The sequence below is a fragment of the Streptomyces sp. NPDC048171 genome (assembly GCF_043202655.1).
Lineage (GTDB): Bacteria > Actinomycetota > Actinomycetes > Streptomycetales > Streptomycetaceae > Streptomyces.
Genome location: NZ_JBIDAU010000002.1, coordinates 827,778 through 885,107 on the forward strand (window position 1 = coordinate 827,778; position 57,330 = coordinate 885,107).

The following is a 57,330-nucleotide window of genomic DNA, read 5'->3' on the forward strand; positions in this document are numbered from 1 at the left end:
CCGAGTAGTACGTCTTGGTCAGCACCTCGGCGCCCTCGGCGTCGTACGCCCACAGGGTCATGCCGTTGGCGTGGTAGGGGAGGGTCTCGCGGCGGTGCAGGACCATGTCGTCGTCGTAGGCGAAGGCGATCTCGTGCTCGCCGAGCAGGCGGATGCGGCCCGAGGACCTGATCGTCTCGACGCGGTCGTCGGCCGTCTCCACGTCCACCGTGCGCGGCGAGTCGCCCTCCAGGCCGAGCAGCACCGCCTTGGGGGTGCCGTGGCCGTGTCCGGTGGCGCCGAGCGAGCCGTACAGCTCGGCCCGGACGGAGGCGACGGAGTCCAGCAGCTCCTCGTTGCGCAGGCGGCGGGCGAACATGCGGGCCGCGCGCATCGGGCCGACCGTGTGCGAGCTCGACGGGCCGATGCCGATCGAGAACAGGTCGAAGACCGAGATGGCCACGGGGGTCTCCTCAGAACGGGGGTGGTGCAGAGGGTGGTGCTTCAGGGCGGGGCGCCGGGCTCGCTTGTGGCGGGCGCGGCGCCCCGATCACGCGGTGTCTACTTGTTCAGACCCGGGTACAGCGGGTGCTTGTCGGCCAGGGCCTTCACCCGGGCGGTCAGCGCCTCGGCGTCGTAGGACGGCTTCAGCGCCTCGGCGATCACGTCCGCGACCTCGGCGAAGTCCTCGGCCGTGAAGCCGCGGGTCGCCAGGGCCGGCGTACCGATGCGCAGCCCGGAGGTCACCATCGGCGGACGCGGGTCGTTCGGGACGGCGTTGCGGTTGACCGTGATGCCGACCTCGTGGAGGCGGTCCTCGGCCTGCTGGCCGTCCAGCTCGGAGTCGCGCAGGTCGACCAGGACCAGGTGGACGTCCGTGCCGCCGGTCAGGACCGACACGCCCGCCGCCTTCGCGTCGTCCCGCACCAGGCGCTCGGCCAGGATGCGGGCACCGTCCAGCGTACGGGTCTGGCGCTCCTTGAAGTCCTCGCTCGCGGCGACCTTGAAGGCGACGGCCTTGGCGGCGACCACGTGCTCCAGCGGTCCACCCTGCTGACCGGGGAAGACGGCGGAGTTGATCTTCTTGGCCAGGTCGGCAGTGGAGAGGATCACACCGCCGCGCGGGCCGCCCAGCGTCTTGTGGGTCGTGGTGGTGACCACGTGGGCGTGCGGCACCGGGTTCGGGTGCAGGCCCGCCGCGACCAGACCGGCGAAGTGCGCCATGTCGACCATGAGGTACGCGCCGACCTCGTCGGCCACCTTGCGGAAGGCGGCGAAGTCCAGCTGCCGGGGGTAGGCCGACCAGCCGGCGACGATCAGCTTCGGCCGGTGCTCCTTGGCGAGGCGCTCCACCTCGGCCATGTCGACCTGGCCGTCGTCACCGACGTGGTACGGGACGACGTTGTAGAGCTTGCCGGAGAAGTTGATCTTCATGCCGTGGGTCAGGTGCCCGCCGTGGGCGAGGTTCAGACCCATGATCGTGTCACCGGGCTTGAGCAGCGCGTGCATCGCGGCGGCGTTGGCCTGGGCGCCGGAGTGCGGCTGCACGTTGGCGTGCTCGGCGCCGAAGAGCGCCTTGACCCGGTCGATGGCGATCTGCTCGACCACGTCGACGTGCTCGCAGCCGCCGTAGTAGCGGCGGCCGGGGTAGCCCTCGGCGTACTTGTTGGTCAGGACCGAGCCCTGGGCCTCCATGACCGCGACGGGCGCGAAGTTCTCGGAGGCGATCATCTCCAGGGTGGACTGCTGGCGGTCCAGCTCGGCGTCGACGGCGGCGGCGACGTCGGGGTCGAGCTCGTGCAGGGGTGTGTTCAGAAGCGACATACGTCCGTGACTCCTCAGGCGCCCGCGAATGCGGTGTACTCGTCGGCGGAGAGCAGGTCGCCCGGCTCGTCCGTGACCCGGACCTTGAACAGCCAGCCGCCCTCGAAGGGGGCGCTGTTCACCAGCGACGGGTCGTTGACGACGTCCTCGTTGATCTCGGTGACCTCACCGGAGACGGGGGAGTACAGGTCGGAGACGGACTTGGTCGACTCCAGTTCGCCGCAGGTCTCGCCCGCGGACACCGAGTCGCCGACCTCGGGAAGCTGCACGAAGACGACGTCACCGAGCGCGTTGGCCGCGTGCTCCGTGATGCCGACCGTCGAGGCGCCGTCCTCGGCGGCCGACAGCCACTCGTGCTCCTTGCTGTAGCGCAGCTGCTGGGGGTTGCTCATGGCCTGAATTCTCCTGTACGCGGGTGACTGCTGATGAATGGGGGGACTGCTGACACTGCCGTTGAGCAGCAAGGACACGCGCGGGGGGCCGGTGGCCTCCCGCCCTCAGTGTCTACTTCTGGCGCTTGTAGAAGGGCAGTGCCACGACCTCGTACGGCTCGTGGCTGCCCCGGATGTCCACGCCCACACCCTCGGTCCCCGGTGCCGCGTGCGCCGCGTCGACGTACGCCATGGCGATCGGCTTGCCCAGCGTGGGGGAGGGGGCGCCGGAGGTGACCTCGCCGATCACCTCGCCGCCGGCGACGACCTGGTACCCGGCGCGCGGGACCCGGCGGCCCTCGGCGACCAGGCCGACCAGCACGCGGGGCGGGTTCTGCTCGGCCTCGGCGGCGGCCCCGGTCAGCGCGGCGCGCCCGACGAAGTCGCCCTCCTTCTCGAACTTCACCACCCGGCCGAGCCCGGCGTCGAAGGGCGTCAGCGAGGTCGTCAGCTCGTGCCCGTACAGCGGCATGCCCGCCTCCAGGCGGAGCGTGTCCCGGCAGGACAGGCCGCAGGGGACGAGACCGACGCCCTGGCCCGCCTCGGTCAGCGCCTGCCACAGCTCGACGGCGTGCTCCGGCTTCACGAACAGCTCGAAGCCGTCCTCACCGGTGTAGCCGGTGCGTGCGATCAGCGCCGGGACACCGGCCACCGTGCCGGGCAGACCGGCGTAGTACTTCAGGCCGTCCAGGTCGGCGTCGGTGAGGCTCTTGAGGATGCCCGGGGACTCGGGGCCCTGCACGGCGAGCAGCGCGTAGGCGTCGCGGTCGTCGCGCACCTCGGCGTCGAAGCCAGCCGCCCGCTCGGTCAGCGCGTCGAGCACGGTCTGCGCGTTGCCGGCGTTGGCGACGACCATGTACTCGGCGTCTGCCAGCCGGTAGACGATCAGGTCGTCCAGGATGCCGCCGTCCTCGCGGCAGATCATGGTGTAGCGGGCGCGGCCCGGCTTCACGCCGCCGATGTTGCCGACCAGCGCGAAGTCCAGCAGCGCGGCGGCCTGCGGCCCGGTGACGGTGATCTCGCCCATGTGCGAGAGGTCGAAGAGACCGGCCCGGGTGCGCACCGCGACGTGCTCGTCACGCTCGGAGGCGTAGCGCAGGGGCATGTCCCAGCCGGCGAAGTCGGTCATCGTCGCGCCCAGCGCGCGGTGGGTGGCGTCGAGCGCGGTACGGCGGATATTCGAACTGCTCATCGGTCGGTCGTCTCCCAGGACAGGACGGCACGGGCGAGGTCGGTCCTCCCCATCTGTCATCGGAACCTGAGAGGTTCGCCACGACCACCGGAGTACGGCGATCAGGGCTTGCACCTTGGGTGGGGCAGCCGTCGGACGGCGGCCCGCTTTTCAGATGTGCCTCGCCCGCGCGGTAACGGGGGCCTGAGAGATTCAAGGGAGGGACTTGCTCCTTCGGCGCCCCGGCGTGGCCGGGGACTCTCCCGCGCGGATTCAAACGGCCGGTATGCAGTTGGCGCCGCCATCATTGCACGACCGGCCGATTCGTGGCAGACCGTGATCTGTAACCGGCTTGTGGCAGTTGGCGAACGAAATCGCGAGACCCGCGCATTACCTTCTCTTTACACTCGACGGGGATGGGAACTCGTGAACCGCCCCAGGGGAGACGATCACGGTGAACAGGACCACGGCCTACGCCACGACCTCGGGCCTCGCGCTGCCCGAGCAGCCCTCAGCCCCGGCCCCTCAATCGTGTGCCGAACGGCCCGCGCCCGTCGTCCGCGACCTGCGCGAGCGGGACGGGCACGGCCCGCACGCCCTGCTCTTCGGACCCCGGGACCTGGTGGTGATCACCGGCCTGCCCGGCAGCGGCAAGTCCACCCTGATGGCGCGCACCGTGCGCGGCCCGCGCATCGACTCCCAGGACACCCGGGACCGCTGGGAGCGCCGCATGCCGGGCTTCCTGCCGTACGCGCTCTACCGCCCCCTGGTCCGCCTCGCCCACTACGCGGGGCTCCGCAAGGCGCTGCGCTCCGGCGAGGGCGTCGTCGTGCACGACTGCGGCACCCAGTCCTGGGTGCGCGGCTGGCTGGCCCGGGAGGCCCGCCGCCGCGACGGCACCCTGCACCTGCTGCTCCTCGACGTCGGCGTCGACCAGGCCCTGGCCGGGCAGCGCGAGCGCGGCCGCGGCGTCTCCCGGTACGCGTTCCTGCGGCACCGCGCGGCCAACTCCCGCCTGCTGCGCGCCGTGACCGGGGGCGCCCTGCCCGCCGGCTGCACCTCGGCGATCGTCCTGGACCGGGCGGCCGCGGACGCCCTCCGCCGCATCGCCTTCACCGGATGACGGACCGCGGGGAGCCGGGCCGAACGGGTTAGCCTTTCCAGCCAGGACAGCGGTACCAGGCAGGCGGTAGGCAGATGGACTTCCCGGGGTTCCCGGCACAGGCACACCCCCACCCGCACGGCGGTTGGCCCGGCAACGAACTGGAGGAGGTGCTCTCCGCCTCCCTCGGCATACCGGGCGCCGGCGGGCGGATCGTGGAGGTGCTCGGCCGCAGCTTCCTCTGGATCCCCCTGCCGAACGGCGGCGGCCCGCACAGCGGCCCCCTCGACCTGCCCTCCCTGGAGATCGACGGCCAGGCCTACGTGCCGGTGTTCAGCTCCGAGGAGCAGCTCCGCCAGATCGCCGGGGCGCAGATGGCGTACACCGTCGCCCCCGCCGCGGAGTTCGCCCGCGGTCTGCCCCCGCAGGTCGGCATCGCCGTGAACCCGGAGGGCGTGGTCGGCATCCCGCTGCCGCCGCCCGCCGTGGCCGAGCTGTGCCGGGCCGGCCGCACCCCGCTGGACGGGCCCGCGTCCGGCGGCCGGGTGCGCCTCTTCGAACCGGACTGGCAGGACGACCCGGTCGACTTCCTCGCCGCGGCCTCCGCCGAGTTCGCCGCCACCGGCGTGGTGCGCACCGCCCGCCGCTGCCTGGCCGCCGTCGAGACCGCCGACCCCACCCTGTTCGTCGGCGTCGAACTCACCCACTGGGAGGGCGACGCCCGAGCCCTCCCCCTGGAGGCCCTGGGCCGAGCCCTCACCACCGCCCCGCCGAAGTGGCCGGTCAACCTGGTCCTCCTGGAGGCCGCCCAGGACCCGGTCTGCGACTGGATGAGGGACAGGGTCCGCCCCTTCTACGACCGGGACTTGTAAACGTCTACGACCGGGACTTGCGAACGCCGGTCAGGGCAGCGCCACCAAGGGGCGCGGGTCTGTGACGTGTGCGGCTCCGCCGCGTGGCCGCGACAAGCCACGACGCACCCGCACCCGCAGGACGACCGCGCCCCCCGAGCTCATAGGCGCCCCCCACCCCGCGGAGCCGTAAGCTGTTTCCACGACCGGGAACTTCCAGAAAGGGCCACAGACGTGAGCGCCAGCGGCACCACGACCGGGCAGGTCGAGCACATGCTGCGCCAGGTGACGCCCGGGCGCTACGACGCCTACGAGGCCCTGCTGCGCGCGCTCGCCACCCCCACCTCCGGCCAGGTCTGGATGCTGCTGTGGCAGGGCCAGGCCGGCTCCCCGGACGCCCAGTACGGAAACATGGAGGTCGAGGGCTACGGCTACGCGCCGTGCGTCACCTCCGCCCAGGAGCTGTCGGCCAGCGGCTGGAACAGGTCGTACGAGGTGGTCGACGGCCTGGAGGCGGCCCGCGCCCTCTACCCGGACCACTTCGGCCTCTGGCTCAACCCGCACGCTCCCGGCGGCGGCGTCGGCATCCCCTGGCCGGATCTGCGCCGGATCGCCTCCGGCCTGGACCGCCAGCCCGCCGGACCCCTGCGGCTGTCCGAACCGGCCATCGAGATCCCCCAGTTCTACGCCCTGCTCACGCAGAACGCCCACCGCACCCCGGCGGTCCGCGCGCTGCGCCGCGCCTGGGTGCAGCCCGCGCTCGGGGCGCCGTACCTCGCCATCGGTCTCGAGGTCTACGACACCTCCCCGCCGGCCGTCGACGCGGTGCGCGCGATGATGCAGCAGTCCGTCGGCGCGGTACCGGACGGGCTCGCGGTGTCGACGGTGGCGATGACCGACATCCACGACCCGGTCGCCATGTGGCTGCGCGCCCACGCCCGTCCGTTCTACGACCGCGAGGCCCACGGCCCCGCCCCGGCCCAGGCACCGGTGGGCGGGTACGGATACCCTCCGGCCGGGGGCCGGTACTGACGGTCGCGGGCCCGGCCCCGGGGTGACCGGTGGCGATCTTCGCGCGTAGATGAGGGTGCAAAGCACCGCCTTGTCCCCTCTGTCCCAACTCATCCGCGTCCGGCCCCCGTTACCCACTGTCCGGATAACGGAACACCTCGAACAGCATCACGGTTGCGCATCCATTCACCGTCAAGTCTGGCTACAGATCGCCAAAGCGTTGAAGACTCCCGCAACAAGGGGTGGATGCTCGCCCCTTTGTACGACGGACGGATCACGCCGCTACAGCGGCAAGTGCGGGCCGGCTACCGCCGGTTGAGAGGGGTCCCTGCCAGATGACGGCACCATTGCACGAGCCGACCGCGGAAGCGGCCCCGAGTGCGGCCGAGGAAGCGGCGGTTGCCGGCGCCGAAGCCAAGGCGGTACAGGGGCGTTCCCTTGGCCGGATCGCCTGGGAGCGCCTGAAGCGGGACAAGCTCGCCCTGACGGGCGGCGTCGTGGTGCTCCTGCTCGTCGTGGTCGCGATCTTCGCGCCTCTGATCACCAACATCGTCGGGCAGGACCCGGACGTCTACCACGAGGACCTGATCGACCCGCTGTTCGGCACGCCCAGGGGGTCACTCGGCGGCATCAGCGGCGACCACTGGTTCGGTGTCGAGCCGGTCAACGGCCGCGACATCTTCGCCCGCATCGTCCACGGCGCCCGGATCTCGCTGCTCGTCGGCTTCCTGTCCGCGATCGTCGCCGTGGTCATCGGCACCGTCCTGGGTGTGCTCGCCGGCTTCTTCGGCGGCTGGGTCGACGCCCTGATCAGCCGCGTCATGGACGGCCTGCTGGCCTTCCCGCAGCTGCTCTTCATCATCGCGCTGGTCTCGGTGATGCCGAACGAGATGCTGGGACTCAGCGGCACGGGCGTGCGCCTCTTCGTGATGATCCTCGTCATCGGCTTCTTCGGCTGGCCCTACATCGGGCGCGTGGTGCGCGGCCAGACGCTCTCCATGCGTGAACGGGAGTACGTGGAGGCCGCGCGGTCCCTGGGGGCGGGACGCTTCTACATCCTGTTCAAGGAACTGCTGCCCAACCTGGTGGCCCCGATCATCGTGTACACGACGATGATGATCCCCACCAACATCCTCACCGAGGCGGCACTCAGCTTCCTGGGCGTGGGCGTCAAGCCGCCCACGTCGTCCTGGGGGCAGATGCTCTCGAGCGCGATCGACTACTACCAGTCGGATCCCATGTACATGGTGATCCCCGGTTTGGCGATCTTCATCACCGTTCTTGCCTTCAACCTCTTCGGTGACGGCGTACGCGATGCGCTGGACCCGAAGGGCTCCCGCTGACCTGCCGTACCGGCAAGCGACCCGTGGCACCTGCACGGGGTCTCTCATCTAATCCGGAGGATCCGAGATCGTGACTACCCAACGCACCTCAGGGCGGCGCAAGCAGGCCATGGCCGCTGCCGCAGTGGTCGCCGCGCTGCTGACCACGGCGGCGTGCGGCGGCGGCGGTGACAGCGACGGCGAGGGGTCGAAGAACGGCGCGGCCGGCTTCGACGCCGCGAACAACAAGGTCGCCCAGGCCGACCAGGCCAAGAAGGGCGGCGAACTGAAGTTCGCCAGCGTCCAGGACGCCGACTCGTGGGACACCACCCGCGGCTACTACGGCTTCATGTGGAACTTCTCGCGGTACTACTCCCGCCAGCTCGTGACGAACACGCCGGCGCCCGGTGAGGAGGGCGCGGGCGTGACGCCCGACCTCGCCACCGATGTCGCCAAGGTCTCGGACGACGGCAAGACCTACACGTACACCCTGCGTGACGGCGTCACCTGGGAGGACGGCAAGCCGATCACCTCCAAGGACATCAAGTACGGCATCGAGCGCGTGTGGGCGCAGGACGTCCTCTCCGGCGGTCCGACGTACCTCAAGGAGGTGCTCGACCCCGAGGACAAGTACCAGGGCCCCTACAAGGACAAGTCCGCGGACAAGCTGGGTCTGAAGGCGATCGAGACGCCGGACGACAAGACCATCGTCTTCAAGCTGCCGCAGGCCAACTCGGACTTCGAGGAGATGCTCGCGCTGACCTCGGCGTCCCCGGTCCGCCAGGACAAGGACACCAAGTCCAAGTACGGCCTGAAGCCGTTCTCCTCCGGCCCGTACAAGTTCCAGTCCTACAACCCGGGCAAGGACCTCACCCTGGTCCGCAACACCGAGTGGAAGCAGGACTCGGACCCGGTCCGCAAGGCGTACCCGGACAAGGTCACGATCAAGTTCTTCACCAACGCCAACGAGCTTGACCAGCGTCTGATCGCCGGCGACTACGACATCGACCTGGCCCAGACCGGTCTGTCTCCCCAGGGCCGCACCACCGCCCTGAAGCAGCACAAGGGCAACGTCGACAACCCGGTCTCCGGCTACATCCGCTACGCGGTCTTCCCGCAGAGCGTGAAGCCGTTCGACAACATCCACTGCCGCAAGGCCGTGCTCTACGGGGCCGACCACGTCTCGCTCCAGACCGCGCGCGGTGGCCCGCAGGCCGGTGGCGACATCGGCACCAACATGCTGCCGCCGGCGGTGCCGGGCTCCGAGGGCCAGAAGTACGACCCGTACGAGATGGCCGGTGCCAACAAGAAGGGCAACGTCGCCAAGGCCAAGGAAGAGCTGAAGGCCTGCGGCAAGCCCAACGGCTTCAAGACCACCATCGCGGTCCGCAACAACAAGCCGGTCGAGGTGGCCACCGCCGAGTCGCTCCAGGCGTCGCTGAAGAAGATCGGCATCACGGTCGACATCGACCAGTACGACGGTTCGCAGACCGCCGGCATCATCGGCAGCCCGTCGAACGTGATCAAGAAGAACTACGGCATCATCATCATGGGCTGGGGCCCCGACTTCCCGTCGGTCCAGGGCTACGGTCTCCCGCTGTGGAGCAGCGACTACATCCTCGAGAGCGGTAACAACAACTACGCGCTCATCAAGGACAAGGAGATCGACGGCCTGTTCGACAAGTACGTCACCACCCTGGACGACGCCGGCAAGGCGGACATCGCCAAGCAGATCAACCACAAGGTGATGGAGGGCGGCTACTACCTGCCCTTCGTCTTCGAGAAGTTCATCAACTGGCGCTCCAGCCGCGTGGCGAACGTCTACACGACCGACGGCTACAGCGGTATGTACGACTTCGTCAACCTCGGCCTGAAGTCCTCGAAGTAACCGGTACACCCGCCGTACGGCACGAAAGGCAGGTGAAGGCCGGCGCGGCGTGACCGCGGGCCGCCGGAAGACCTCCGGCGGCCCGCGATCCGCGGCGGGCCGTAAGCTGTGCTCGCTTACCTCATCAGGCGGCTGTTCGCCGCCGTAGTGATGCTCGTGGTCATCATCCTGGTGGTCTTCGGCATCTTCTTCCTCGTCCCCAAGTGGGCGGGCGTCGACATCGCCACGAGCTTCGTGGGCAAGCAGGCCGACCCGGCCTCCGTCGAAGCGGTGCGCCAGAAGCTGGGTCTGGGCGACCCGGTCTTCGTCCAGGCATGGGAGTTCTTCAAGGCGATCTTCGCGGGCCGGACCTACTCGGGCGGCGGCGACGTCACCGAGTGCGCGGCCCCCTGCTTCGGCTACTCCTTCCGCAGCGAACAGGCCGTCTGGCCCGTGCTGACCGAGCGTTTCCCGGTGACCCTGGCTCTCGCGCTCGGTGCGGCCGTGCTGTGGCTGATCTTCGGTCTCGCGGCGGGCGTGCTCTCCGCGCTCAAGCGGGGCACCCTGTGGGACCGCGGTGCGATGGTCGTCGCGCTCGCGGGCGTCTCCCTCCCCATCTACTTCACCGGTCTGCTCAGCCTCGCGATCTTCTCCCACAGCCTGGGCTGGATCAACGCGGAGTTCGTCCCGCTGGACGAGAGCTTCTCCGGCTGGTTCGGCGGCATGATCCTGCCCTGGATCACCCTGGCCTTCCTGTACGCCGCGATGTACGCCCGGATCACCCGGGCCACCATGATGGAGATCCTCGGTGAGGACTACATCCGCACGGCGCGGGCCAAGGGCCTCAAGGAGACGGTCGTCATCCGCAAGCACGCGATGCGGTCCACCCTGACCCCGCTGCTGACCATGCTCGGCATGGACCTCGGCGCCCTCATGGGCGGCGCGATCCTCACCGAGACCACGTTCAGCCTCCCCGGCCTCGGCCAGAAGGTGCTGGACGCGATCCAGAACCAGGACCTGCCCTTTATCCTGGGTGTCGTCCTGATCACTTCTCTCGCGGTGCTGATCGCCAACCTCGTGGTGGACGTCCTGTACGCCGTGATCGACCCCCGAGTGAGGCTCGCATGACCGAACTGAGCAAGAGCGGAGCAGCCGTGGGCGAGCCCACCGGCACCTCGCCCGCTCCGAAGGCGTTCCTGGAAGTACGCGACCTGAAGGTGCACTTCCCCACCGACGACGGACTGGTCAAGTCCGTCGACGGGCTCAGCTTCCAGCTGGAGAAGGGCAAGACCCTCGGCATCGTGGGCGAGTCCGGCTCCGGCAAGTCGGTGACCTCGCTCGGCATCATGGGCCTGCACACCGCCGGCCAGTACGGCAAGCGCAAGGCCCAGATATCCGGCGAGATCTGGCTGGACGGCACCGAGCTGCTCTCCGCCGACCCGGACCACGTGCGCAAGCTGCGCGGCCGGAACATGGCGATGATCTTCCAGGACCCGCTGTCCGCGCTGCACCCGTACTACACGATCGGGCAGCAGATCGTGGAGGCGTACCGCATCCACCACGACGTGGACAAGAAGACCGCCAAGCGCCGCGCCGTGGAGATGCTCGACCGCGTCGGCATCCCGCAGCCGGACAAGCGGGTGGACAGCTACCCGCACGAGTTCTCCGGCGGTATGCGCCAGCGCGCGATGATCGCGATGTCGCTGGTCAACAACCCGGAACTGCTCATCGCGGACGAGCCGACCACCGCCCTGGACGTGACCGTCCAGGCGCAGATCCTGGACCTGATCCGGGACCTGCAGAAGGAGTTCGGCTCGGCGGTCATCATCATCACCCACGACCTGGGCGTCGTCGCCGAACTGGCCGACGACCTTCTGGTGATGTACGGCGGCCGGTGCGTCGAGCGGGGTCCGGCGGAGAAGGTGTTCTACGAGCCCCGGCACCCCTACACCTGGGGTCTGCTCGGCTCGATGCCGCGGCTCGACCGCGACCAGCAGGAACGCCTCATCCCGGTCAAGGGCTCCCCGCCCTCCCTCATCAACCTCCCGTCCGGCTGCGCCTTCAACCCGCGCTGCCCGTACGCCGACGTGCCCAAGGACGATCTCACCCGCACGGTCCGCCCGGACCTGACCGAGGTCGGCAGCAAGCACTGGGCCGCCTGCCACATGTCGCAGGAGCAGCGGGAGCGTATCTGGACCGAAGAGATTGCGCCGAAGCTGTGAGTGACAAAGCGAAGGCAGAGGACACAGCGGTGACCATCCCCGCACAGAGCAGCGGCGCCACCCTCACCAAGGACGCCGCCCCCGGCGAGACCCTGCTGAAGGTCACCGGGCTGCAGAAGCACTTCCCGATCAAGAAGGGCCTGCTGCAGCGCCAGGTCGGCGCCGTCCGCGCCGTCGACGGCATCGACTTCGAGGTCCGCTCCGGCGAGACCCTCGGCGTCGTGGGCGAGTCGGGCTGCGGCAAGTCGACCATGGGCCGGCTGATCACCCGGCTGCTCGAACCGACCGCGGGCAAGGTCGAGTTCGAGGGCAAGGACATCACCCACCTCGGGGTCGGCGGGATGCGTCCGCTGCGCCGCGACGTGCAGATGATCTTCCAGGACCCGTACTCCTCGCTGAACCCGCGCCACACCATCGGCACGATCGTCAGCGCCCCCTTCAAGCTCCAGGGCGTCGAGCCCGAGGGCGGGGTCAAGAAGGAGGTCCAGCGGCTGCTGTCGGTGGTCGGTCTCAACCCCGAGCACTACAACCGCTACCCGCACGAGTTCTCCGGCGGCCAGCGCCAGCGCATCGGCATCGCCCGCGCGCTCGCGCTCAACCCGAAGATGGTCGTGGCGGACGAGCCGGTGTCCGCCCTGGACGTGTCGATCCAGGCACAGGTCGTCAACCTGCTCGACGACCTCCAGACCGAGCTGGGTCTGACGTACGTGATCATCGCGCACGACCTGTCCGTCGTCCGGCACGTCTCGGACCGGATCGCGGTGATGTACCTCGGCAAGATCATGGAGCTGGCCGACCGCGACCTGCTCTACAAGTCGCCGATGCACCCGTACACCAAGGCCCTGATGTCGGCGGTGCCGATTCCGGACCCGGCGCGCCGCGGTGCCAAGAGCGAGCGCATCCTGCTCAAGGGCGACGTGCCCTCGCCGATCGCGCCGCCGAGCGGCTGCCGGTTCCACACCCGGTGCTGGAAGGCGACGCAGATCTGCACCACCACCGAGCCGCCGCTCAAGGAGCTGCGCCCCGGCCAGCAGGTGGCGTGCCACCACCCGGAGAACTTCGAGGACCAGGCCCCGCAGGACGTCGTCCTGCTCACGGCCGCCAAGGAGGCGGCGGAGCTGGTGTCGGAGGACGCCCTCGCGGAGTCGGCGGCGACCTCGGCGGCCGTGGCCGCGGAGGTCGAGGCGATCGCCGAGGCCGAAGAGGCGGCCGCCGAAGCCGAAGAGGCGTCCGCCGAGGACGGAGAGGCGTCCGCCGAGGCCACCAGCACCAAGGCCACCGAGGCCACCTCCGAGACCACCGACGAGGAGCCTCCCGCCAAGGAGAAGTGACCCGTCCGCCCACGAGCCCCCGCCCTCATGCGTGAGGCGGGGGCTCGTCGGCGGGTGAGAATGGCCGGGTGTACGAGGAACTCTTCAGCCCCACCGTCCAGCACACACTCGACCTGATCGGCATCTTCGTCTTCGCCATCTCCGGCGCGCTGCTGGCCGTACGCAAGAACTTCGACGTGTTCGGCATCGCCGTCCTCGCCGAGGTCACCGCCCTGGGCGGCGGGCTGTTCCGGGACCTGGTCATCGGGGCGGTGCCGCCCGCCGCGTTCACGGACCTCGGGTACTTCGTCACCCCGCTGCTCGCCACGGTGCTGGTCTTCTTCCTCCACCCCCACGTGGAGCGCCTCCAGACCGGCGTGAACATCTTCGACGCGGCCGGCCTCGGCCTGTTCTGCGTCGCCGGCACCACCAAGGCGTACGACTACGGGCTCGGCCTGACCGCCTCCGCCTGCCTGGGCCTGGCCACCGCGGTCGGCGGCGGCGTCCTGCGCGACGTGCTCGCCAACGAGGTGCCCTCACTCCTGCGCTGGGACCGCGACCTGTACGCCGTCCCGGCGATCGTCGGCTCCGCGATGGTCGCCCTGTGCATCCGCTACGAGGCCCTCACCCCGTTCACCAGCGCACTCGCGGTCGTCACCGCATTCGTCCTGCGGCTGCTCGCGCTGCGCTTCCACTGGCGGGCCCCCCGCGCCTGGAACCGGCGGTCGACGGTGGTGGAGGGTGAGTGACCGTCAGGGCCTGTCCGGCGCGTCCCTGTCCGGCATGTCCTTGATGAAGACGACGCCGTCGATCGTGTCCAGGTGGGCGGGGTCGAGCGGGGCGTAGCCGAACCAGGGGGACACCCGGGGCTCGGGCCGCGGGTCGCCGAGGGCGGAGGCCAGCCGTCCGGCGTCCACGGCGCAGCGGTCCTCCGGCAGCGCGTACAGGTGCCCTTCGAGGGTGCCGGGCGGGGGAGTGTCCACACCCCGGTGGCGGATCGTGCCGAGAGCCGTGGCCACGAAGGCGTACTCCGCGCCGAGTCGGGCGCTCACCAGCGCACCGGCGCTCCACCACGCCACCGGACCCTGCCACATGCGCATCGTGCTCCGCTCGCGCTGGAGGTGGGAGTTGTGGGCGTGGACCAGCACCCGGCCGCGCTCCGCGAGCGCGAGGAGGTTGCCGGCCATCATCCGGTCCCGCACGCCGAGCAGCCGGTTCATCCGGGCCGGGGAGGTGTCGGCCATCCAGCGGTGGTAGTCCAGCAGTCCGGTCGCGGTACGCCCGTACAGCCGCGCCCGGTCCCAGTCGTCCCGCGAGCCCGTCGCGAGCAGGTGCGGCGTCTGCTCGTCGAAGAGTGCCACCAGGTCGTGGGCGAGGGCCCGCAACTCCCCGGCCCCGGCCGACCGCCCGACCGACCGCGCCGGGTCCGTCATCGCCGCGGGCTCGGTCCACATCTCGTCGGCGCCGAGCAGGCGGTCGAGGGTCCCGGCGGTGCAGGGGAGCAGGCCGGGGTCGACGCGTGCCGACAGGTGGTCGTGGAGCGCGGTGACGGCCCGCCGGGGGCTCGCGGCGCCGGTGATCTCCAGCGGGCCGTCGAGTCCGGCGAAGCGCACCCGCTCGGCCGGGGGCCGGCCGTCGTTGTACGCGCGCATCCAGCGCACGAGGTCACGGTTGGCGTCAAAGGAGCCGAGGCCGTGGCTGAAGCCGTGCTCCATCGCGTCGTCGAGCGTGCCGGTGCCCGAGGTGACGTAGTCGTCCACGACCAGTCCGGCCAGGCAGTCGCTCTCGATCGCGAGGGTCCGGTAGCCCTCTTCCTCGACGAGCTGCCGGAAGAGATCGTTGCGCACGTCGAGGAGGGTGTCCTCGCCGTGGGTGGGCTCGCCCAGGGCGAGCACGCCGGGCCGGGCCGGGAGCATGCCCAGGACGGCGGCGGCGTCCACGGGGAGCGTGATGTCCTTGATGCCAGTAGCCATGTATTGAACCGTATCGTTGAACTTTCGGTTGAGACTTGGCCGCGATATCGTCCGGTGTGTGGCGCACGACCTTCAAAGCAGGGGAAAGCTCAGGCCCGTCGATCTGGCCCGCGGGCACGGTCTGTCCACGCAGGCGGTCAGGAACTACGAGGAGGCCGGCATCCTTCCGGCGGCCGACCGCACGGCCCACGGCTACCGCACCTACACGCCGCTGCACGCGCGGGCGCTGGACGCCTTCCTCGCCCTGCTGCCCGGCCACGGCCACCGGACGGCGACCTCGGTGATGCGGGCGGTGAACGAGGGCGCGACGGGCGAGGCGTTCCGGCTGATCGACGAGAGCCACGCGCAGTTGCTCGACGACCGGCGGACCCTGGAGGCCGTCGAGGGCGCGCTGCGGGAGCTCGGGCGGCCGGGGGCCGGTGTCGCCGCCGCCCCCGCCGTGACGTCCGCGTCCGCCGGCAGGTTCGTCGGGCCGCTCGCCCGGGAGCTGGGCATCCGCCCCGCGACCCTGCGCAAGTGGGAGCGTGCCGGGCTGGTGCGTCCGAGCCGCGACCCGCTGACCGGCTACCGGGTCTACGGCGAGGCCGACGTGCGGGACGCCAAGCTGGCCCACCAGCTCAGGCGGGGCGGCTACCCGCTGGCCCGGATCGCGCCGGTGATCGAGCAGGTGCGGTCGGCCGGCGGACTGGAGCCCCTGGAGTCCACCCTGCGCGACTGGCACGACCGCCTCTCCGCCCGCGGCCGTGCGCTGCTGGCCGGGGCCGCGGAACTGGAGGCGTACCTGCGGGCGCGGGAGGAGCAGGCGTGAAGCCGCAGGCACGGAGCCGCAGGCCGGTCGTCGCAGGCACGGAGCCGCAGGCATGAAGCAGAGAAAAGCTACCGCTTAGTAGTTTCCTGATGTACCGTGCAGCCATGCCAGAAGCAGCCTCCGCCCCGGCCGTACCGGCCACCGTCGGCGACAGCGAGTTCGACCGGGACACGCACGTCACGCGGCGCGCCCCCGGTGTCTACGACATCGACCTCTCCGCCGGCTGGACGATCATCAACGCCGTCAACGGCGGCTACCTGCTGGCCGTCCTGGGCCGCGCCCTGGGCGACGCCCTCCCGCACCCGGACCCCTTCACGGTCTCGGCGCACTACCTGACCGCCTCCCACCCGGGCCCCGCGGTCGTGCGCACCGAGACCGTCCGCGCGGGACGCGGTCTCTCCACCGGGCAGGCATCCCTCTTCCAGTGCGACGACGAGGGCAACGAGGTCGAGCGCATCCGCGTCCTCGCCTCCTACGGCGACCTCGACGCGCTGCCCGACGACGTCCGCACCTCCGCGAAGCCGCCCGCGATCCCGCCGGCCGAGCACTGCTTCGGCCCGGAGGACGGCCCCGCCCCCGTCGACGGCAGCTCCGCCATCGCCGACCGGCTGAAGCTGAAGCTCGACCCCGCCACGCTGGGCTGGGCGCTCGGGCAGCCCAGCGGCCGGGGTGAGATGCGCGCCTGGTTCGGGCTGGCCGACGGCCGCGACGCCGACCCGCTCTCGCTGCTCCTCGCGGTGGACGCGCTGCCCCCGACCGCCTTCGAGATGGGGCTGAAGGGCTGGGTGCCCACGGTCGAGCTGACCGTGCACGTGCGGTGCCGTCCGGCGCCGGGCCCGCTGCGGGTCTCCATCACCACCCGCAACCTCGCCGGCGGCTTCCTGGAGGAGGACGGCGAGGTCTGGGACAGCGCCGACCGTCTCGTCGCCCAGTCCCGGCAGCTGGCCCGGGTCCGGCTCGCCTGACCGGCGCCGCGCCGGCCGCCCGGTGCTCGGCCGCCGGAGGTCCGGTCAGTCCAGCCAGTGCCGGCGGCCGACGCTGATCAGCCGCAGTTGGCGCGTCGCCGTCTCCCCGGCGCGCCTGCGCTCCTCCTCGGGGGCGTCCAGGGCCTCCAGGAACAGCGAGGCCGTGATCAGCATCTGGTCGACGTAGAGGCCCGCCAGCATCCGCAGGTCCGCGTCGCTCCAGCCCGCCGACTCCGCGTCCTTGGCCAGCTCGGCCTGCACCTCCTCGGCGAACCGGGCCAGTTGCTCCCGTATGGCCTCGCGCACCGGCTGCACGCCGCCGTGCCGTTCACGGGCGATGAACCGGACGTGCGCCGGATGCGCGGCCACGTGTCCGGCGATCAACTCGACCGCGCGGGCGATGCGTTCGTCGCTGCCCTCGGCCGGAGACACCGTCGTCCGGATCATCGGATGCAGACTGCCCAGCGCCTCCTCGACCAGTGCCACCCCCAGGTCCGCCGTGGAGCGGAAGTGCCGGTAGAAGGCGGTCGGGGCGACCCCCACGGCGCGGGTGACCTCGCGCAGACCCAGGCTGCTCAGGCTCTGCTCCTCCAGCAGCCCGAGCGCCGCGTCCAGGAGCGCCTGCCGGGTCTTGCGCTTCTGGGCCTGCCGAACGCCGGGAGTGTGACTCATACCATGCAGTTAACAACTGTTCTCTGGAATTGGAAAGCGGCGTCCCGCGCTAGACTGGGTAGTCAGTGAACAACTGTAACCAGAGATTGCCAGAGATTGGGGGGATCCGCGCACCATGATCTTTCTCGTTGTCGCACTGCTGCTCCTCGGTGTGGTGCTGGGCACCGTCGCCCACGCGCCGCTCACCTTCTCCGTCGCCGTCGGCCTGGTCATCGCCGTCTGGCTCGGCGTCTTCGCGATCCGCGAGCGGCACGGCCGCCGACGGAGCACCTCCGCCCACTGACGCACGGCAGGGAGAACCTCATGCAGCTCACCGCACCGGCCAACCGTTCCACCCGCCCCACCGGCATCCGGGACACCGACGGCATGGCCGTCGCCTCCTTCGTCCTCGGCCTGCTCGGCCTGCTCGTCCTCAACGTCTTCCTGGGCCCGATCGCCATCGCCCTGGCCTCGGTCGCCCTGTGGCGCGGCACCGCCCGCCGCGGCCGGGCCCTGCTCGGTCTCGGCCTGGGCGTCGCCGACCTGCTGGTCCTGGTCGCGTTCATGGCCACGGACAACACGATGTCGTGGAGTCTGTAAACCGGCCAACCTTGCCCTGAGGCCGGGCGCGAGGGCCCCGTAGAATCGGCCTCACCATGGCTTACCTCGACCACGCCGCGACCACCCCGATGCTTCCCGAGGCGGTCGAGACACTCACCGCCCACCTGGGCGTCACCGGCAACGCCTCCTCGCTCCACGCGTCCGGCCGCCGGGCGCGGCGCACCGTCGAGGAGGCCCGCGAGACCCTCGCCGAAGCGCTCGGCGCCCGCCCCAGCGAGGTGGTCTTCACCTCCGGCGGCACCGAGGCCGACAACCTCGCCGTCAAGGGCCTGTACTGGGCCCGGCGCGACGCCGACCCGGCCCGCACCCGGGTGCTGGCCAGCCCCGTCGAACACCACGCGGTCCTCGACGCGGTGCACTGGCTGGGCGAGCACGAGGGGGCCCGGGTCGAGTACCTGCCCGTGGACGCTCACGGCCGCGTGCACCCCGACACGCTGCGCGAGGCCGTCGCCCGCAACCCCGACGACGTCGCCCTCGCCACCGTCATGTGGGCCAACAACGAGATCGGCACCATCCTGCCGGTCCGTGAACTCGCCGACGTGGCCGCCGAGTTCGGGGTACCGCTGCATGCCGACGCGGTCCAGGCCGTCGGTCAGCTCCCGGTCGACTTCGCCGCCTCCGGGCTCGCCGCGATGACCGTTTCCGGCCACAAGATCGGCGGCCCCTACGGCATCGGCGCGCTGCTGCTGGGCCGCGAGTACACCCCGGTGCCCGTCCTGCACGGCGGCGGCCAGGAGCGCCACGTCCGCTCCGGCACCCTCGACGTCCCCGCCGTGGCCTCCTTCGCGGTCGCCGGACGCCTCGCCGCCGAGCAGCGCGAGTGGTTCGCCCGCGAGATCGGCGCCCTGCGCGACGACTTGGTCGACGCCGTCCGTACGGCGGTCCCGGACGCGATCCTCGGCGGCGACCCGGCACCGGAGGGGCGCCTGCCGGCCAACGCCCACTTCACCTTCCCCGGCTGCGAGGGCGACTCCCTGCTGCTCCTGCTCGACGCCCAGGGCATCGAGTGCTCCACCGGCTCCGCCTGCACGGCGGGCGTCGCCCAGCCCAGCCATGTCCTGCTGGCCACCGGCACCGACCCCGACCTGGCCCGCGGCACCCTGCGCTTCTCCCTCGGCCACACCTCCACACAGGCCGACGTGGAGGCGCTCGGCAAGGCGATCGGCCCCGCGGTGGAGCGGGCGCGGGCGGCCGGGCTGACGTAGCCCGGCGAGCGGGGCGTCCTACGCCCCGGACGGGGACGGATTCGGTGACGGGGTGCTCGTCGCCGCCCGGCGCACCAGCTTCATGTACCGCTCCCAGTCCCAGTGCGGACCCGGGTCGGTGTGATCGGTGCCCGGCACCTCCACGTGGCCGATGATGTGCTCGCGGTCCAGGGGTATGTCGTACCGCGCGCAGATGCCCGCCGTCAGCCGCGCCGAGGCCGCGTACATCGCGTCCGTGAAGTCCTGCGGGCGGTCCACGAAGCCCTCGTGCTCGATGCCGACACTGCGTTCGTTGTAGTCGCGGTTGCCCGCGTGGTAGGCCACGTCCAGCTCGCGGATCATCTGCGTGACGCCCCCGTCCTGGCCCACGATGTAGTGCGTGGCCGCCTGGTGCCCCGGGTCCTGGAACGCCTTCACCGCGCTGTCGAAACTGCCCTGCGTCACATGCACGATCACCATGTCGACGCCGAAGTCGTCCGGCCGGTCGGCCCGCCGCCAGTTCGCGTCCGCCGCCGCCACCCAGCGCGCGCCGGAGTAGTCGACCGCGCCCTCCTCGCGGGGCCGCTCGACGCCCGGCACCCGCCACCACAGCCGGGCAAGCTCGTCGCGGGCCAGCACGGCCGTGCCCACGGCCGCCGCGGCACCGCCGACGATCAGCGCGCGCCGGCCGATCCGCCGGTCCGCGTCGCCGGATCCGCCCGCGGACCCGTCCGCGGACTCACTCGTGGATTCGTGCTTCGCCCCCATGCGATCTTCAACGCATACTCGCGCGCTCCGGTTCCCGTCCTCCCCTTACCCTGGAAGGGTTATGACTGAGACCCCGCAGCGCACCCGTCCCCTCCGCGTCCTCGCCGCCATGTCGGGCGGGGTCGACTCCGCCGTCGCCGCCGCCCGCGCGGCCGAGGCGGGGCACGACGTGACCGGCGTCCACCTCGCGCTCTCCGCCAACCCGCAGTCCTTCCGCACCGGCGCCCGGGGCTGTTGCACCATCGAGGACTCGCGCGACGCCCGCCGCGCCGCGGACGTCATCGGCATCCCGTTCTACGTGTGGGACCTCGCCGACCGCTTCCGCGAGGACGTGGTCGAGGACTTCGTCGCCGAGTACGAGGCCGGCCGCACCCCGAACCCGTGCCTGCGCTGCAACGAGAAGATCAAGTTCGCCGCGCTCCTCGACAAGGCGCTGGCCCTCGGCTTCGACGCCGTCTGCACCGGCCACTACGCCAAGGTGATCCTGCGCGAGGACGGCGTCCGCGAACTGCACCGTGCCTCCGACATGGCCAAGGACCAGAGCTACGTCCTCGGCGTGCTGGACGACCGGCAGCTCACCCACGCGATGTTCCCCCTCGGCGACACGCTCACCACCAAGGACGAGATCCGCGCGGAGGCCGAGCGCAGGGGCCTCGCGGTGGCCAAGAAGCCCGACTCGCACGACATCTGCTTCATCGCCGACGGCGACACCCAGGGCTTCCTCGCCGACCGGCTCGGCAAGGCGGAGGGCGACATCGTCGACGAGGCGGGCAACCGGATCGGCACCCACGAGGGCGCCTACGGCTACACCATCGGCCAGCGCAAGGGGCTCCGGATCGGCACCCCGGCCCCCGACGGCAAGCCGCGCTACGTCCTGGACATCTCGCCGGTGGACAACACCGTCACGGTCGGCCCGGCCGCGGCGCTGGACGTCGACGCCCTCCGCGCGATCAAGCCCCGCTGGTGCGGCGCCGCCCCCGTCGGCCCCGGCACCTACACGGCCCAGCTGCGGGCCCACGGCGGCGAGACCGAGGTGCGGGCCGAGCTGGTCGACGACGCGCTGGAGGTCTCCTTCGCGGAGCCGGTGCGCGGCGTCGCCCCCGGCCAGGCGATCGTGCTGTACGACGGCACACGCGTGGTGGGGTCGGCGACGATCGCGACCACCACGCGCGCGACCGCCGGCGCGGCCTGAACACGGAGCCCGTCGTCCGGGCCGAAGCCACGGGGACAACCGGACGTCGGCCCCTGTGGCCCGCCCGGGGTCACCGACCCAGGAACTCCGTCAGCACCGGCGCCAGCACCCCCGGCTCCACCATGTGGGCCTGTCCCGCCACGGTGCCGTAGGTGCCGTGCGGTGCCGCGTCGGCGATCGCCCGGGCCGCCTCGTGCCACCAGGCGTCGCTCGCGCCGCCCGCGAGGGCCAGCAGGGGAGCGGTGATCGAGGCGATCCCGGTCTCCGGGACCCGGCTGTCGCCCATCACCGCGTCGTCGTACGCCAGACTCGGCGCGACCGACTCCATGCCCGCCCACATCGGCGACTGCCGGGCGCCTTGGATCATGTCCTCGCCCAGGCCGGTCCGGCGCAGGAACAGCTCCACCGCGTCCCCGCGCCGGTCCTTGCCGAGCGCCTCGGCGAGCCCCTCGGTGTACTCCGCGGCGGACCGCGCCGCGGCGTCGTCCATCGCGTACGGCACCTCGTACACGGCGACCCGGGGCACCGGCAGTCCGCTCGCCGCCGCGCGCAGCGCCAGCGCGCCGCCCGACGACATGCCGTAGAGACTCGCCTCGCCGCCCACCGCCTCGATCAGGGCGGCCAGGTCCTCGATCTCGCGCTCCACCGCGTAGGGCGCCGTGTCGCCGCTCCCGCCGCGCCCCCGGCGGTCGTACACGGTGACGTCGAAGCGGTCCGACAGCTCCGCCGCCAGGGGCGCGGTCGTGGCGCCCGTCGACATCGCGCCGCTGACGAGGACCACCGCGGGTCCCCGCCCGGTGCGTTCGTACGCGATGCGCGTGCCGTCGCGCGAAAGGGTGTTCTTCTCCATGTCTGAGCAGAGTGCCCCAAAGCACGCGATTAATCGCTCAGGACACGGACGGCTCAGGAGACCTCGACGTCGTAGAAGCAGAGGTGGTCCTTGATCTGAGCCACCTCCGTCTTCGGGTCCGGGTACGCCCAGACCAGGTCGGCCGCCTCGGGCAGCGACCAGTAGGACGCGTCGCCCTTGAAGGGACAGTGCGTCCGCGTGGCGGAGGGCGTCAGCAGGTCGAGCCGTACGTCCTCGGCCGGGATGTAGAAGCGGTCCGGACAGCCCGTCTCGTGCAGGACCAGCGCCTTGTCGCTCTCCGCCAGGACCCGGCCGCCGTGCACCGCGCGCACGTGCCGGTCGCTCGGCTCCACGGTGATGATGTGTCCCTTGCTCACGATCGTCCTCCTCGGACAGTGGGTTCGGTCACTTCAGCGCGTCCGGAAGCCGGGTTCTTCCCCGCCGGGCGCCGAACGTACCGTTGCCCCATGAACATCTGCGTCTTCCTCTCCGCCGCCGACCTCGACGCGCGCTACACCGGCCCCGCGAAGGAGTTCGGCGGACTGCTCGGCAAGGGCGGCCACACCCTCGTCTGGGGCGGCTCCGACACCGGTCTGATGAAGGTGGTCGCCGACGGCGTGCAGGAGTCCGGGGGCCGGCTGCTGGGGGTCTCGGTGGACTTCCTGGCCGCCAAGGCGCGCGAGGGCGCCGACGAGATGGTGATCGCGGGGGACCTCGCCGAGCGCAAGCGGCTGCTGCTGGAGAAGGCCGACGCCGTGGTGATCATGGTCGGCGGCACCGGGACCCTCGACGAGGCGACGGAGATCCTGGAGCTGAAGAAGCACGGGCACACCGACAAGCCGGTCGTCCTGCTCAACACGGCCGGCTTCTACGACGGCCTCAAGGAGCAGTTCCGCCGCATGGAGGACGAGGGCTTCCTGCCCCGCCCCCTGGCCGAGCTGGTCTTCTTCGCCGAGGAGCCGGTCGGCGCGCTGGCCTACCTGGAGGAGAGCCAGGGCATCGAGTAGCCGCCGGTGGTGCGAGCATGGCGGGCATGGCTACACATGTGATCACCGGAGCGGGCTCCGGCATCGGCGCGGCCGTCACCCGCCGCCTGCACGAGCGCGGCGACGAAGTCGTCCTGCACGCGCGCGACGCCGGCCGCGCCAAGGAACTGGCGGCCGCCTACCCCGGTGCGAAGACGCTGGTCGGCGACCTGGCCGACCCGGAGAAGCTCTCCTGGGCCTTCTCGCACCAGACGCTGCCGGGCCGCGTGGACTCGCTGCTGCACATCGCCGGCGTCGTCGACCTCGGACCGGTCGGCGACCTCACCCCGAAGACCTGGCGCCACCAGCTGGCCGTCAACCTGATCGCCCCGGCCGAGCTGACCCGCCTCTTCCTGCCCCAGCTCCGCGTCGCCCAGGGCCAGGTGCTGTTCGTCAACTCCGGTTCCGGCCTCAACGCCCACGCCGGCTGGTCGGCGTACGGCGCCTCCAAGCACGGCCTCAAGGCGCTCGCCGACGCCCTGCGCCAGGAGGAGCACGCGAACGGCGTCCGCGTCACCTCCGTCTACCCGGGCCGCACCGCCAGCCCCATGCAGGCCAAGGTCCACCAGCAGGAGGGCAAGGAGTACGACCCGTCGAAGTGGATCGACCCCGAGTCGGTCGCCACGGCCGTCCTGACGGCCCTCGACCTCCCGAGGGACGCCGAGATCAACGACCTCACGGTCCGCCCGGGAAGGTGACGCCGGCGGGGTGTTCCGTAGGCTGCTGCGGTGAGTGAAAACAGCCAGTCCAGGTTCGGTCCCGCCACGGGCGTCGGCTCCCTCCCGGGGGGCGACGCCCGCGAGGCCGTCAAGACCGCCACCGGCAGCTTCGAGGACTTCCCCTTCCTCCCCGAACTGCCCGCCCGCGGCCCCGGCGCCGACATGATCGGCCGCACCGCCGGGATGCTCGTCGAGTTGTACGCGCGCGTGGAGCCCAGCGGCTGGCGGCTGGGCGACCGGCCCGGACGGGACACCAAACGGGCCCGCGCCTGGCTCGGGGAGGACCTCGACGCCCTGGAGGAGTTCACGCAGGGCTACCAGGGGCCGCTGAAGGTCCAGGCCGTCGGCCCGTGGACGCTCGCCGCGGCCCTCGAACTCCGGGGCGGCGAGGCGGTCCTGTCCGACGCCGGCGCCTGCCGCGACCTCGCCGCCTCGCTCGCCGAGGGCCTGCGCCTGCACCTGGCGGAGGTACGGCGCCGCGTGCCCGGCGCCCGTGTCGTGCTCCAGCTCGACGAACCCTCGCTCACCGCCGTCCTGCGCGGTCAGGTGCGCACCGCCAGCGGCTACCGCACCCACCGTGCCGTGGACCGCCAGGTCGTCGAGGCCACCCTGCGCGACGTCGCCGGGGCGCACGGCGGCGACCCCGTCGTGGTCCACTCCTGCGCACCGGACGTCCCCTTCGCGCTGCTGCGCCGGGCGGGCGTCGCGGGCGTCTCCTTCGACTTCTCGCTCCTCACCGAGCGTGACGACGAGGCGCTCGGCGAGGCGGTCGAGTCGGGCACCCGGCTCTTCGCCGGTGTCGTGCCCGGCACCGACGGCCCGTTGTCAGACCCTGCCGGTAGCGTCATGGGTGTCAGGACGCTGTGGCGCAGGCTGGGGCTGCGGCCGGAGCTGCTCGCGGAGGCGGTCACCGTCACCCCGTCGTGCGGACTCGCGGGCGCTTCCCCCGCGTACGCCCGCCGGGCCCTCGCCCAGTGCGTCCGGGCGGCGAGATCCCTCGCGGACAACCCAGAGTAACGGGAGGACATGCCGGTGGCCGGCGACAAGCAAGCGGAGACGACAAGCGTGCCCGCCGAGGCGCGCGAGAAGCACGCGCAACTCGCTGAGCAGATCGAGGAGCACCGCTTCCGGTACTACGTGAAGGACGCCCCCGTCGTCAGCGACGCGGACTTCGACCGGCTGCTGCGCACCCTGGAGGAGCTGGAGGAGCGCCACCCCGAGCTGCGCACCCCCGAGTCCCCGACCCAGAAGGTCGCCGGCTCCTACGAGACCGAGTTCACGGCCGTCGCGCACCCCACGCGCATGCTCTCCCTCGACAACACCTTCAACGACGAGGAGCTGGCCGCCTGGACCGAGCGCATCGCCAGGGAGCTGGGCGAGCAGGAGTACCACTTCCTGTGCGAGCTGAAGGTCGACGGACTCGCCGTCAACCTCACCTACGAGCGGGGCCGCCTGGTCCGCGCGGCCACCCGCGGCGACGGCCGCACCGGCGAGGACATCACGCCCAACGTCCGCACCATCGCCGAGATCCCCGAGCGCCTCAAGGGCGACAAGGTCCCCGACCGCGTGGAGATCCGCGGCGAGGTCTACTTCCCGATGGAGAAGTTCCAGGAACTCAACACACGGTTGAACGAGGCGGGGGACAAACCCTTCGCCAACCCCCGCAACGCGGCCGCCGGTTCGCTGCGCCAGAAGGACCCGCGCGTCACCGCCAGCCGCCCGCTGCACATGGTGGTCCACGGCATCGGCATCCTGGAGGGCTACTCGGGCATGACCCGCCTCTCCCAGGCGTACGACCTGCTGAAGACCTGGGGCCTGCCCACCTCCCCGCACAACAGGGTGGTCGACGGCCTGGAAGGCGTCCGCGACTTCATCGCGTACTACGGCGAGAACCGCCATTCCGTGGCGCACGAGATCGACGGGGTCGTCGTCAAGCTCGACGAGATCCGCCTCCAGGGCCGGCTCGGCTCCACCGCCCGCGCCCCCCGCTGGGCCATCGCCTACAAGTACGCGCCGGAGGAGGTCAACACCAAGCTCGTCGACATCAAGGTCGGCGTCGGCCGCACCGGCCGGGTCACGCCCTACGCGCAGGTCGAGCCGGTCACCGTGGCCGGCAGCGAGGTCGAGTTCGCCACGCTGCACAACCAGGAGGTCGTGAAGGCCAAGGGCGTGCTCATCGGCGACACCGTGGTGCTCCGCAAGGCCGGCGACGTCATCCCGGAGATCCTCGGGCCGGTCGCCGACCTCAGGGACGGCAGCGAGCGGGAGTTCGTGATGCCGGCGGAGTGCCCCGAGTGCGGGACGCCGCTGAAGGCGATGAAGGAGGGCGACATCGACCTGCGGTGCCCCAACGCCCGCGCGTGCCCGGCCCAGTTGCGTGAGCGGGTCGCCTACCTCGCGGGCCGGGAGTGCCTGGACATCGACCACTTCGGCGGCGTCGTGGCCGCCGCGCTGACGGGGCCGCTGGAGCCCGCGGAACCGCCGCTGGTGGACGAGGGTGACCTCTTCGACCTCACCCTCGAGCAACTGCTGCCCATCAAGGCGTACGTCCTCGACCAGGACAGCGGACTGCCCAAGCGCGACCCGAAGACCGGCGAGGAGAAGATCGTCACGGTCTTCGCCAACAAGCAGGGCGAGCCGAAGAAGAACACCCTCGCGTTGCTCCAGCGCATCGAGGAGGCCAAGACCACCCGCCCCCTCGCCCGCTTCCTCAACGGGCTCTCCATCCGCCACGTCGGGCCCGTCGCCGCGCAGGCCCTGGCCCGCGAGTTCCGCTCGCTCGACCGCATCGAGCAGGCCACCGAGGCCGAGCTGGCGAACACCGACGGCGTCGGCCCGATCATCGCCACCGCCCTCAAGGAGTGGTTCGCCGAGGAGTGGCACCGCGAGATCGTGCGCAAGTGGAAGGCGGCCGGAGTTCCCCTGGAGGACCGGTCGAGCGGCGAGGACGAGGGCCCGCGCCCTCTCGAAGGGCTCACCGTCGTCGTCACCGGCACCCTGGAGAACTTCACCCGCGACGGCGCCAAGGAGGCCCTTCAGAGCAGGGGCGCCAAGGTGACGGGATCGGTGTCCAAGAAGACGTCGTTCGTCGTGGTCGGTGACAACCCCGGGTCGAAGTACGACAAGGCGATGCAGCTGAAGGTGCCGGTTCTGAACGAGGCCGGTTTCACCGTCCTGCTCGAACAAGGAGCCGAAGCGGCGGCCGACGTCGCACTTTCGGCTGAGGAATAGCGGTTGAAGGCCATCCGATCGGCGCATATCAGATGCATAAGGGTGGCCGGGTCGCATTCGGGCAACCGTCGACGACCGGTGCCCCTGGAAGCCTTCCGCGGCCTACTGTTGAGGTGTGCACCTGCCGTGCCCAGCCGCGGTCGGGGCATCCCCCTGCCGCGAGGGACAGGGGCAGGTCTTCCAACGCGGAGCCGTTGATGGTTGTCGGGCGTCGGACCGCGTCGCGTGGGCACCGCAGGCTGTGAGAGGGACGGGAATGGAACCGACCGAGAGCGCCGCCGCGGGCTCACGGCTGCGCCTGCGTCGCATGACGGACGCGTGGCAAGCGGGCCGGTGGGCGGGGCTACGCGCGGGTGGTGCCCCTCATGTCGCGGCGAGCGCCCGCGGGTCGGTGCCGTCGGCCCCGGGGCGCGCCCCCGACCTGTCCGACCCCGACAGCGAACGGCACCCGTCCTGGCCCGCGTTGCCCGTGGCCGTCGTCGCGACCGCCGCCTTCGTGCTGGGCGCCGGGTTCTACCGGGCGTTCACCGGCGGCCACGCCCTCTTCCCGGCCGGCACCGCCGGCTGGTCCCTCGCCGTCCTGGCCGGCGTCGTCGTCGGCCACCTCGTCATGCTCGGCCGCTCCCGCTGGTGGGGCGGCACCGGCTCCGGCGCCGCCCTCACCCTCGCCGTCCTGCTGCTGTACGGCTGGGTTCCGGCCGGCATGGTCAGCCTCACCGTCGTCGTCCTGGTCGGCATAGCCCGCCGGGGCCGCTGGCGGCAGGGCGTCCTGCACGGCGCGGTGGACCTGCTCGGCGTCGCCGCGGGCGCCCTGCTGCTGGGCGTCTGCGGCTCCGTACCGTCGGTGGAGGAGCCCTGGGACCCCGACACCTGGGGCGTGTACGCGGCGCCCAAGGTGGTGCTCGTCGCCGCCGCCTATCTCGCCGTCACCCGCGGCCTGTTGTGGTACCTCCAGACGCCCCGCCCCGGTCTGACCACCGTCGCCCGCTCCGCCCTGGTCAGACACGGCCTGGTCGCCGTCGCCCTGCTCGGGATAGCCCCGCTGGTCTGCGTCGTCGCCGTCGCCAAGCCGCTGCTGCTGCCGCTGTTCGCCATCCCGCTGATCGCCCTCGACTCCACCCTGTGGATCGCCCGCGCCCGCGCCGAGGAACAGCTCCGCGACCCCCTCACCGGACTGCCCAACCGGCAGTGGCTCCTGGAGCGGACCTGGACCGCGCTGGACGACGCCGAGCGCATCGGCGCCCGCTCCGCCCTGATGCTGATCGACCTCGACCGCTTCCGTTCGGTCAACGACACCCTGGGCCACCTCGCCGGCGACCGGCTGCTGCTCCAGACCGCCGACCGGCTGCGGCAGGCCCTGCCGCGCGGGGCGGAGGCCGCGCGGCTCGGCGGCGACGAGTTCGCCGTCTTACTGCCCGTCGCCGACTCCACCACGTCGGCGACCCGGATCGCGCGGGGACTCGTGGCCGCGCTCAGCTCCCCGATGGACCTGGACGGACTCACCCTCGTCCTGGAGGCCAGCGCCGGAGTCGCCGTCTTCCCCGACCACGCGCTGGACGCCGAAGGACTGCTGCGCCGCGCCGACGTGGCGATGTACCAGGCCAAGCGGGACCGTACGGGTGTGGAGGTCTACGAGTCCAAGCGGGACTCCAACACCCCGGACCGCCTCGGCCTGCTGGGCGACCTGCGCCGGGCCCTGGACGCCCACGAGGTCCAGCTCCACTACCAGCCCAAGGTGCGGTTCGACGGACAGGTCGCCGGCCTGGAGGCCCTGGTCCGGTGGGTGCACCCCGAGCGCGGCAAGGTCCCGCCGGACGAGTTCATAGCGATCGCCGAGTCCTCCGGGCTGATGCCCCACCTCACCGAGTACGTGCTGGAGACGGCGCTCGAACAGGTCGCCCAGTGGCGCTCGCAGGGACTCTTCGTGCCGGTCGCGGTCAACGTCTCCCCGCGCGACGTGCACACCCCCGGCTTCGCGGGCTCGGTGGCCGCCCGGCTGGCCCGGCACGGAGTCCCCGCGGGAGCGCTCCAACTGGAGATCACCGAGCACGTCCTCCTCGAGGACCCGCAGCGCGCCGCCGACACCCTCAACGCGCTGACCGGACACGGCGTGAAGATGTCCCTGGACGACTTCGGCACCGGCTACTCCTCCCTGGTCCACCTGCGCAGGCTCCCGGTCAGCGAGCTGAAGATCGACCGCTCGTTCGTGGCCCGGCTGGCCGTCGACGCCGAGGACGCGGCCATCGTGCGCTGCACCGTCGACCTCGCCCACTCGCTCGGCCTGCTCGTCGTCGCCGAGGGCGTCGAGGACGACGAGACCTGGGAGGGCCTGCGCGACCTGGGCTGCGACGCCGTACAGGGGTGGCTGGTCGCGGCGGCGATGCCGCCGGAGGAGACGACGGCGTGGCTGCGGGCGCGGGGCTCGCGGGGGTGGCAGCGGCCCGCGCCGGCGCTGCCGGCTGCCGCCGGGGAGGACCAGGGGCGGGTCGGGTAGGTGTCACGTACGGCCGCCGACCGTCCGCGGCCCCGTCGTGGCTGGTCGCGCGGTTCCCCGCGCCCCTTCGGGGCGCTGACGGAAACCGTTTAACGACCACCCGCCCGCTCCCCATAGGATTGGGCCAAACCGACTTGCCCGAAGAAACACACTCACCCCAGAGGAACGCTGCATGCCTGGCATCACGCGCGAGGAGGTCGCCCACCTCGCCCGGCTGGCGCGTCTGGAGCTGAAGCCCGAAGAGCTAGAGCACTTCGCGGGACAGCTCGACGACATCATCGGCGCGGTCGCCCGCGTCAGCGAGGTCGCCGACCAAGACGTACCGCCGACCTCGCACCCGCTCCCGCTGACGAACGTCATGCGGCCGGACGAGGTCCGTCCGTCGCTCACGCCCGAGCAGGCGCTCTCCGGCGCCCCGGCCCAGGAGCAGCAGCGTTTCAAGGTGCCGCAGATCCTGGGGGAGGAGTAACCGCCATGAGCGACATCATCAGGCTCACCGCGGCCGAGATCGCCGCGAGGATCGCCGCCGGCGAGCTGACCGCCGTCCAGGTCACCGAGGCCCACCTGGCCCGCATCGAGGCCGTCGACGAGAAGGTGCACGCCTTCCTGCACGTGGACCGCGAGGGCGCGCTGGCCCAGGCCCGCGAGGTCGACGCCAAGCGCGAGCGCGGCGAGAAGCTCGGCCCGCTGGCCGGCGTCCCCCTCGCGCTGAAGGACATCTTCACCACCGAGGGCATCCCGACCACCGTCGGCTCGAAGATCCTCGAAGGCTGGATCCCGCCGTACGACGCGACCGTCACCAAGCGCCTCAAGGACGCCGACGTCGTCATCCTCGGCAAGACCAACATGGACGAGTTCGCCATGGGGTCCTCCACCGAGAACAGCGCCTACGGCCCCACCGGCAACCCCTGGGACCTCACCAAGATCCCCGGCGGTTCCGGAGGCGGCTCCTCCGCCGCCCTCGCCGCCTTCCAGGCCCCGCTCGCCATCGGCACCGACACCGGCGGTTCCATCCGCCAGCCCGCGGCCGTCACCGGCACGGTCGGCGTCAAGCCGACCTACGGCGGCGTCTCCCGCTACGGCATGGTGGCCTTCTCCTCCTCCCTCGACCAGGGCGGCCCCTGCGCCCGCACGGTCCTGGACGCGGCCCTGCTGCACGAGGTGATCGCCGGGCACGACCCGATGGACTCCACCTCCGTCGACGCCCCGGTCCCCGCGGTCGTCGAGGCCGCCCGCAACGGCAGCGTCGAGGGCATGCGCGTCGGCGTCGTCAAGCAGTTCCGCGGCGAGGGCTACCAGGCCGGCGTCATCCAGCGCTTCGACGAGTCCGTCGAGCTGCTGAAGTCGCTGGGCGCCGAGATCGTCGAGCTGGACTGCCCGTCCTTCGACCTGGCGCTGTCGGCGTACTACCTGATCGCGCCGTCCGAGTGCTCGTCCAACCTCGCCCGCTTCGACGGCCTGCGCTACGGCCTGCGGACCGGCGACGACGGCACGCACTCCGCCGAGGAGGTCACCTCCCTGACCCGCGAGGCCGGCTTCGGCCCCGAGGTCAAGCGCCGCATCATGCTCGGCACGTACGCCCTGTCGAGCGGGTACTACGACGCCTACTACGGCAGCGCGCAGAAGGTCCGCACCCTCATCAAGCAGGAGTTCGAGCGGGCCTTCGAGCAGGTCGACGTGATCGTCTCCCCGACGACCCCGACCACCGCCTTCCCGATCGGCGAGCGCGCCGACGACCCGATGGCGATGTACCTGGCCGACCTGTGCACCATCCCCACCAACCTGGCGGGCAACGCGGCCATGTCGCTGCCCTGCGGCCTCGCCCCCGAGGACAACCTGCCGGTGGGTCTGCAGATCATCGCCCCCGCCATGAAGGACGACCGGCTGTACAAGGTCGGCGCCGCCGTAGAGGCCGCCTTCGTGGAACAGTGGGGCCACCCGCTGATCGAGGAGGCACCGTCGCTGTGAGCGCACTGACCAAGGCAAAGGGCTTCAAGAAGTCCCGGTCCGGCCTGTACGTCTCGATGGCCACGTCGGCGTTCGGCGCCGTCGGGGTCTACAAGCAGATCAAGAAGGCCCGTGGTGACAACGACACGCTGCGGCTGCTCGACGCCGTCGTCACGGGCGCCGCGGTCGTCACCAACCTCGCCATCCTCTACCGCGAGCTGAAGCGGCTCGGCGACGACGACGTCCTGCTGGGCTGAGAGGGAAGTTTCACCGTGACCACCACGACCGACCTGGTGTCGTACGAGGACGCACTCGCGTCGTACGACCCCGTCATGGGCCTCGAGGTCCATGTCGAACTCGGCACCAAGACCAAGATGTTCTGCGGCTGTTCGACCGCGCTCGGCGCCGACCCGAACACCCAGACCTGCCCCGTCTGCCTCGGCATGCCCGGCGCCCTCCCGGTCGTCAACGCGACCGGCGTCGAGTCGGCGATCCGGATCGGTCTCGCGCTGAACTGCGAGATCGCCGAGTGGTGCCGCTTCGCCCGGAAGAACTACTTCTATCCGGACATGCCGAAGAACTTCCAGACCTCCCAGTACGACGAGCCGATCGCCTTCGACGGCTACCTCGACGTACAGCTGGAGGACGGCGAGACCTTCCGCGTCCAGATCGAGCGCGCCCACATGGAGGAGGACACCGGCAAGTCGACGCACGTCGGTGGCGCGACGGGCCGCATCCACGGCGCCTCGCACTCCCTGCTCGACTACAACCGCGCCGGTATCCCGCTCATCGAGATCGTCACCAAGCCGATCGAGGGAGCGGGCGAACGCGCCCCCGAGGTCGCCCGGGCCTACGTCCGTGAGCTGCGCGAGCTGATCCGTGCCCTCGGTGTGTCCGAGGCCCGCATGGAGATGGGCCAGATGCGCTGCGACGTCAACCTGTCGCTGCGCCCGCACGGCCGGGAGAAGTTCGGCACCCGCAGCGAGACCAAGAACGTCAACTCGCTGCGTTCCGTGGAGCGCGCGGCCCGCTTCGAGATCCAGCGGCACGCCGCCGTGCTGAACGACGGCGGCACGATCATCCAGGAGACCCGCCACTTCCACGAGGACACGGGGTCCACCACCTCGGGCCGCGTGAAGGAGGAGGCCGAGGACTACCGGTACTTCCCGGAGCCCGACCTGGTGCCGGTCGCCCCCTCGCGCGAGTGGGTCGAGGAGATCAGGTCCGCCCTGCCCGAGCTGCCGCTGGTGCGCCGCAACCGGCTCCGCGAGGAGTGGGGCATCTCCGGCAACGACATGCAGTCGATCCTCAACGCCGGAGCGCTGGACCCGATCGTCGCCACCATCGACGCCGGCGCCGACGCGACCTCCGCCCGCAAGTGGTGGATGGGCGAGCTGGCCCGCAGCGCCAACGAGTCGGGCAAGGCGCTCGACGAGCTGGCGATCACGCCGGTCCAGGTCGCCCGCGTCGCCGAGCTGGTGACGAAGGGCGACCTGAACGACAAGCTGGCCCGCCAGGTCATCCTGGGCGTCCTCGCCGGTGAGGGCACGCCGGACGAGGTCGTCGACAAGCGCGGTCTGAAGGTCGTCTCCGACGAGGGCGCGCTGACCGCCGCCGTCGACGACGCCATCGCCGGCAACCCGGGCGTCGCGGACAAGATCCGCGGCGGCAAGGTGGCCGCGGCCGGCGCCCTGGTCGGCGCGGTCATGAAGGCCACCCGGGGCCAGGCGGACGCGGCCCGCGTCAAGGAGCTGATCCTGGAGAAGCTGGGCGTGACCGAGGGCTGAGCACCGCAGCACCGCAGCACGCGAGCCCTGGGGGGACGCGCCGACCACGGCGCGTCCCCCCAGGGCCGTTGTTGTGAATAAGCCCACTAAGTCCGCAAACGATCAATTCGGCCTGCAAGAGTGATTCCGCATTGCTCATGCGTTCTTTGCGGGCCGTTCACACCATGGACGACTGCCCCCGGTCAAAGATCCACAATCAGACACCTGGGAGCACGTTCGTGGCAGCCCTCGCACGCTGGTGTGTTCGACGTCGGCTCATCGCCGTCCTGCTGTGGCTCCTCGCCCTCGGCGGCGTGGCCACGGCCGCCGCGGTCACGGGCTCCGCCTACTCCAACGACTACGCGATCCCGGGCACGGACTCCGACCGCGCCTCCCGGCTGCTCGCCTCCGGCTTCCCGGGCCTGGACGGCGACAGCGACACCGTCGTCTGGCACACCGAGGACGGCACCGTCCGGGATCCCGCCGTCGAACAGGCCATGTCCGGCGCCCTCCAGCACATCGCGGAGCTGCCGGGAGTGGCCGCGGTGACCAACCCCTACGACGACCCCGACTCGCCCCACATCAGCGAGAACGCCCGTACCGCCTACGCCACGGTGACCTTCGAGGACGCCTCGGGGGACATCGACGCGGCCGAGGCGCGTGCCGTGGTGGACACCGCCGAGGCGGCCCGGGCCGACGGGCTCCGCGTCGAGATGGGCGGCGGCGCCGTCGCCCTCACCGAGTCGGCCGGCGGTCACCTCGCCGAGGCGGTCGGCGTGGCCGTGGCCGCGGTCGTGCTCTTCCTCGCCTTCGGCTCCGTGGCCGCGGCCCTGCTGCCCATCGCCACCGCGCTGGTCTCCGTCGGCACCGCCTACGCCGGCATCACGCTCCTCGGTCACTTCATGACCGTCGCCGACTTCGCGCCCATGCTGGGCACCCTCATCGGACTCGGCGTGGGGATCGACTACGCCCTGTTCATCGTCACCAGGCACCGGCGCGGACTGAAGCGCGGCCTGTCCGTGACCGAGGCCGCCGCCAGTGCCGTGGCGACCACGGGCCGCGCCGTCGTCTTCGCGGGTGCGACTGTTTGCATCGCGCTGCTGGGCATGCTGATCCTCCGGCTCAGCTTCCTCAACGGCGTCGCCGTCGCCGCCTCGCTGACCGTGCTCCTCACCGTCGCGGCCTCCGTGACCCTGCTGCCGGCCCTGCTGTCGTACATCGGCCCGCGGGCGCTGAGCCGGCGCGAGCGGCGCCGCCTCGCGGAGCACGGGCCCGAACCCGAGGTGCCGACCGGGTTCGCCGCACGCTGGTCGGCCTTCGTCGAGCGGCACCCCAAGCTGCTGGGCGCCGTTGCCCTCGTCGTCATCACCGTGCTCGCGCTGCCCACCCTCGATCTGCGCCTCGGCACCTCCGACCAGGGCAACGACCCCCGCTCCACGACCACCCGCCAGGCCTACGACCTCCTCGCCGACGGCTTCGGCCCCGGCGTCAACGGCCCGCTCACCCTGGTCACCGACGTCCGCGGCGCCGAGGACCGCCTCGCACTGGACAACCTCGACGCCACCCTGCGCACCACCGAGGGCGTCTCCTCGGTGACCCCGGTGATGTACAACTCGGCCGGCGACGCCGCGTACCTCACCGTCGTACCCGAGTCCGCCCCGCAGTCCCGGGACACCAGCGACCTCGTCGAGCGGCTGCGCTCCGAGGTGTTGCCGCGTGCCGAGGCCGGCACCGCGCTCGACGTGCACGTGGGCGGAGTGACGGCCGGATACGACGACTTCGCCGAGGTCATCGTCGGCAAGCTGCCCCTCTTCGTCGGCGTCGTCGTCGGCCTGGGCTGCCTGCTGCTCCTGCTCGCCTTCCGCTCCGTCGGCATCCCCCTCAAGGCCGCCGCCATGAACATCGCCGCCGTGGCCGCCGCGTTCGGCGTCGTCGTGGTGATCTTCCAGTGGGGCTGGGGGAGCGAACTGCTCGGCCTCGGCAGCGCGGGACCGATCGAACCCTTCCTGCCCGTGATCATGGTCTCGGTGCTCTTCGGGCTCTCCATGGACTACCAGGTGTTCCTGGTCAGCCGCATGTACGAGGAGTGGCTCGAGACGGGCGACAACCGCCGTGCGGTCCGGGTCGGGCTCGCCGAGACCGGCCGTGTGATCAACTCCGCCGCCGTCATCATGATCTCGGTCTTCCTCGCCTTCGTGCTCAGCGGCGACCGGGTGATCGCCATGTTCGGCATCGCGCTCGCCGCCGCCGTCGCCCTCGACGCCTTCGTCCTGCGCACGCTGCTGGTGCCCGCCCTGATGCACCTCCTGGGCCGCGCCAACTGGTGGCTGCCCCGCCGCCTGGACGCCGTACTGCCGCGCATCAGCATCGAGCCGCCCGAGTGCCGGGCCGCCCATGAGAGGCTGGCCGCTGCGACGGACGCCGAGGTGGCGGACGTTCTCGCGGAGGAGGAGCGGCAGCGGGATGTACGCGATATCACTGGGTGACGACGGCGCCGAACTGCGCCCCCTGGAGACCTGGCACGCCGAGGAGTTCCTGGCCCATCTGGACCGGGGCCGGGAGTTCATCACCGAGCACATTCCGTTCGGGGCGAAGGCCACCGACGTCGACTCCGCGCGCGAGGTGCTCCAGGCCTACGCCGACCGGCACGCCGCCGACAGCGGCTTCCTGCACGGGCTGTGGCTGGACGGCAAGCTCGTCGGCGGCCTGCTCTACCGGGTCTTCGACGCCGCCACCGGCGTCTGCGAGATCGGCTGCTGGCTGGAGCCCGCCGGAACCGGCCGCGGCCTGGTCACCCGCGGCGCCCGCGTCCTGATCGACTGGGCCTTCGACGAGCGCGGCATGCACCGCGTGGAGTGGCACGCCTCCTCGGCGAACACCCCGAGCGTCAACGCCGCGCGGCGACTCGGCATGATGCGTGAGGGTGTGCTGCGCGAGAGCTTCCCCTACCGGGGTGCCCGCCAGGACATGGAGGTGTGGGCGGTGCTCGCGCCCGAGTGGCGTGAAGCACGCGCGCGTGCCGCTCACAGGGATCATTAAGGGACCTCTCAGACAGCGTCCGTACGGTGCGAGGCATGGGAACGAAGACAGTGGACGAGACCGGCGTGAAGACCGAGGACAAGACGGACGCGGTGGCCGAGGCGCCCGAGAACGCGGAGGCCGAGACCGCCGACGCCGTGAACGACGAGGCAGTGGAGGACGACGCCGTCACCACTGCCACCGAGAACGAGGGCCCCACCGGTGTCGGCCAGGGCGCGGGCGCCGTCGTCTCCGCCGGACTGGGCATCGTCTCCCTGACCGGCAGCTGGGTCGGCACCGTGGCCTCCGCGCGCGAGTCCCTGATCGGCCAGCTCCAGTCGACGTCGACCTCCGACGTCGGCGCGCTGATCGAGAAGGGCTACGGCAACGCCTGGCAGGCCACCGCGATGTGGGGCGGCATCTTCGCCCTGGTCGCCCTGATCGTCGGCGTCGTGGTGCTGGCCCGCCCCGCGTTCGGCGCGCCCGGCCGGCCGCAGGCCCCGTGGATCAAGTCGGTCGCCTGGGCGGGCGTCGGCCTCGGCGTCATCGGCCTGCTGCTGGCCGTCCTGAAGTACACGGACATCCTTCTCGGCCTGCCGTCCGCCGGCTGACCGGGCCCTCTGAGGGGTCTTAGGACACGGGCGCGCACCCTGCGCCGTTCCTAAGGCCCCTCACGCACGTCTAAGGCCCCGCCCGGCGCCGAAGATGCGGCACTTACCCGATGTGGCGGACCCCCCTGGGAGACGAAGGTTGAGGCATCGCAGAAAGCGAAGCCGAAACGGGCGTCACACCAGGGAAAAGGGACACGCCATGTTCGAGTACGAGATCCACCGGACCCGTTTCGCCGAACTCATCCGCATCGCCGACGAGGCCCGGCTGGCCCGCCAGGCCGTCCAGGCCCGGCGTGCCGAGCGCCGCCAGGCCCGGCACGCCGCCGCCGAGACGGAGAGCCATACGCCGCGACAGCGCCGGCACCGGTTCGCCCGGGTCGCGTGAACGGGGGGACCGGGGAGGGAGGCCGCACGGCCTCCCTCCCCGCCGTCGTCTCCGTGGCCGACCCGTCGGCCAAAACCGATGCTCCACTGTCGGACCCGCGTGCGATGCTCTGGTCCGTGGAGACCAGGTCCGTGAGTCCCGTGTTCATCGGCCGCGCCGGCGAACTGGACACCTTGAAGGACGCGCTCGGGCGCGCCGAGGCCGCCGAACCGCAGGCCCTGCTGCTCGGCGGCGAGGCGGGCGTCGGCAAGACCCGCCTCGTCGAGGAGTTCGCCGGCGCCGCCGGCCGGCAGGGCGCCGTCGTCGCGCTGGGCGGTTGCGTCGAGATCGGCGCCGACGGGCTGCCCTTCGCGCCCTTCTCCACCGCGCTGCGCGCCCTGCGCCGCCACCTGCCCACGGAGCTGGCCGCCGCAGCCGCCGGGCAGGAGGAGGAGCTGGCCCGGCTGCTGCCCGAACTGGGCGAGGCCACCCCGGGCACCGGCGGCCGGCACGACGAGGAGAGCATGGCCCGCCTCTTCGAACTCACCGCCCGCCTGCTGGAGCGCGTCGCCGCCCGGCACACCGTCCTCCTCGTCCTGGAGGACCTGCACTGGGCCGACGCGTCCACCCGCCACCTGATCGCCTACCTCTTCCGCACCCTGCGCACCGGCCGGCTGGTGGTCCTGGCCACCTACCGCTCCGACGACATCCACCGCCGCCACCCGCTGCGCCCGCTGCTCGCCGAACTCGACCGGCTGCGCACCGTCCGCCGCCTCGAACTCGGCCGCTTCACCCGCGACGAGGTGGGCCGCCAGATCGCCGGCATCCTCGCCCAGGAACCCGACCCCCTCCAGGTCGACGAGATCTTCGAACGCTCCGACGGCAACGCCTTCTTCGTCGAGGAACTCGCCGTGGCCGCCCACGAGGGCAGCTGCACCGGCCTCACCGACTCCCTGCGCGACCTGCTCCTGGTCCGCGTGGAGGCCCTCCCCGAGAGCGCCCAGCGGGTGGCCCGGATCGTCGCCGAGGGCGGCTCCACCGTCGAGTACCGGCTGCTCGCCGCGGTCGCCCGGCTCGCCGAGGACGACCTCATCGAGGCGCTGCGGTCCGCGGTGAACGCCAACATCCTGCTCCCCGCGCCCGACGGCGACGGCTACCGCTTCCGCCACTCCCTGGTCCGCGAGGCCGTCGGCGACGACCTGCTGCCCGGCGAGCGCTCCCGCCTCAACCGCCGTTACGCCGAGGCCCTGGACGCCGAGCCCACGCTGGTGCCCGCGACGGAGCGCGTGATGCGCCTGGCCAGCTACTGGTACCACGCCCACGACGCCGCGAAGGCCCTGCCCGCCGTCCTCGACGCCTCCGTCGAGGCCCGCCGCCGGCACGCCTACTCCGAACAGCTCCGGCTGCTGGAGCGGGCCATGGAGCTGTGGGACTCCGCCCCCGACGCCGTACGCGACACGCTGCGCCCCGTCGACTACACCGAGGTCTACCCTCCCCGCGGCTGTGACCCGGCCGGCGCGCCCCTGCGCTACCTGGACCTGATGGCCGAGGCCGCCGTCGCCGGACGGCTGTGCGGGGAGCGCGAACGCGCGATGAAGATCACCAAGCGGGCGCTGCGGCTCCTGGAGGACGAGCCGGACGCCGGGCCCGGAGCGGGCGCGAGCGGCCGTGACCCGCAGCGCGCCGCCTGGTTCTGGACGCAGCGCTCCCTCCTGGTCCAGGCCCAGGGGCGCGGCGACGGCTGGCGCGAGCTGGGCATCGCCCAGGAACTGGTCCGCGGCCTGCCGCCCTCCCAGGTGCACGCCGAGGTCCTCGCCATGGCCGCCAACTGGCAGATGCTGCACAGCCCGGGCCCCGGCGCGGTCACCGCCGCCGAGCGGGCCGTGGAGTACGCGCGCATGGTCGGCGCCGACGACATCGAGCTGAACGCCCGGCTCACCCTCGGCGGCCTGATGGTGGACGCCGGGCACATCGAGGCCGGACTCGCGGAGATGTTCCAGGTCAGAGACTTGGTGGTGGCGCAGGGACGCTCCCCCGCGGTGGCCCGCAGCCACGTCAACCTGCCCTCGACGCTGGAGAGCCTGGGCCGGTCCGAGGACGCCATCGGCATCCTGCGGGAAGGCGTCGACCTCACGCGCCGGATGGGACTGCTGGACTCCGAGGCCTGGGTCTGGGGCAATCTCGCCGAATCACTGATCTCCCTGGGCCGCTGGGACGAGGCGATGCGGGCCGCGGACATGGCGGCCGCCCCCGGCCGGGGCCCCGCGCCCCGCGGCGGCGCCGCCCTCAAGCGGGCCGTCGTCGCTCTCGCCCGCGGCGAGCGCGCCGAGGCGGCCCGGCTGCTCGCCGAGGCCCGCGCCGCCTACGGCACCCACGACCCGATGCCGCAGCACCACCTGCCGCTGGCCGCCCTCACCGTCGGCATCGCCGCGGCCGACGGCCGCATCCCGGACGCCCGCGCCGAACTCGGCCGCATCCTTGAGGCGGGCTTCCCGCCCGGCACCCAGCGCTACGGCTGGCCGCTGCTGCTGTCCGCCGCCGAGGCGGAGGCCGACGCCCGCACGGTGCCGGCCGCCGACGAGGGCCGGGCCGAGGTCCTCGACCGCATCGCGGCCGCCGCGAAGTCCCTGACCACCGGCGTCCCCGTCTGGGAGGCCCACGAGAAGTGGGTCCGCGCCGAGCTGCACCGGGCCCGGGACCAGGACACCCCGCAGACCTGGTCGGAAGCGGTCACCGCCTTCGAACGCCTGGAGCGGCCCTACGATCTCGCCCGCGTCCGCCACCGGCTGGCCGGCGCCCTCCTGGCCACCGGCGGCGAGGACGAGCGCGCCCGCGCCACGGAGCTGCTCCGCCTGGCCGGCACCGTCGCCGAACACCTCGGCGCGCGCCCGCTGGCCGAGTCCGTCGCCCTGCTCGCGCAGCGCGCCCGCCTCACCCTCGGCCACCCCCGGGGCCCCGCCCCCGCCACCGCCCCCACCGATCCGGCCGAGGCCCTCGGCCTCACCGGCCGCGAGCGCGACGTGCTGCGCCTGGTCTCGGACGGCCGTACCAACCGTCAGATAGCCGAGGAGCTGTTCATCTCGCCCAAGACGGCCAGCGTGCACGTCTCCAACATCCTGGCGAAGCTCGGCGTCTCCGGCCGCGGCGAGGCGGCGGCGCTGGCCCACCGGCTGGCGCTGTTCCCCGCCGAACGGCTCACGTCCGGTTCGACGGAGTGACGCCTACGCTGTAAGGGACGCCGAACGACGGAGGCACGCGTGTTCAACGCATTCGACGAACTGTTCTCCCCCGGCCGCAAGCACACCCGCGACGAGCAGAACCGCCTGGAGCTGACCCGCGAGGACGTCGGCGACGGCGACCCCGGCCGGGGCCCGATAGATCTCGGCTCGGGCCGGGTCGTCGTCCACCCGCCGCACCCCGGGGAGGCCGCGAAGCCCGCGCCGCCCGACGAGGAGTGACAGGCCCTAGCTCACCTCCAGCTCCAGGATCCGGTCGTCGCCGCCCTTCGCGTCGCCGCGGCCGTCGGTGTTGCTGGTGACCAGCCACAGCTTGTCGCCGCCCGCCGGTGCGACCGTGCGCAGCCGGCCGTACTCGCCCTCCAGGAACGCCTGCGGGTCGGCCGAGGTCTCCGTGCCCTTCAGCGGGATCCGCCACAGCCGCTCGCCGCGCAGCCCCGCCATCCACACCGAGCCCGCCGCGTACGCGATGCCGCTGGGGGAGGCCTCGTCGGTGCTCCACTGGGTCACCGGGTCGTGGAACCCGGAGCCGCCGCCCTCGCCCTCCGCCTCCGGCCAGCCGTAGTTGTCGCCCGGCTTGATCGCGTTCAGCTCGTCCCAGGTGTCCTGGCCGAACTCCGAGGCGAACAGGCGCTGCTTGCCGTCCCAGGCCAGCCCCTGCACGTTCCGATGGCCGTAGGAGTACACCGGGGAGTCGGGGAAGGGGTTGCCGGGCGCCGGTTCGCCGTCCGGCGTCATCCGGAGGATCTTGCCACCGAGGGAGTCCTTGTCCTGCGACAGCCCGGTGTCGCCGCTCTCGCCGGTGCCCGCGTAGAGCATCTTGTCGGGGCCGAACGCGATCCGGCCGCCGTTGTGGATCACGCCCTTGGGAATGCCCCGGAAGACCGTGTCGGGCGCTCCGAGCTGCTCACCGGCCGGCTTCTTCTCGTCGTACAGCATGCGCACGATGCGGTTGTCCGAGGCGGAGGTGTAGTACGCGTAGATCATGTGGTCCGAGGCGTAGTCGGGGGAGAGCGCGATGCCCAGGAGGCCGCCCTCGCCCGACGCGGAGACCCCGGGCACCTCGCCCAGCTCCGTCTTGTCGCCGTTCTTCTCGGAGACGTGCGTGATCGTGGCGTCGTCGCGGGAGGAGACCAGCAGGTCGCCGCCCGGCAGCGGGGCCAGTCCCCAGGGGCTTGCCAGTCCCGTGGTGACCGTACGGAGCACCTTCACGGAGCCCTTCGCCGGCGGCGTCTCCTCGGCGGCCGGTCCGGACGGCGAGGACTGCGCGGTCGTGGTCCCGGGGGAGGCGCTGCCGTCCGTGTCCGACGGGTCCCCGTCGCCGGAGGAGCAGCCGGCCGTCAGCAGGAGGGCGGCGGCGGCCAACACGGCCGACACGGCTCGACGTTGCACGATCATGGTCCCTTCGACGCGGCGGGTTCTTCCCTGTCATACACCGCACGAGCCTTCCAAGTTCCCGATCGTCGCAACCCGAACCCGGAACGGGTCCCGGCTCGTCCGGCGGACCATGCCCCGCCCGGTCCCGCTGGCGCGTCGACGCCCTACCGACCCCCGCGGCCGGACGCACCGGACCGGCTCCCCCGCTGAACGGCCGTCGTCGCCGTCCCCCGCCCGGAGCCGCCGGACGGGCCCCCGCGCCGGTCAGTCCCAGGAGCCCCGCGCCGCCGGCAGCCCCCGCACCTCCGCCAGGTCCCGCTCGGTCAGCCGCAGCCCGGCCGCGCCCGCGTTCTCGCCCACCCAGCGCTCCCGCTTGGTGCCCGGCACCGGCACCACGTGCCGTCCCTGGGCCAGCACCCACGCCAGCGCCACCTGCGCCGGGGTGACGTCGTCGCCGTGCCGGGCCGCGATCCGGCGCAGGCCGGCCACGATCGGCTGGTTGGCGGCCATCATCTCGGCGGTGAAGCGGGGATGCCGGGCGCGCAGGTCCTCCGGCTCGAAGCCCTGCCCGGGCGTCAGCGTGCCGGTCAGATAGCCGTTGCCCAGCGGCATCGCGGCGAGGAAGCCCACGCCGCGCGAGACGCACCACGGCAGCAGCGTGCGCAGCGCCTCCGGCGACCACACCGACAGCTCGGCCTGCACCGCGCTCACCGGGAAGACCTGCTGCACCCGCTCCAGCTGCCCGATCGTCGCGTCGTGCAGCCGCGCCCCGGGCCGCCGGGCCGACCGCGCGCCGACCGCGCAGAGCCCGAGCGCCCGCACCTTCCCCGCCCGCACCAGGTCGGCCATCGCGCCCCAGGTCTCCTCGACCGGTATCTCGGGGTCGGCCCGGTGCAGTTGGTAGAGGTCGATGACGTCCGTCTGGAGCCGGCGCAGCGAGGCGTCGCAGGCCCGGCGCACATAGCCGGGGCGGCCGTTGGCCACGATGTGCTGCTCGCCCACGAGGAGTCCGACCTTGGTGGACACGAAGGCGTCGGACCGCCGCTCCCGCAACACCCGCCCCAGCAGCAGCTCGTTGGTGAACGGGCCGTACATGTCCGCCGTGTCCAGCAGGGTGGCGCCGAGGTCGAGGGCCCGGTGCACCGCCCTGACCGACTCGTCGCCCCGCTGCCGCGACGTGCTGTACGCCCAGCTCATCGGCATGCACCCCAGTCCGACGGCCCCCACCGCGAGCGCCGTCGCGCCGATCGTCCTGCGCTCCACCTGGTCGTGACCCTCCCTCGTCAGGCCACCCAACCTAACCTCTGCCCCTCCGCCTCCCTGACATAGCCTCCTGACCATGACTGCTGACGTGTGGCTGCCCATCCCGCCGGACGAGATCGAGGGCCTCCCCGAGGGCCCCGTGTACCGCCACTGGAACGGTGAGGAGACCTTTCCCGCCGACCCGGCCGACTGCGCGTACTACGTCGTCCCCTACATGAAGCCCAGCGGGATCGGGACCCGCCCGCTGCCCGGGATGCGCTCCGTCCAGGTCGTCCAGACCCTGTCCGCGGGCATCGACCACGTGGAGCCCGGACTCCGGTACCTGCCCCCGGGCGTCCGGCTGTGCAACGCCCGCGGGGTGCACGAGGCCAGCACCGCGGAGCTGACCCTCGCCCTGATCCTGGCGTCGCTGCGCGGCATCCCGGACTTCGTGCGGGCCCAGGACCGGGGCGAGTGGCTCGGCGGGTTCCGGCCGGCGCTCGCCGACCGGAAGGTGATCGTCGTCGGGTACGGATCGATCGGCGCCGCGATCGAGGACCGGCTCGTGCCCTTCGAGGTCGCGCCGGTCGTGCGCGTCGCGCGCTCCGCACGCACCACGGCGCGCGGTCCGGTGCACCCGCTCACCGAACTGCCCGCCCTGCTCCCGGAGGCGGACGTCGTGATCCTCTCCACCCCGCTCACCGAGGCCACCCGCCATCTCGTCGACGCGGAGTTCCTGGCCCGGATGAAGGACGGCGCCCTGCTCGTCAACGTCGCGCGCGGGCCGGTCGTCGACACGAAGGCGTTGCTCGCCGAACTGGAGAGCGGACGCCTCACCGCCGCCCTCGACGTGACCGACCCCGAACCGCTGCCGCCGGGCCACCCGCTGTGGCATGCTCCCGGCATAGTCATCAGCCCGCATGCCGGCGGGCCGACCTCCGCCTTCCTGCCGCGCGCCAAGCGGCTGCTGGTGGACCAGTTGAACCGTTTCGTGAACCGGGAACCACTGCGCAACGTGATCCTGACGACGGGCGAGTAATCCGTTTCGGGCACCCTCCGCAACCCCGTGGATGCGGTGGGTGCGCGCATATCCGCTGGTCGTCACGGAGCGTAGAGAACCTATGTCCCTGAGTGACGATCCTGGTGTATCGTCCGACAGGGGATGCGCCGCGCACCGTTCGGCGCCGGGGATGGACATCTCAGACTGTGAGGGGGGCGACGGGCGATGCACGGCCTATGGACGAACGACCCGACGCGGCGGAGCCGCCGCCGACGACCCTGGCGCACGACCACGACCGCGCGCGGACGGGATCGGCACAGCCATCGCGCCCAGTGCGGCCCCCACCGCCCCCGGCCGGGCGGCCGCGGGAGGCCCCGGTGAGCCCGCCGCCCGTGCCCACGCTGGACGGAGCGCTGCGCGCGCAGCCGACCCCCGGACCGCTGCTGCCCCGGCCCTCGGCCGCCTCCCGCGGCCCCACCTTCGTCCGTCAGCTCGTGCTGGCCCTGGTCTGCGCGGGCTATGCCGTCGGGTCCGCGCTCGGCTGGGGTTCGGAGTACGCCGCCAAGATCATGGGTGACTTCGGGCTGAGCGCCGCCGCCGGCGCCGCCGCCGTCTCCTGCTTCCTCTACGCCCGCGGACGCCGTGTCCGCTTCCGGCCGGCGTGGCTGCTCTTCGCCCTCTCCTCGGCCATGGCGTCCCTGGGCAACCTGGTCTGGGGGTGGTACGAGGTCGTCCTGCGGGTGCCCGTGCCCAGTCCCAGCTACGCCGACCTGTTCTTCCTGTGCTTCGCGCCGCCCGCCATCGTGGGGCTGCTCGTCCTGGCCAAACGGCCGGTCACCAAGGCCGGCTGGATCTGCCTGGGCCTGGACGCCTGGCTGATCGGCGGCTCGCTGCTGACGCTGGCCTGGAGCCTCGCGCTCGCCCAGGCGGCCAAGGCCGAGGGCGGGTCCAGCGTGGCGCACTCCGCGCTCTCGGTGGCGTACCCGCTGCTCGACATCGCCCTGGTCAGCATGGTGCTGGCGCTGCACTTCAGGCGCTCGCCCGTCTGCCGTTCGGCGGTCAACACCGCCATCGGCGCGCTCGCCCTGACGGTGATGTGCGACGCCCTCTTCACCTCCCCGCTGTTCCACAACAACTACCGCTCCGGCCAGTTGCTCGACGCGGGCTGGTTCGCCGGCTCCCTGCTGCTCGCCTACGCCCCCTGGGCCGCGACCCGGCGCGGACGGTCCCCGGGCCCGGAGGGCGCCGGCGGGCACACGCGCGTGGTGCGCGAGCACATGCCCGGACAGCGCGGCTCCGGGCACCCGCAGGCGCCACCGCCCGGGCCCGTGCCGGGCGGTGAGCGGGGTCGCTATCCGGCCGCCCGGCCCATCGCCGGATCCCTGGCCGCGCTCACCCCGTACCTCGCCGCCGCGGTCTGCACCCTGGGCATCCTCTACAACGTGCTCAACGGCCGCAGCGTCGACCGCGTGGTGCTGCTGACCGGCGGCACCGTGGTGCTCGCCCTCGTCGTCCGGCAGGGCATCATGCTGCTCGACAACATCGTCCTCACCCAGGAACTGGCCCAGAAGGAGAACCACTTCCGCTCCCTGGTGCAGGGCTCCAGCGACGTCATCATGATCGCCGCGCCCACCGGCGTCCTCCGCTACGTCTCCCCGGCCGCCGCCGGTGTCTACGGCCGCCCCGCGGAGGACCTGGTCGGCAGCGAACTGGCCGGGCTCATCCACCCGGAGGACCTCGGCTGCGTGATGCACGAGGTGCGCCGCTTCCTCGCCGCCAGTCCCGTCGAGGAACCGACCGCGCGCATCGAGTGCCGCTTCCGCTCCGGGGACGGCGGCTGGCTCAACGTCGAGTCCACCGTCAACCGCCACCACGGCGGCCTCATCTTCAACAGCCGGGACGTCACCGAGCGCGTGCGCCTCCAGGCCCAGCTCCAGCACAACGCCGAACACGACCCGCTCACCGACCTGCCCAACCGCGCCCTGTTCACCCGGCGCGTCCAGCAGGCACTCTCCGGCCGCCGGGCCATGGACCGCGGTGCCGCCCTGCGTGGTACGGCGGTGCTCTTCATCGACCTCGACGGCTTCAAGGGCGTCAACGACACCATCGGCCACCAGGCCGGGGACGAACTGCTCGTACAGGCCGCCCGCAGACTCCACGAGGCCGTCCGCAAGGGGGACACCGCCGCCAGACTGGGCGGCGACGAGTTCGCGGCCCTGATCGTCGGGGACGGGGCCCGGGACCGGGCCGCCCGCGAGGGCCACATCCGAGAACTCGCGGACCGCCTGCGGACGACCCTCTCCCAGCCCTACCTCATCGACGGCAACGATGTCCGTGTCAACGCCTCCATCGGCGTCGCCTTCGCCGAACCGGGCCTAGGCGCGGGTGAGTTGCTGCGCAACGCCGACCTCGCGATGTACCGGGCCAAGGCGAGCGGCAAGGGCCGCGTCGAGCTGTACCGGCCGCAGATGCAGCAGGACGTCGTGCGCAAGGCCGAGCTGGCCACCCGGCTGCGGGTCGCGCTGCACGACGGCGAGTTCGCGCTGCTGCACCAGCCCGTGGTCTCCCTGACGGACGGCCGGATCACGTCGGTCTGCGCCCAGGCGCGCTGGCGCTCCTCGCAGGGCGTGCTGTTCACGCCCGCCGAGTTCCTGCGGGTCGCCGAGGACGCCGACAAGACCGCCGAACTGGACCGCTGGGTGCTCCAGGAGGCCGTCGAGCAGGCCGCCGAACGCGCGGCGACCGGACTGCCGGTCACCGTGGCCATACGCATCGGGGCTCGCCGCCTGCTGGACCGCTCGATGCCGCTGGGTTCCGTGGAGGCCCAGCTGACCCGGCACGGACTCCCGCCGGGCTCCCTCCTGATCGAGCTGTCGGACATCGATCCGCGGGTCGGCCTGGACGAGCTGGACCGCCGGCTGAACGCGCTGCGCAGGGTGGGTGTCCGGATCGCGCTGGACGGCTTCGGCAGCGGCTACGCGGCGATCACCGCGCTGCGGCGCCTGCCCGTCGACGTCCTCAAGCTCGACCGCGGGCTGGTGGAGGGCGTCGTGGAGTCGGCGCGGCTGCACAAGATCACCAGTGGTCTGCTGCGCATCGCCACCGACCTCGGGCTGAAGTCCGTGGCCGACGGGGTGGACCTGCCCGAGCAGATCGTCGCCCTGCGCGCGATGGGCTGCACGCACGGACAGGGCATGGCGTTCTCCGGACCGCTGGACGAGTACCGGCTGCGCAGAGCGCTGGGCACCGGCCACTACCCCGTGCCGCACGGACCGGCCGAACCGGCCTTCGCGGGCGGCGCCAAGGGGGTGTACACCAAGAGCGTCGGCACCACCGCCACTGGCCAGGTCCCCGGCGGCCTCCCGGCGGGACTGCCGGCCGTCCGCGGTGGTGGTACGGCACTGCGCTCACATAATGAGACTCCCGTCCCACCCACTTGACAGTGGGTGCGCGCCGGGGGGAGGGTCAGTGCCATGCGCACCCGAATTCTCGTACTTGGAAAGCGCGTCGGCTGAAGCTGGTGATGTCCGGACCACCCGGACTCCCGGCGAACCACACCCGACGCGCTCCCCTCGCTTGCCATATGGCACGAGGGGTTTTTTGTTGCACAGGCACCCGCCGAGCAGCAGCCGCAGACCGCACGAAACCTCGCAAAAACCCTCAGCATCGAGAAGAGAATGCCGATGACCGAGCAGGCCACCGGGGCCCATCACCCGCAGCCGCGGCCCCGTTCCGGAGGACAGCAGTCCGCCCCCGAGTCCGTCACGGGTGCGAAGTCCCTCATCCGCTCGCTTGAGGAGGTCGGGGTCGACACCGTATTCGGCATTCCCGGTGGCACGATCCTCCCCGCCTACGACCCGATGATGGACTCCAGCCGGGTGCGCCACGTGCTCGTCCGTCACGAGCAGGGCGCGGGTCACGCGGCCACCGGCTACGCGCAGGCCACCGGCAAGGTCGGCGTCTGCATGGCCACGTCCGGCCCCGGCGCCACCAACCTGGTGACGCCGATCGCGGACGCCAACATGGACTCGGTGCCGCTGGTCGCGATCACCGGCCAGGTCGTCTCCAAGGCGATCGGCACGGACGCCTTCCAGGAGGCGGACATCGTCGGCATCACGATGCCGATCACCAAGCACAGCTTCCTGGTCACCAAGGCCGAGGACATCCCGAAGACGATCGCCGAGGCGTTCCACATCGCCTCGACCGGCCGTCCGGGACCGGTCCTCGTCGACATCCCGAAGGACGTGCTGCAGACGCGGACGACCTTCTCCTGGCCGCCGGCCACCGACCTGCCCGGCTACCGCCCGGTCACCAAGCCGCACGCCAAGCAGATCCGCGAGGCCGCCAAGCTCATCTCCGCCGCGAAGCGCCCCGTGCTCTACGTCGGCGGCGGCGTGCTCAAGGCGCAGGCCACCGCCGAGCTGAAGATCCTCGCCGAACTCACCGGGGCGCCCGTCACCACCACCCTGATGGCGCTCGGCGCGTTCCCCGACAGCCACCCGCTGCACGTGGGAATGCCGGGCATGCACGGTGCGGTCACCGCCGTCACCGCGCTGCAGAAGGCCGACCTGATCGTCGCCCTCGGAGCCCGCTTCGACGACCGCGTCACCGGCAAGCTGGACAGCTTCGCCCCGTACGCCAAGATCGTCCACGCCGACATCGACCCGGCGGAGATCGGCAAGAACCGCGCCGCCGACGTCCCGATCGTCGGCGACGCCCGCGAGGTCATCGCCGACCTCGTGCAGGCCGTCCAGAAGGAGCACGACGAGGGCAACAAGGGCGACTACACCGCCTGGTGGAAGGACCTGTCCCGCTGGCGCGACACCTACCCCCTGGGCTACGACCAGCCCGAGGACGGTTCGCTCTCCCCGCAGCAGGTCATCGAGCGCATCGGACAGCTGGCGCCCGAGGGCACGATCTTCGCGGCCGGCGTCGGCCAGCACCAGATGTGGGCCGCGCACTTCGTCCAGTACGAGAAGCCCGCCACCTGGCTGAACTCCGGCGGCGCCGGAACCATGGGCTACGCGGTCCCGGCCGCCATGGGCGCCAAGGCCGGCATGCCCGGCAACGCGGTCTGGGCGATCGACGGCGACGGCTGCTTCCAGATGACCAACCAGGAACTGACCACCTGCGCCCTGAACAACATCCCGATCAAGGTCGCCGTCATCAACAACGGCGCCCTCGGGATGGTCCGCCAGTGGCAGACCCTGTTCTACAACCAGCGGTACTCCAACACCGTGCTCCACTCCGGCCCCGAGGACGTCAACCCGGACGCCCGCGGCACCCGCGTCCCCGACTTCGTGAAGCTGTCGGAGGCCATGGGCTGCTACGCCATCCGCTGCGAGGACCCCGCCGACCTCGACAAGGTGATCGAGGAGGCGAACTCCATCAACGACCGGCCCGTCGTCGTGGACTTCATCGTCCACGAGGACGCGATGGTCTGGCCGATGGTCGCCGCCGGCACCTCCAACGACGAGATCATGGCCGCCCGGGACGTCCGCCCGGACTTCGGCGACAACGAAGACGACTGAGAGCCGTCAGGACTTCAAGCAGAGGAAGCAGACCATGTCCAAGCACACGCTCTCCGTCCTGGTGGAGAACACCCCCGGCGTCCTCGCCCGGATCACCGCCCTCTTCTCCCGCCGCGGCTTCAACATCGACTCGCTCGCCGTCGGCGTCACCGAGCACGCCGACATCTCCCGCATCACCATCGTGGTGAGCGTCGAGGACTTCCCGCTGGAGCAGGTGACGAAGCAGCTCAACAAGCTCGTCAACGTGCTCAAGATCGTCGAGCTGGAGCCCGCCCAGGCCGTCCAGCGTGAACTCGTTCTGGTGAAGGTGCGCTCCGACAACGAGACGCGCTCCCAGATCGTCGAGATCGTCCAGCTGTTCCGCGCCAAGACCGTCGACGTCTCCCCGGAGGCCGTCACCATCGAGGCCACCGGCAGCAGCGACAAGCTGTCCGCCATGCTCAGGATGCTGGAACCGTACGGCATCAAGGAACTCGTCCAGTCCGGCACGATCGCCATCGGCCGCGGCGCCCGTTCGATCACGGACCGCTCGCTGCGCGCGCTCGACCGGTCCGCATAACGACGGCGACGGGCGGCCGGCCCGACGACCAGCCGCCCGTATGCCGAGACCCCGAAACTTCCCTTCCCCCCACCGGCATACGGTGGGACGCAACACCTGCACACAAGGAGAGAACCCAGTGGCCGAGCTGTTCTACGACGCCGACGCCGACCTGTCCATCATCCAGGGCCGCAAGGTCGCGGTCATCGGGTACGGCAGCCAGGGCCACGCCCACGCCCTGTCGCTGCGCGACTCCGGCGTCGACGTGCGCGTCGGTCTGCACGAGGGCTCGAAGTCCAAGGCCAAGGCCGAGGAGCAGGGCCTGCGCGTGGTGAGCCCGTCCGAGGCCGCCGCCGAGGGCGACGTCATCATGATCCTCGTCCCGGACCCGATCCAGGCCGAGGTCTACGAGAAGCACATCAAGGACAACCTGAAGGACGGCGACGCGCTGTTCTTCGGTCACGGCCTCAACATCCGCTACGGCTTCATCAAGCCCCCGGCCGGTGTGGACGTCTGCATGGTCGCCCCCAAGGGCCCGGGCCACCTGGTGCGCCGTCAGTACGAGGAGGGCCGCGGCGTTCCCTGCATCGCCGCCGTCGAGCAGGACGCCTCCGGCAACGCCTTCGCGCTGGCCCTGTCGTACGCGAAGGGCATCGGCGGCACCCGCGCCGGCGTCATCAAGACGACCTTCACCGAGGAGACCGAGACCGACCTCTTCGGCGAGCAGGCCGTCCTCTGCGGTGGTACGGCCGCGCTGGTCAAGGCGGGCTTCGAGACCCTGACCGAGGCCGGTTACCAGCCGGAGATCGCCTACTTCGAGTGCCTGCACGAGCTGAAGCTGATCGTGGACCTCATGTACGAGGGCGGCCTGGAGAAGATGCGCTGGTCGATCTCCGAGACCGCCGAGTGGGGCGACTACGTCACCGGCCCGCGGATCATCACCGACGCCACCAAGGCCGAGATGAAGAAGGTCCTCGCCGAGATCCAGGACGGCACCTTCGCCCAGCAGTGGATGGACGAGTACCACGGCGGCCTGAAGAAGTACAACGAGTACAAGAAGCAGGACTCCGAGCACCTCCTTGAGACCACCGGCAAGGAGCTGCGCAAGCTCATGAGCTGGGTCGACGAAGAGGCGTAGTCCTCACCGCCGGGGCCGGAGCGACGCCGCTCCGGCCCCTTCGGCGAACCCGGGGTAACGTCGGGTGCACGGCGTTGTCCAACCCGTCCAGCCACGGACGGGTGATCCTTCCGCAGAGGCGCGGGACGACGTCCGCCACGCCACTAGACTGCTGAACACATACGCGTCAGGCCCACAGCGTCGTGCGTCTTCCACGCGGCTTAGCGACACCGAATGCGGCCGTCGGGACGGCCGTCCGCATTGGACTTGTGAGGACTCACGTGAGCTCGAAACCTGTCGTACTCATCGCCGAAGAGCTGTCGCCCGCGACCGTGGACGCGCTCGGCCCCGACTTCGAGATCCGCCAGTGCAACGGCGCGGACCGGGCCGAACTGCTCCCCGCCATCGCCGACGTGGACGCGATCCTGGTCCGCTCCGCCACCAAGGTCGACGCCGAGGCCGTCGCCGCCGCCAAGAAGCTCAAGGTCGTCGCCCGGGCCGGGGTCGGCCTGGACAACGTCGACGTCTCCGCCGCCACCAAGGCCGGCGTGATGGTCGTCAACGCGCCGACGTCCAACATCGTGACCGCCGCCGAGCTGGCCTGCGGCCTGATCGTCGCCACCGCCCGCAACATCCCGCAGGCCAACGCCGCGCTGAAGAACGGCGAGTGGAAGCGCAGCAAGTACACCGGCGTCGAGCTGGCCGAGAAGACCCTCGGTGTCGTCGGCCTCGGCCGCATCGGCGCCCTCGTCGCGCAGCGCATGTCGGCGTTCGGCATGAAGGTCGTCGCCTACGACCCCTACGTGCAGCCCGCGCGGGCCGCGCAGATGGGCGTCAAGGTGCTGTCGCTGGACGAACTGCTCGAGGTCTCCGACTTCATCACCGTCCACCTGCCCAAGACCCCCGAGACCCTCGGCCTGATCGGCGACGAGGCGCTGCGCAGGGTCAAGCCCAGCGTCCGCATCGTCAACGCCGCGCGCGGCGGCATCGTCGACGAGGCGGCGCTGTACTCGGCGCTCAAGGAGGGCCGCGTCGCGGGCGCCGGCCTGGACGTGTACGCCAAGGAGCCGTGCACGGACTCGCCGCTGTTCGAGTTCGACCAGGTCGTCGCCACCCCGCACCTCGGCGCCTCCACCGACGAGGCCCAGGAGAAGGCCGGCATCGCGGTCGCCAAGTCGGTGCGGCTCGCCCTCGCCGGTGAGCTGGTCCCGGACGCGGTCAACGTCCAGGGCGGTGTCATCGCCGAGGACGTCAAGCCGGGCCTGCCGCTCGCCGAGCGCCTCGGCCGGATCTTCACCGCGCTCGCCGGCGAGGTCGCCGTCCGCCTCGACGTCGAGGTCTACGGCGAGATCACCCAGCACGACGTGAAGGTGCTGGAGCTGTCCGCGCTCAAGGGTGTCTTCGAGGACGTCGTCGACGAGACGGTGTCGTACGTCAACGCCCCGCTGTTCGCCCAGGAGCGCGGTGTCGAGGTCCGCCTGACCACCAGCTCGGAGTCCCCGGAGCACCGCAACGTCGTCACGGTGCGCGGCACCCTCGCGGACGGCGAGGAGGTGTCGGTCTCCGGCACGCTGGCCGGCCCGAAGCACCTCCAGAAGATCGTCGCCGTCGGCGAGTACGACGTGGACCTGGCCCTCGCCGACCACATGGTCGTCCTGCGCTACGAGGACCGTCCGGGCGTCGTGGGCACCGTCGGCCGCGTCATCGGCGAGGCCGGCATCAACATTGCGGGCATGCAGGTGGCCCGCGCGACGGTCGGCGGCGAGGCGCTGGCCGTGCTTACCGTGGACGACACGGTGCCCTCCGGGGTGCTGGCGGAGGTCGCGTCGGAGATCGGCGCGACGTCCGCCCGGTCGGTGAACCTGGTCTGAGCAACCGCGTTTCTCAAGCGCCGGACGGGCTGAGTCGGTCAGCCTGTTCGGCGTTTTGCGTGGGCGCTTGCGGGCGCACCCTGATGTGCCTCAGTCCCATCGCCGCCAGCCCCGCGGCCGCCAGGAGCACCAGCGCCCCCGCGAGCGCGGCGCCCCGCATGCCGTCGGTGAACGCCTCGCGTGCCGCCGTCGCCAGGGCGTCTCCCGTGCGCCCGGGCAGTTCGGCGGCGACGGCCAGCGCGCCGCCGAGGGTCTCCTGGGCCGGAGCGGGTGCGTCCGACGGCATGCCGTGGCGGTAGAGGGCCGTACCGATGGAACCCAGTGCGGCCATGCCCATCGCGCCGCCGAACTCGGTGCCGGTTTCCAGCAGTGACGAGGCCGCGCCCGCCTTCTCGACCGGCGCCGAGCCGAGCGCCAGGTCGGTGAGCTGGGACATCACGATGACGATGCCGGCGGCGAGGACGCCGCACGCGGTCAGCACCAGCCAGAGCGAGTCGGTACCGGCCAGGGCCATCAGCACGTAACCGACCGCCCCCGTGCCGAAGCCGGCCGTCACGACGTACGCGCGCTCGACACCGCGCTGCACCAGTTGGGCGGCGACCGGCGCGGCGACGCCGATGAGCACCGACGGCAGCAGGCTCCACAGCGCGGCCTCCAGCGCGCTCTTGCCCAGGACCGACTGGAGGTACTGCGTGGAGAAGTACGCGGAGCCCATCATCCCGAAGGCCGACACGGTGTTGAGGACCAGCGCCGGGGTGAAGCCGTGGCCGCGGAAGAGGGCCGGCGAGATCATCGGCGAGGCCGACGTGCGCTGACGGTGCACGAACAGCGCCGCGAACAGCAGACCGACGGTGATCGAGACCACGTAGCGGACGTTCCAGCCCTCGGAGGGCAGTTCCTTCAGCCCGTAGACGACGGGCAGCACGGCCGCCATCGACAGCGGGACGCTCAGCAGGTCGAAGCGGCCGGGGGAGGGGTTGCGGGACTCGGGGAGCAGGAGCGGGCCGAGGACCAGCAGCAGGGCCATCGCCGGCAGGTTGACCAGGAAGACCGAGCCCCACCAGAAGTGCTCGACGAGGACGCCGCTCATGACCGAGCCGAGCGCGATCCCGGCCGTCATCACCCCGGACCACAGCCCGATCGCCTTGGCCCGCTGCGACGGGTCCGTGAACATCGTGCGGACCAGCGCCATCGTCGACGGCATCAGGGTGGCGCCGCCGATGCCGAGGACCGCGCGGGCCGCGATCAGCGTCTCGGCGGTGTGCGCGTAGGCGGCGAGCAGCGAGGCTCCGCCGAAGGCCGCCGCGCCCAGCAGGAGCAGCTTGCGGCGGCCGATGCGGTCGCCCAGCGCCCCCATCGTCATCAGCAGCCCGGCCAGTACGAAGCCGTAGATGTCGAAGATCCACAACTGCTGGGTGCCGGTGGGGTCCAGGTCCGCGCTGATCTCCGGGACCGCGAAGTAGAGGACCGAGACGTCCATCGAGACCAGGAGCAGCGGAAGCATGAGCACGGTCAGCGCGGTCCATTCGCGACGGCCGGCCCTGGGCGGGTTCGTTGTCATGCCGAGGACTGTACGCACGTCCTATACGCTTGTCTAGAACGACCGTATAGAACGACCGTATGGGACGGCTGTATAGGAAGCCGGGTAGGGTGACGCCATGGGACACCGTGAGGATCTGCTGGAGGGCGCCAAGCGCTGCCTGCTCGCCAAGGGGTTCATGCGCACGACGGCGCGCGACATCGTCAAGGAGTCGGGGACCAACCTGGCCTCCATCGGCTACCACTACGGGTCGAAGGACGCGCTGCTCGCGCAGGCGTACGTGGCGCTGGTCGAGGGGATGGGCGACGCCTTCGAGGGGGACGGGGGCCTGGACGAGACCCGGCCAGGCTCCCTCGAGCGGTTCGAGCGGGTGTGGTCGAACATCGTCGGCACCATGAAAGAGCCCGGCTCGCTGTGGCGGCTCAGCATGGAGATCGTCGTCCTCGGCGACCGGCTCCCGGAGGTCCGCGACCACCTGGCGGCGGCGCAGCGCGAGGCGGGGCGCGGTCTGATCCCGCTGCTCATGGGCGGCCGGGAGGAGGACGTGTCCGACGACACGGCGGACACCCTCGGCATGTTCTACGTGACCCTGATGACGGGCCTCATCGCCCAGTGGACCTTCGACCCGAAGTCCGCGCCCGACGGCGCGCACCTGGCCGCCGGCCTGCGTCAGGTGATGGACGCCGCTACAGGCGGTGCGCCTTGAGCGCCATGTGCAGCAGCAGCCGGTCCTCCCCGTCGTCCAGGTCCAGGCCGGTGAGCTGTTCGACGCGGGAGAGGCGGTAGTACAGGGTCTGGCGGTGGATGCCCAGCTCGGCGGCGGCGCGGCCGGCCTGGCCCGCGCAGTCGAGGTAGATCTCTGCGGTGCGGACCAGCTCCCGGTGGGCGGGGGAGAGCAGGACCCGTAGGGCGGGGTCGTGCGCGGCCCGCGGGGGCAGCGCGGTCAGCAGGCGGAACGCCCCGATGGACGTCCACTCCGCGACCGGACCGAAGCGGGACTCCGCGCGTGCCGTCCGCGCCGCCGCAGACGCCTCCCACCAGGCCGCCCCCAGCTCCGCCAGTCCCGAGCGCGGCGCGGAGACCCCGGCCGCGGTCCCGCCGCCACGGGCCCGTTCGAGGAGCCGGCCCGCCGCCGAGGTCGCCGGGGTCAGCACCTCCGCCGAGCGCAGCCGCACCAGCAGGGCCAGCGACTCGCCCGCCGTGCCCCACGGCACCGTGCACAGCGCCGTCGCCGCCGGCACGGTGCGGACCGAGGGCGCGTCCTCGGGATCGGCCGACGGCCAGGGCGCCACGCAGACCACCGCGTGCAGGGCGTCCGCGCGGGCCCCCAGCGCGGTACGCAGCTCCGCCACGGCCATGTCCCGCTGCCAGTCCCGCTCCGCGGTCAGCACCGCCCGCAGCTCCCGGCTCAGGTCCGCGCCGTGCTGCGCCTCGTCCGCGAGCAGCGCGCCGATCCGGGTGGTCACCGCCATGGCCGCGGTGAGCTGCCGCTCCGTCGGACCGGGGTCGGTGTCCAGGAGCCACACATAGCCGAGGACCACGCCCCGATGGCGTACCGGCAGACAGGTGCGCCCCCGGTACACCCCCGCCTCCGGGGTCGGCGGGATGCGGACCGGGCCGGTGGCGCGGGTGATGCCGAAGCCCTCGAACCAGGCCCGGACCGCCGCGGTGGAGCGCCGGGTCAGGATCGAGCGGGTGCGCACCGGGTCCAGGGCGGAGGGGTCGAGGTCGCCCTCGCTGTCGTAGGCGCCGAAGGCGATCAGCTCGAAGTCGCGGTTCTCCAGGGTCGCCGGAGCGCCCAGCAGCTCGGAGATCTCGTCGACCAGCTCCTGGTAGTCACCCTTGGAATCCGTCGTCACCCGGGCATTCTGCCGCATTTGCGCACCGCTTTCATACACATGTCTGAGATCCGCGGCACGGATGCGTGACAGCTGTCGATGGCCGACGATCGGGGGGATCCTTAGATTTCACGGTGGTTCTCCGTGCCGTCCCCCGTCCGTCGGGCTACGGCCTCGTGTTGGTTGGTAAGTGGAGGTGCCCCGTGCTGGGTCCCGTGATTCTCGCCGCGTCGCGCAGCGACCGGATGCGCCGGCTGGTGTCGGCCGCGCCCGTGACCAAGCCGGTCGTCGACCGGTTCATCCCCGGCGAGACGGTCGACGAGATCGTGCCGATCATCCGTGACCTCACGGACCAGGGCCTGGAACTGACGATGGACGTCGTCGGCGAGGACATCACGACCCCCGAGCAGGCCGAGGCCGCCCGCGACGCCTACCTGGAGCTGATCGACCGGCTGAAGCCGCTGGACCTCGGCACCCGCGCCGAGATGTCGGTGAAGCTGTCGATGTTCGGCCAGGCGCTGGACGGCGGCCACGAGCTGGCCCTGAAGAACGTCCGCCCGGTCGTCGAGGCCGCCGCCGAGATCGGCACCACCGTCACCCTCGACGCCGAGGACCACACCACCCTCGACTCGATGTTCGCCATCCACGACGAGCTGCGGAAGGACGTCCCGCAGACCGGCTGCGTCATCCAGGCGTACCTCTTCCGCACCGAGGCCGACGCGCGCCGCCTCGCCGACGGCGGCTCTCGCGTACGGTTGGTGAA

Annotated in this window: 51 protein-coding genes and 1 riboswitch (2 of these 52 running past the window's edge); of the genes, 38 read left to right on the top strand and 13 right to left on the bottom strand. The window is 71.8% G+C overall.

Features of this window, described 5'->3' with window-relative positions:
• From ACGF3J_RS08180 to gcvT, 4 genes are all read right to left on the bottom strand, one after another.
• Nucleotides 1-442 carry the 5' portion of an L-serine ammonia-lyase gene (locus tag ACGF3J_RS08180; RefSeq protein WP_161327127.1) on the bottom strand. The gene continues 926 nt to the left of window position 1, outside the view, so only the first 442 of its 1,368 coding nucleotides appear in the window; its start codon is at nt 440-442; its stop codon lies beyond the left edge, outside the window.
• A 98-nt stretch (nt 443-540) separates the two neighbouring features.
• A complete protein-coding gene (glyA, locus tag ACGF3J_RS08185) occupies nt 541-1,803 on the bottom strand; it encodes a serine hydroxymethyltransferase (protein WP_386932062.1) in 1,263 nt (420 codons plus the stop codon).
• 14 nt (nt 1,804-1,817) lie between these two features.
• On the bottom strand, nt 1,818-2,195 hold the full coding sequence (gcvH, locus tag ACGF3J_RS08190; RefSeq protein WP_122617587.1) for a glycine cleavage system protein GcvH: 378 nt from the start codon (nt 2,193-2,195) through the stop codon (nt 1,818-1,820).
• A 112-nt stretch (nt 2,196-2,307) separates the two neighbouring features.
• The gene (gene gcvT / locus ACGF3J_RS08195) at nt 2,308-3,426 is read right to left on the bottom strand and encodes a glycine cleavage system aminomethyltransferase GcvT (protein ID WP_161327131.1); all 1,119 of its coding nucleotides are present in this window, start codon (nt 3,424-3,426) and stop codon (nt 2,308-2,310) included.
• 160 nt (nt 3,427-3,586) lie between these two features.
• Nucleotides 3,587-3,681, bottom strand: a riboswitch (glycine riboswitch).
• Between the two features lie 178 nt (nt 3,682-3,859).
• On the opposite strand from gcvT, the gene ACGF3J_RS08200 reads away from it, so the two are divergent.
• The 9 genes from ACGF3J_RS08200 to ACGF3J_RS08240 all read left to right on the top strand — a co-directional run bounded on the left by ACGF3J_RS08200 (nt 3,860) and on the right by ACGF3J_RS08240 (nt 13,839).
• A complete protein-coding gene (locus tag ACGF3J_RS08200) occupies nt 3,860-4,528 on the top strand; it encodes an AAA family ATPase (protein WP_161327133.1) in 669 nt (222 codons plus the stop codon).
• A gap of 74 nt (nt 4,529-4,602) precedes the next feature.
• Nucleotides 4,603-5,379, top strand: a complete 777-nt coding sequence (locus ACGF3J_RS08205; RefSeq protein WP_393853656.1) for an enhanced serine sensitivity protein SseB — start codon at nt 4,603-4,605, stop codon at nt 5,377-5,379.
• Between the two features lie 213 nt (nt 5,380-5,592).
• Nucleotides 5,593-6,390 (top strand): enhanced serine sensitivity protein SseB C-terminal domain-containing protein, encoded by a 798-nt coding sequence (locus ACGF3J_RS08210; RefSeq protein ID WP_393853657.1) that lies wholly within the window; start codon nt 5,593-5,595, stop codon nt 6,388-6,390.
• Between the two features lie 314 nt (nt 6,391-6,704).
• Entirely contained in the window at nt 6,705-7,712 is a 1,008-nt protein-coding gene (locus ACGF3J_RS08215) for an ABC transporter permease (RefSeq protein ID WP_161327140.1), read from the top strand.
• Between the two features lie 70 nt (nt 7,713-7,782).
• On the top strand, nt 7,783-9,579 hold the full coding sequence (locus ACGF3J_RS08220; RefSeq protein WP_161327142.1) for an ABC transporter substrate-binding protein: 1,797 nt from the start codon (nt 7,783-7,785) through the stop codon (nt 9,577-9,579).
• Nucleotides 9,580-9,687: 108 nt separating this feature from the next.
• The gene (locus tag ACGF3J_RS08225) at nt 9,688-10,686 is read left to right on the top strand and encodes an ABC transporter permease (RefSeq protein WP_161327144.1); all 999 of its coding nucleotides are present in this window, start codon (nt 9,688-9,690) and stop codon (nt 10,684-10,686) included.
• Nucleotides 10,683-11,780 carry an ABC transporter ATP-binding protein gene (locus ACGF3J_RS08230; protein ID WP_161327146.1) on the top strand — a complete coding sequence of 366 codons (1,098 nt, stop codon included), beginning with the start codon at nt 10,683-10,685 and terminating at the stop codon, nt 11,778-11,780. The genes ACGF3J_RS08225 and ACGF3J_RS08230 overlap by 4 nt, the downstream gene beginning before the upstream one ends.
• 29 nt (nt 11,781-11,809) lie before the next feature.
• The gene (locus tag ACGF3J_RS08235; protein ID WP_393853658.1) at nt 11,810-13,111 is read left to right on the top strand and encodes an ABC transporter ATP-binding protein; all 1,302 of its coding nucleotides are present in this window, start codon (nt 11,810-11,812) and stop codon (nt 13,109-13,111) included.
• A 68-nt stretch (nt 13,112-13,179) separates the two neighbouring features.
• Nucleotides 13,180-13,839, top strand: a complete 660-nt coding sequence (locus tag ACGF3J_RS08240) for a trimeric intracellular cation channel family protein (protein WP_161327148.1) — start codon at nt 13,180-13,182, stop codon at nt 13,837-13,839.
• A 3-nt stretch (nt 13,840-13,842) separates the two neighbouring features.
• Here ACGF3J_RS08240 and ACGF3J_RS08245 read toward each other — a convergent pair whose 3' ends face one another.
• Nucleotides 13,843-15,063, bottom strand: coding sequence for an erythromycin esterase family protein (locus tag ACGF3J_RS08245; protein ID WP_161327149.1), 1,221 nt, complete (start codon nt 15,061-15,063; stop codon nt 13,843-13,845).
• 58 nt (nt 15,064-15,121) lie between these two features.
• Between ACGF3J_RS08245 and ACGF3J_RS08250 the strand changes: the two genes are divergently transcribed.
• Both ACGF3J_RS08250 and ACGF3J_RS08255 read left to right on the top strand, forming a co-directional pair.
• Nucleotides 15,122-15,871, top strand: a complete 750-nt coding sequence (locus tag ACGF3J_RS08250; RefSeq protein WP_393853659.1) for a TioE family transcriptional regulator — start codon at nt 15,122-15,124, stop codon at nt 15,869-15,871.
• Nucleotides 15,872-15,975: 104 nt separating this feature from the next.
• Nucleotides 15,976-16,836 carry a thioesterase family protein gene (locus tag ACGF3J_RS08255; protein WP_393853660.1) on the top strand — a complete coding sequence of 287 codons (861 nt, stop codon included), beginning with the start codon at nt 15,976-15,978 and terminating at the stop codon, nt 16,834-16,836.
• Nucleotides 16,837-16,881: 45 nt separating this feature from the next.
• On the opposite strand, the gene ACGF3J_RS08260 is transcribed toward ACGF3J_RS08255, so the two are convergent.
• Nucleotides 16,882-17,508, bottom strand: a complete 627-nt coding sequence (locus tag ACGF3J_RS08260; protein ID WP_393853661.1) for a TetR family transcriptional regulator — start codon at nt 17,506-17,508, stop codon at nt 16,882-16,884.
• A gap of 115 nt (nt 17,509-17,623) precedes the next feature.
• Between ACGF3J_RS08260 and ACGF3J_RS08265 the strand changes: the two genes are divergently transcribed.
• From ACGF3J_RS08265 to ACGF3J_RS08275, 3 genes are read left to right on the top strand one after another with little or no spacing between them, the layout of a single operon-like run.
• Nucleotides 17,624-17,791, top strand: coding sequence for a hypothetical protein (locus ACGF3J_RS08265; RefSeq protein ID WP_122617602.1), 168 nt, complete (start codon nt 17,624-17,626; stop codon nt 17,789-17,791).
• Between the two features lie 20 nt (nt 17,792-17,811).
• The gene (locus ACGF3J_RS08270; RefSeq protein WP_122617603.1) at nt 17,812-18,087 is read left to right on the top strand and encodes a DUF4190 domain-containing protein; all 276 of its coding nucleotides are present in this window, start codon (nt 17,812-17,814) and stop codon (nt 18,085-18,087) included.
• A 56-nt stretch (nt 18,088-18,143) separates the two neighbouring features.
• A complete protein-coding gene (locus ACGF3J_RS08275) occupies nt 18,144-19,313 on the top strand; it encodes a cysteine desulfurase family protein (RefSeq protein ID WP_161327153.1) in 1,170 nt (389 codons plus the stop codon).
• A gap of 18 nt (nt 19,314-19,331) precedes the next feature.
• On the opposite strand, the gene ACGF3J_RS08280 is transcribed toward ACGF3J_RS08275, so the two are convergent.
• Nucleotides 19,332-20,060, bottom strand: coding sequence for an N-acetylmuramoyl-L-alanine amidase (locus ACGF3J_RS08280; RefSeq protein WP_393853662.1), 729 nt, complete (start codon nt 20,058-20,060; stop codon nt 19,332-19,334).
• Nucleotides 20,061-20,121: 61 nt separating this feature from the next.
• On the opposite strand from ACGF3J_RS08280, the gene mnmA reads away from it, so the two are divergent.
• The gene (gene mnmA / locus ACGF3J_RS08285; RefSeq protein WP_161327155.1) at nt 20,122-21,252 is read left to right on the top strand and encodes a tRNA 2-thiouridine(34) synthase MnmA; all 1,131 of its coding nucleotides are present in this window, start codon (nt 20,122-20,124) and stop codon (nt 21,250-21,252) included.
• A gap of 70 nt (nt 21,253-21,322) precedes the next feature.
• Here the strand turns inward: mnmA and ACGF3J_RS08290 are convergent, their stop codons facing one another.
• Both ACGF3J_RS08290 and ACGF3J_RS08295 read right to left on the bottom strand, forming a co-directional pair.
• Complete coding sequence (locus ACGF3J_RS08290; protein ID WP_393853663.1) at nt 21,323-22,102, bottom strand: alpha/beta fold hydrolase; 780 nt, start codon at nt 22,100-22,102, stop codon at nt 21,323-21,325.
• A gap of 53 nt (nt 22,103-22,155) precedes the next feature.
• Nucleotides 22,156-22,479 (bottom strand): DUF427 domain-containing protein, encoded by a 324-nt coding sequence (locus ACGF3J_RS08295; protein ID WP_161327157.1) that lies wholly within the window; start codon nt 22,477-22,479, stop codon nt 22,156-22,158.
• Nucleotides 22,480-22,569: 90 nt separating this feature from the next.
• On the opposite strand from ACGF3J_RS08295, the gene ACGF3J_RS08300 reads away from it, so the two are divergent.
• From ACGF3J_RS08300 to ACGF3J_RS08370, 15 genes are all read left to right on the top strand, one after another.
• Nucleotides 22,570-23,109, top strand: coding sequence for a TIGR00730 family Rossman fold protein (locus tag ACGF3J_RS08300; protein WP_161327158.1), 540 nt, complete (start codon nt 22,570-22,572; stop codon nt 23,107-23,109).
• Nucleotides 23,110-23,126: 17 nt separating this feature from the next.
• Entirely contained in the window at nt 23,127-23,825 is a 699-nt protein-coding gene (locus ACGF3J_RS08305) for an SDR family oxidoreductase (RefSeq protein WP_393853664.1), read from the top strand.
• Nucleotides 23,826-23,855: 30 nt separating this feature from the next.
• Entirely contained in the window at nt 23,856-24,863 is a 1,008-nt protein-coding gene (locus tag ACGF3J_RS08310) for a methionine synthase (protein WP_386932042.1), read from the top strand.
• A 9-nt stretch (nt 24,864-24,872) separates the two neighbouring features.
• On the top strand, nt 24,873-27,077 hold the full coding sequence (gene ligA, locus ACGF3J_RS08315) for an NAD-dependent DNA ligase LigA (RefSeq protein ID WP_393853665.1): 2,205 nt from the start codon (nt 24,873-24,875) through the stop codon (nt 27,075-27,077).
• 256 nt (nt 27,078-27,333) lie between these two features.
• The gene (locus tag ACGF3J_RS08320) at nt 27,334-29,571 is read left to right on the top strand and encodes a putative bifunctional diguanylate cyclase/phosphodiesterase (RefSeq protein ID WP_393853666.1); all 2,238 of its coding nucleotides are present in this window, start codon (nt 27,334-27,336) and stop codon (nt 29,569-29,571) included.
• A 172-nt stretch (nt 29,572-29,743) separates the two neighbouring features.
• The gene (gene gatC / locus ACGF3J_RS08325) at nt 29,744-30,040 is read left to right on the top strand and encodes an Asp-tRNA(Asn)/Glu-tRNA(Gln) amidotransferase subunit GatC (protein WP_003973500.1); all 297 of its coding nucleotides are present in this window, start codon (nt 29,744-29,746) and stop codon (nt 30,038-30,040) included.
• A 5-nt stretch (nt 30,041-30,045) separates the two neighbouring features.
• On the top strand, nt 30,046-31,539 hold the full coding sequence (gene gatA, locus ACGF3J_RS08330) for an Asp-tRNA(Asn)/Glu-tRNA(Gln) amidotransferase subunit GatA (RefSeq protein ID WP_393853667.1): 1,494 nt from the start codon (nt 30,046-30,048) through the stop codon (nt 31,537-31,539).
• Nucleotides 31,536-31,775 (top strand): hypothetical protein, encoded by a 240-nt coding sequence (locus ACGF3J_RS08335; protein WP_055421828.1) that lies wholly within the window; start codon nt 31,536-31,538, stop codon nt 31,773-31,775. The genes gatA and ACGF3J_RS08335 overlap by 4 nt, the downstream gene beginning before the upstream one ends.
• A 15-nt stretch (nt 31,776-31,790) precedes the next feature.
• The gene (gene gatB / locus ACGF3J_RS08340; RefSeq protein WP_125489415.1) at nt 31,791-33,305 is read left to right on the top strand and encodes an Asp-tRNA(Asn)/Glu-tRNA(Gln) amidotransferase subunit GatB; all 1,515 of its coding nucleotides are present in this window, start codon (nt 31,791-31,793) and stop codon (nt 33,303-33,305) included.
• Between the two features lie 218 nt (nt 33,306-33,523).
• Nucleotides 33,524-35,770, top strand: coding sequence for an MMPL family transporter (locus ACGF3J_RS08345; RefSeq protein WP_393853668.1), 2,247 nt, complete (start codon nt 33,524-33,526; stop codon nt 35,768-35,770).
• On the top strand, nt 35,748-36,323 hold the full coding sequence (locus tag ACGF3J_RS08350) for a GNAT family N-acetyltransferase (protein WP_161327166.1): 576 nt from the start codon (nt 35,748-35,750) through the stop codon (nt 36,321-36,323). The genes ACGF3J_RS08345 and ACGF3J_RS08350 overlap by 23 nt, the downstream gene beginning before the upstream one ends.
• Nucleotides 36,324-36,358: 35 nt before the next feature.
• Complete coding sequence (locus tag ACGF3J_RS08355) at nt 36,359-36,913, top strand: hypothetical protein (protein WP_393853669.1); 555 nt, start codon at nt 36,359-36,361, stop codon at nt 36,911-36,913.
• A gap of 199 nt (nt 36,914-37,112) precedes the next feature.
• Complete coding sequence (locus ACGF3J_RS08360; protein ID WP_393853670.1) at nt 37,113-37,298, top strand: hypothetical protein; 186 nt, start codon at nt 37,113-37,115, stop codon at nt 37,296-37,298.
• A gap of 104 nt (nt 37,299-37,402) precedes the next feature.
• Complete coding sequence (locus ACGF3J_RS08365) at nt 37,403-40,495, top strand: AAA family ATPase (RefSeq protein ID WP_393853671.1); 3,093 nt, start codon at nt 37,403-37,405, stop codon at nt 40,493-40,495.
• A 39-nt stretch (nt 40,496-40,534) separates the two neighbouring features.
• Nucleotides 40,535-40,735, top strand: a complete 201-nt coding sequence (locus ACGF3J_RS08370; protein ID WP_161331431.1) for a DUF6191 domain-containing protein — start codon at nt 40,535-40,537, stop codon at nt 40,733-40,735.
• Nucleotides 40,736-40,741: 6 nt separating this feature from the next.
• Here ACGF3J_RS08370 and ACGF3J_RS08375 read toward each other — a convergent pair whose 3' ends face one another.
• Both ACGF3J_RS08375 and ACGF3J_RS08380 read right to left on the bottom strand, forming a co-directional pair.
• Nucleotides 40,742-41,911 carry a sorbosone dehydrogenase family protein gene (locus ACGF3J_RS08375; RefSeq protein ID WP_161331432.1) on the bottom strand — a complete coding sequence of 390 codons (1,170 nt, stop codon included), beginning with the start codon at nt 41,909-41,911 and terminating at the stop codon, nt 40,742-40,744.
• Nucleotides 41,912-42,154: 243 nt separating this feature from the next.
• Nucleotides 42,155-43,153: an aldo/keto reductase gene (locus ACGF3J_RS08380; protein ID WP_161331433.1), complete on the bottom strand. Its 999-nt coding sequence runs from the start codon at nt 43,151-43,153 to the stop codon at nt 42,155-42,157.
• Between the two features lie 76 nt (nt 43,154-43,229).
• On the opposite strand from ACGF3J_RS08380, the gene ACGF3J_RS08385 reads away from it, so the two are divergent.
• From ACGF3J_RS08385 to serA, 6 genes are all read left to right on the top strand, one after another.
• Complete coding sequence (locus ACGF3J_RS08385; protein ID WP_161331434.1) at nt 43,230-44,171, top strand: 2-hydroxyacid dehydrogenase; 942 nt, start codon at nt 43,230-43,232, stop codon at nt 44,169-44,171.
• A gap of 338 nt (nt 44,172-44,509) precedes the next feature.
• Entirely contained in the window at nt 44,510-47,572 is a 3,063-nt protein-coding gene (locus ACGF3J_RS08390; RefSeq protein ID WP_161331435.1) for an EAL domain-containing protein, read from the top strand.
• Between the two features lie 243 nt (nt 47,573-47,815).
• The gene (locus ACGF3J_RS08395) at nt 47,816-49,663 is read left to right on the top strand and encodes an acetolactate synthase large subunit (protein ID WP_202558799.1); all 1,848 of its coding nucleotides are present in this window, start codon (nt 47,816-47,818) and stop codon (nt 49,661-49,663) included.
• Nucleotides 49,664-49,697: 34 nt separating this feature from the next.
• Nucleotides 49,698-50,222 (top strand): acetolactate synthase small subunit, encoded by a 525-nt coding sequence (gene ilvN, locus ACGF3J_RS08400; RefSeq protein ID WP_122617626.1) that lies wholly within the window; start codon nt 49,698-49,700, stop codon nt 50,220-50,222.
• 118 nt (nt 50,223-50,340) lie between these two features.
• Nucleotides 50,341-51,339, top strand: a complete 999-nt coding sequence (gene ilvC, locus ACGF3J_RS08405) for a ketol-acid reductoisomerase (protein WP_125491997.1) — start codon at nt 50,341-50,343, stop codon at nt 51,337-51,339.
• Nucleotides 51,340-51,599: 260 nt separating this feature from the next.
• Complete coding sequence (serA, locus tag ACGF3J_RS08410) at nt 51,600-53,189, top strand: phosphoglycerate dehydrogenase (RefSeq protein ID WP_161331438.1); 1,590 nt, start codon at nt 51,600-51,602, stop codon at nt 53,187-53,189.
• Between the two features lie 13 nt (nt 53,190-53,202).
• Here the strand turns inward: serA and ACGF3J_RS08415 are convergent, their stop codons facing one another.
• Nucleotides 53,203-54,750, bottom strand: a complete 1,548-nt coding sequence (locus ACGF3J_RS08415; RefSeq protein WP_393853672.1) for an MFS transporter — start codon at nt 54,748-54,750, stop codon at nt 53,203-53,205.
• Nucleotides 54,751-54,847: 97 nt separating this feature from the next.
• Between ACGF3J_RS08415 and ACGF3J_RS08420 the strand changes: the two genes are divergently transcribed.
• Nucleotides 54,848-55,435 (top strand): TetR/AcrR family transcriptional regulator, encoded by a 588-nt coding sequence (locus ACGF3J_RS08420; protein WP_393853673.1) that lies wholly within the window; start codon nt 54,848-54,850, stop codon nt 55,433-55,435.
• On the opposite strand, the gene ACGF3J_RS08425 is transcribed toward ACGF3J_RS08420, so the two are convergent.
• A complete protein-coding gene (locus ACGF3J_RS08425; protein WP_161331208.1) occupies nt 55,416-56,606 on the bottom strand; it encodes a CdaR family transcriptional regulator in 1,191 nt (396 codons plus the stop codon). The genes ACGF3J_RS08420 and ACGF3J_RS08425 overlap by 20 nt on opposite strands.
• Before the next feature lie 164 nt (nt 56,607-56,770).
• Here ACGF3J_RS08425 and ACGF3J_RS08430 point away from each other — a divergent pair, with 164 nt between their 5' ends.
• Nucleotides 56,771-57,330 carry the 5' portion of a proline dehydrogenase family protein gene (locus ACGF3J_RS08430; RefSeq protein WP_161331209.1) on the top strand. The gene runs 367 nt beyond the window's last position, so the window shows 560 of its 927 coding nt (coding positions 1-560); its start codon is at nt 56,771-56,773; its stop codon lies off the right edge, out of view.

Bases quoted from the DNA above. Each gene is read 5' to 3' on its own strand.
- glyA (WP_386932062.1), bottom strand. From the start codon at position 1,803: ATGTCGCTTCTGAACACACCCCTGCACGAGCTCGACCCCGACGTCGCC.
- gcvH (WP_122617587.1), bottom strand. From the start codon at position 2,195: ATGAGCAACCCCCAGCAGCTGCGCTACAGCAAGGAGCACGAGTGGCTG.
- gcvT (WP_161327131.1), bottom strand. From the start codon at position 3,426: ATGAGCAGTTCGAATATCCGCCGTACCGCGCTCGACGCCACCCACCGC.
- ACGF3J_RS08205 (WP_393853656.1), top strand. From the start codon at position 4,603: ATGGACTTCCCGGGGTTCCCGGCACAGGCACACCCCCACCCGCACGGC.
- ACGF3J_RS08215 (WP_161327140.1), top strand. From the start codon at position 6,705: ATGACGGCACCATTGCACGAGCCGACCGCGGAAGCGGCCCCGAGTGCG.
- ACGF3J_RS08230 (WP_161327146.1), top strand. From the start codon at position 10,683: ATGACCGAACTGAGCAAGAGCGGAGCAGCCGTGGGCGAGCCCACCGGC.
- ACGF3J_RS08245 (WP_161327149.1), bottom strand. From the start codon at position 15,063: ATGGCTACTGGCATCAAGGACATCACGCTCCCCGTGGACGCCGCCGCC.
- ACGF3J_RS08255 (WP_393853660.1), top strand. From the start codon at position 15,976: ATGCCAGAAGCAGCCTCCGCCCCGGCCGTACCGGCCACCGTCGGCGAC.
- ACGF3J_RS08260 (WP_393853661.1), bottom strand. From the start codon at position 17,508: ATGAGTCACACTCCCGGCGTTCGGCAGGCCCAGAAGCGCAAGACCCGG.
- ACGF3J_RS08265 (WP_122617602.1), top strand. From the start codon at position 17,624: ATGATCTTTCTCGTTGTCGCACTGCTGCTCCTCGGTGTGGTGCTGGGC.
- ACGF3J_RS08270 (WP_122617603.1), top strand. From the start codon at position 17,812: ATGCAGCTCACCGCACCGGCCAACCGTTCCACCCGCCCCACCGGCATC.
- ACGF3J_RS08275 (WP_161327153.1), top strand. From the start codon at position 18,144: ATGGCTTACCTCGACCACGCCGCGACCACCCCGATGCTTCCCGAGGCG.
- ACGF3J_RS08280 (WP_393853662.1), bottom strand. From the start codon at position 20,060: ATGGGGGCGAAGCACGAATCCACGAGTGAGTCCGCGGACGGGTCCGCG.
- mnmA (WP_161327155.1), top strand. From the start codon at position 20,122: ATGACTGAGACCCCGCAGCGCACCCGTCCCCTCCGCGTCCTCGCCGCC.
- ACGF3J_RS08290 (WP_393853663.1), bottom strand. From the start codon at position 22,102: ATGGAGAAGAACACCCTTTCGCGCGACGGCACGCGCATCGCGTACGAA.
- ACGF3J_RS08300 (WP_161327158.1), top strand. From the start codon at position 22,570: ATGAACATCTGCGTCTTCCTCTCCGCCGCCGACCTCGACGCGCGCTAC.
- ACGF3J_RS08305 (WP_393853664.1), top strand. From the start codon at position 23,127: ATGGCGGGCATGGCTACACATGTGATCACCGGAGCGGGCTCCGGCATC.
- ligA (WP_393853665.1), top strand. From the start codon at position 24,873: ATGCCGGTGGCCGGCGACAAGCAAGCGGAGACGACAAGCGTGCCCGCC.
- ACGF3J_RS08320 (WP_393853666.1), top strand. From the start codon at position 27,334: ATGGAACCGACCGAGAGCGCCGCCGCGGGCTCACGGCTGCGCCTGCGT.
- gatC (WP_003973500.1), top strand. From the start codon at position 29,744: ATGCCTGGCATCACGCGCGAGGAGGTCGCCCACCTCGCCCGGCTGGCG.
- gatA (WP_393853667.1), top strand. From the start codon at position 30,046: ATGAGCGACATCATCAGGCTCACCGCGGCCGAGATCGCCGCGAGGATC.
- ACGF3J_RS08350 (WP_161327166.1), top strand. From the start codon at position 35,748: ATGTACGCGATATCACTGGGTGACGACGGCGCCGAACTGCGCCCCCTG.
- ACGF3J_RS08355 (WP_393853669.1), top strand. From the start codon at position 36,359: ATGGGAACGAAGACAGTGGACGAGACCGGCGTGAAGACCGAGGACAAG.
- ACGF3J_RS08360 (WP_393853670.1), top strand. From the start codon at position 37,113: ATGTTCGAGTACGAGATCCACCGGACCCGTTTCGCCGAACTCATCCGC.
- ACGF3J_RS08365 (WP_393853671.1), top strand. From the start codon at position 37,403: ATGCTCTGGTCCGTGGAGACCAGGTCCGTGAGTCCCGTGTTCATCGGC.
- ACGF3J_RS08375 (WP_161331432.1), bottom strand. From the start codon at position 41,911: ATGATCGTGCAACGTCGAGCCGTGTCGGCCGTGTTGGCCGCCGCCGCC.
- ACGF3J_RS08385 (WP_161331434.1), top strand. From the start codon at position 43,230: ATGACTGCTGACGTGTGGCTGCCCATCCCGCCGGACGAGATCGAGGGC.
- ACGF3J_RS08395 (WP_202558799.1), top strand. From the start codon at position 47,816: ATGACCGAGCAGGCCACCGGGGCCCATCACCCGCAGCCGCGGCCCCGT.
- ilvN (WP_122617626.1), top strand. From the start codon at position 49,698: ATGTCCAAGCACACGCTCTCCGTCCTGGTGGAGAACACCCCCGGCGTC.
- ACGF3J_RS08415 (WP_393853672.1), bottom strand. From the start codon at position 54,750: ATGACAACGAACCCGCCCAGGGCCGGCCGTCGCGAATGGACCGCGCTG.
- ACGF3J_RS08420 (WP_393853673.1), top strand. From the start codon at position 54,848: ATGGGACACCGTGAGGATCTGCTGGAGGGCGCCAAGCGCTGCCTGCTC.
- ACGF3J_RS08425 (WP_161331208.1), bottom strand. From the start codon at position 56,606: ATGCGGCAGAATGCCCGGGTGACGACGGATTCCAAGGGTGACTACCAG.